Source organism: Chromobacterium haemolyticum (assembly GCF_002081825.1).
GTDB lineage: Bacteria > Pseudomonadota > Gammaproteobacteria > Burkholderiales > Chromobacteriaceae > Chromobacterium > Chromobacterium fluminis.
Map to the genome: position 1 here is coordinate 1 of NZ_MUKU01000001.1, position 54,647 is coordinate 54,647.

The following is a 54,647-nucleotide window of genomic DNA, read 5'->3' on the forward strand; positions in this document are numbered from 1 at the left end:
TTGAGACTTGTCATGGGGTTACTCCTGCGCTTGCGCGCTGTCTTGATGAAGATTCGCACCTCTATCAAAACGGGTAACCCCACCTATCGGCAAGGCCTGACTGTCAGATCAAATCGGAACTTCTACAATTTAGCCTTCCTCGTGCTGTTGCTCAAAAGATCGTGAACAGGCTCTTAGAGCGGACGCGACTCCACCTGCACCATACGCTTGCGCCCAGCCAGCATGCCCATGGCGAAGGTGGCGGCGGAGATCAGCGTGAACAACAGACCCAGCGGCCACAGGCTGTGGGTCTGGTCGCGGATCAGGCCCACGCTGAGCGGGCCGAGCGAGGCCAGCGCGTAGCCGACGCCCTGGGCCATGCCGGACAAATGAGCGGCCACATGGGGATCTGGTGAGCGCAGTGCCAGTAGGCTCAGCGCCATGCTGAACAGGCCGCCCTGGCCCAGGCCCAGCAGCACCGCCCAGAACAGCAGGCTGTCGGTCGGCGCGAACAGCATGCCGAGCAGGCCGCTGATCACCAGCGCCACGGTGACCGCGATCGGCGGGCGCTGGTCGCGGCAGCGTTGTCCCAGCGCCGGCACCAGCAGCGAGGACACTACCTGGACCATGATGGAAATGGACAGCAGCAGGCCGGCGTGCAGCGGGGTCTCGCCGCGGTCTATCAGGATGGACGGCAGCCAGCCGAACACGATGTAGGCCATCGACGACTGCAAGCCCATGAACAAGGTGACTTGCCAGGCCAAGGGATCGCGCAGCAGGCCGCGCACCAGCCATTGACCGTGATGGGACGCCTGCCGGATCCGCGTCTGTGGCCACCACACTAGCAAGGCCAGCAGCGCCGGGCTCGCCCAGATCGCCAACGCACCTTGCCAGCTATCGCCCATCCAGCGCATGGCCGGCACGGTCAGACCGGCGGCCAGCGCCGCGCCCAGGCACAGCGCCATGGTGTAGACCCCGGTCATCAGGCTGACCTGAGCGGGGAAGTCGCGCTTAACGATGCCGGGCAGCAGCACGCCGATGATGCCTATGCTGGCGCCGGCCAGCGCCGAGCCGGCAAACAGGCCGAATTGACCGAACTGAGTGCGCAGCAAAATGCCCAGCGCCAGGGTCACCAGAATCAGCGCGATGGTCTTTTCACTGCCCCAGAGGCGGGCCAGCCGCGGCGCCAGCGGACCGAACACGCCTAGGCAAGCGACCGGCAGCGTGGTGAGTAGGCCGGCCATCAGGCCGCTTAGCCCGCGGCTGGCGGCGACGTCGTGCAGCACCGGGGACAGGCTGGACAGCGCCGGCCGCAGATTGACGCCGACCAGGATCAGGCCCAGCAGCAAGAGCCAGGGACGGTGCAGTGTGGGGCGCTGGCTTTGCACGCCGGCGTCGTCGATCTCGGCGTCGATCAGCGTGTCTTCAACCGGCAGATGATCCGGCATGGATTTGGGTGTGGACATGGGTTTTCCTTCTGCGCTTTTGTTGTTGTCGGAGCCGGCTCCCCGCGCCTGGGGGCCGGCTCAAATCGGGCTTAATCCGTGTTGGAGCGATTCAGCAAGCGGTCCAGCGCCTCCAGCAAGGGACGGGTGATGGCGGCGGCGGCGCGCGCCGCCTCGTCCGGCCGGCGCTGGCGTATAGCTTCGTAAATGGCTTGGTGGGCGGCGAGGTCCGGGTCCGGCAGGGCCTCGTCGAGGATGGACTGCTGTACGTGCTGACGCACCGCGCGCGAAAAATACGCGTAGAGCTCGGCCAGAGCCTGGTTGCCGCTGGCGTTGGCGACGGCGAGATGAAATTCCAGATCTCGTTCGATGAAGTTTTCCAGCGGTTCCTGAGGCAATCGTTCGCCGCGCCGCGCCAGCGCGTCCGCTATCGCGCTGAGATCCGCTTCCGGGCAGCGGCTGGCCGCCAGCCGCGCCGCGCTTTCCTCCAGCATGCAGCGCACTTCCAAGTGCTCGCGCAGGCTGGCGCGGCTGATGGCGCGCATGGCGTCGCCGGGGTTGACCGTTGCGCGCACATAGCTGCCGTCGCCCTGGCGCACCTCCAGCAAGCCGGCGTAGAGCAGCACCCGCACCGCTTCGCGCACCGTGTTGCGGCTGACGCCCAGCTGCTCCGCCAGTTCCGGTTCGGTGGGAATGCGAGCGCCTATCGGCCAGTCGCCGTCCGCCAGACGTTTGGCGATGTTTTCCACGGCGATGTCGACCAGCGAGCGTTTATAGGGCAGCGCCAGCATGCGGCCTCCTTATTCATCCAATCATCCGATGAATTTTAACGAGACAATACGGCGCAGGCAATGCTAGATGAAAAACAAATAGCAAATATCAATCATGCATAAGTGGAGATGCCGTTGCCGCTGTTGCCGTTGCCGGACAGGCCCAGGCCGTTGTTCAGAATCTGGGAATTGACCGCATAGGGCGCGCCCAGAGAGTAAACCATCGCGTACAGCGATAGCGCGCTGATCTGCTGCGCGCTCAGCTGGATGGTGCCGGACTGGTTGCCGGTCAAGGAGGCGAGGTTGGCGGGGACGGTGTTGGACGTCGGGGTGGCCGACTGACGCAGCTGCTGGCTGAATTGCATTTTCTGCAAGGCGGTCAGGGTTTGCGGAATGGTGCCGTTGCCATAGGAGGCGTAGCTGTTGGCCAGCCAGTTCAGCGCCCGGGCGGCGGTGTAGAGCAAATTAGCCACGCCCTGGGAGTCGCCGCTGTAAGCGCTTTGCAGGCTGTTGTTGCTCAGGCTGAGGCTGCCCATCTGGCCGAACTGCTGCGGATATTGAAAATTGAGGCCGATCTGGTTCAGCTTGACCAGCAGCGAGCTGCCGTTGCTGTAACTGGCGCCGGCCTGCTGGTTCATGCTGTTGGCCAATTGCTTGGCGATGGGGTCGCGACTGAGCAGGCCGCCGCTGACCAGCAACGCGTTCAGGCTGCCTTGCAGGGTGTTGAAGGCGTCGGCCAGCGATTGCGCCTGCCCGTTGAGGCCGTTCAGATCCAGCTTGACCGAGATATTGGTGCTGCCGGTGGACAGCAAGTCCATGGATACCGAGGCGCCCAGCGAGATGCCGCTGTTGCCGGCGTTGGAACCGGAGGCGCCGTTGATCAGGTAGTTGGCGTTTTGCGCGGCCTGGGTCTGGGTCAGGTTTTGGCCGCTGCCCACTGCCTGGGTTTGGTCGAAGGCCAGGCGGGATAGGCCATTCTGGTCCGTATTGTTGCCGTCGTTGTCGCTGACCAGAATCTGAAAGTTGTTGCTGGCGCCGGTCTGGGCGGCGCTAATCTGCAATTGATAGTTGCCGGAGGCGTTCTGCACGATATTGGCCACCATGCCGACGCCGGAGCCGTTGATGGCGGTGGCGATGCTGGACAGGGTGCCGTTGCTGATGGACAGCGTGGCCGAACTGCCGCTGGGCGTGAAGCTGGTGGCCGAAGTGGGAGAGGTGTAGGCGTAGCTGCCGGTCTTGATGGTCAGGCTGCCGCTGCCCACCGCCGTGCTGCTGGTGTCCGGCAGCGTGAAGGCGGTGACTGCGCTGTGCGCCTGCGCCAACTGTGAAATCGATACGCTGTAATTGCCGTTTTGCGCGCCGGCGGCGGTGGAAACGCTGGCCACCGACGGATTGCTGCTGCTGCCGCTGATGGAGTTGTTGACCGCGTACGGGGAGTAGATCTGTTGCAGGCTGTCCTGGAAGATGTTCAGGCTGGACAGCAATTGGCCCAGCCCGGAAATCAGCACCACATTGGGATCGGTGCCGGCGCTTTGCGAGCTGTTGCCGCTGCGGATGAGCGGAACAATGGGCGATGTGCCCAATAAACCGCTCAAGAGTTGGTTGTTATTGCCGAAAAGCGATAACAGTGGATTGTAATTTCCGAGGATATTGTTTGCCATGGCTGACCCGCAGAATCCCTGTTGCCACCTCTCAGTGTAGGTGATCAATCAGAGATTTGCTGGCAAGCGGGCTGTCCCGGCGGACAGGCCGCCGGGGAGAAGGCTTACTTGGCCGGAGCCGCGTCCTTCACGCATTTCTTCACGAAGCTGGCCTTGGCCGCGCCGGCGAGTTTCTTGTCGGCGGCTTTGACGTCGCAGCTTTTTTGGGCGTTGGCGGCGGCGCTGTCTTTCTCGCATTTCTTCAGGAAGCTGCTTTTAGCGGCGCCGGCCAGTTTTTTCTCGGCGGCTTTGGCGTCGCAGGCGGCGTCAGCCAGCGCCAGGTTGGCGGAAGTCAGGGCCAAAACAGCGATCATCAGGTATTTGCGCATGATTCATCCTTAGTAGGGCGGGTTGTCGGTCCCATGACGGGCGAGAAAAACGATACTCCAAGTTATAGCGCATGAACACTGCATTTTGTTGACGTCATGTAACAGCTTGCATCGATAGATGTCAGCATTGTCAGCAAAAGCGACTGCTGGCCAAGGCGCGAACAGGCTCTCAGTCGTAGCGGCGCTGGCGTGCGTTGAGGCGGTAAACCAGGGCGAGGGTGGAGAAGGCGAACAAGACCAGAAGCAAGCCCAAACGGTGGGCGCTGGCGTAGTCCGCCTGCTCCACGTGGTTGTACAGCGCGATGGAAATAACCCGGGTTTCCCCTTCGATATTGCCGCCTATCATCAGCACCACGCCGAACTCTCCCACGGTGTGGGCGAAGCCCATGCTGGCGGCGGCGAGCACGCCGGAACGGCAGCTGGGCAGAATGACGCGGGTCAGCCGCTGCCAGCGGTTGGCGCCCAACACCATTGCGGTTTCGATTTCCTCGCGCCGCACCGCGTTGAAACTGACGATGAGCGGCTGCAGCACGAAGGGCAGAGAATACAGCACCGAGGCGATGATCAGCCCCTGAAAGGTGAAGGCGAGGCCGGGCCAGCCCAGCCAGGCGGTCAGTTGACCGATGGGGCCATGCGGGCCGAAGGCGACCAGCAGATAGAAGCCCAGCACCGTGGGCGGCAGCACCAGCGGCAAGGTTGCGCCGGCCTCTATCACCGGCTTGAGGCGCGAACGCGTGCGCGACAGCCACCAGCCCAGCGGCACGCACAGCACGAGCAGGATGAGGGTGCTGATGGCGGCCAGCCGCAGCGTGAGCGCGATGGCCGCCCATTCGGAAGCCGTCATTGCGCGAAGTCGTAGCCCGCCTTCTTGATCAGCGCGCGCGCCTTGTCGCCCTTGAGGAAGGCGAGGAAGGCCTTGGACGCCGGCGTGTCGCGAATCAGCAGCGCATCCTGGCGGATGGGCTGATGCAGTTTGGCCGGCACCAGCCAGAAATGGTTGGAAATGCCTTGCTCCAGCAACTGCGCGTAAGCGACGAAGGCGAAGTCGGCGCCGCCGACCTGGGCAAATTGCATGGTCTGGCTGATATTGTCGCCGGTGACGAACTTGGGCTTGAGGGTATCGGCGAGTTTCAGCGCGGCCAGGGTTTCCATCGCCGCGCGGCCGTAGGGCGCGGCCGCCGGGTTGGCGATGGCCAGTTTGTTGAAGTTGCCGCCGCGCAGCGCGGCTTCGCCGGCGTCGTCGCGCAGCTTGCTCCACAGCGCGAGTTTGCCTATGGCGTAGGTGAAGCGGCTGTCGGCCTTGCCTATCTTGTCGCGCAGCAATTCGGCCGGGCGTTCGTCGTCGGCGGACAGGAACACGTCGAACGGCGCGCCCTGGCGGATCTGCGCGGCGAGCTTGCCGGAAGCGCCGCCGCTAGCCTTGATGTCGTGGCCGCTGGCGGCCTTGAATTCCACGGCGATCTTATCCAGCGTCTGCTGGAAATTGCTGGCGACCGCCACGGTGACAGTGTCGGCGGCGGCGAACAGCGGGGACAGCAACAGCAACAAGCTCAGTATTTTGCGCGGCATGGTCGGCTTCCTGACAGGGTATGTGGCGACCATTATGCCGCCAGGCTGGGCGCTAGCCTACTCCCCAAACGGCGTAGCCGCCGCCAAGTGCTGGGCCATCTGCCGCGCGTGATGGCGGCTCCAAAGGTCGACGCGCTGTTGTATCCACTCCGCGTTGGACGGTTGCGCATCGGCCGGATTTAATTCTTTTCCCAGCAGGTTGACGCCGCCGGCCAGCAGCAGTCCGGACTCGGAGTCTTCCAACTGGCCTATGGTGGAGACTTGGGCCAGGTAGGGGTCGATGTCGTCGGCGAAGCGGGCCAGATTGAGAGAGGCCTGCAATGGCCGCCGCGCTTCCGGCCCGGCTAGTTCCCTCAGCATATCGCCCACTGCCACGCGTAGCCGGGCGATGCCCGGTCCGGGCGCGGCGGCCACCGGCAGCCCCTCGAGGCATAATGCCCGGGCCAGGCTGCAGCGGTAGCAGGCGTCGAGGCGATTGTGCTCGTCCGCCGCAGTGGCCAGCCATTGGCCGTCCGCTTGGCGGCCTAGAAAGATCAGCGGTTCGATCAGGATGCCGTGATAGCGCTTCAGATCGACGCCGGGCTGCAGGTACAGCACCTGGCCGGCATGGTCTGGGTTGGGGTGGAAGGCTTCGCTGGGCAGCAGGACCAGATTCTCCGGCTTGTCTCCGGCGTGACCGATATTGGCCAGCAAGGCGGAAGCCATCAGCGCGCAGGCGAGTTTAAAGAAGGGTTTCATCGTGCGGGCTCAATGGGGATTGCATGGGAGATGGACTGCTGCCGCCATCGCGGCGTTCCATCGATATTGTTGCAACTTTGTGACGAGGGCGGACTATCTTCATGCGGCTTATTGCGTAGGCGAGGCTGCGCCGCGTCGCGCTGCCGGCGTCAATTGCTGGCGCAGCAACGGGGACCAATCCTGGATCAGCAGCTGCCGCCAGCCGTCGTCCTCGTCGCCGGCGGCGGCTTCGGCCTGCGATTGCATGGTGACGCCGCCGGCGACCACGCCCCGTCCCATCGCGTCTTCCAATTGAGACACCGAGGACACCAGTTGCAGATACGGTTCTATATTGGAAGCCATGCAAGGCAGTTGCAGCGCTACGTGGCTGCTGCTCATGGGCTGGCTGTCCTGGGCGATCCGAGATTGGCGCGCCGCCACCGCGATGCGCAGGCGAAGCACGCCTGCGGTGGCGACGTCGGTCAGGGCGATAGGCCAGGCCTGCAACAACGCGGCCACCTGGCGGCGCAGGATCTGGTTGGCGATTTCTTGTTCCGCGGCTTGCAGCAGTTGCCAGCCGCCGTCCTGCTGGCGGTTCAGCAGCAACAGCGGTTCCACGATCAGCGCGTGGTAGCCGTTCAGCGCCGCGGGCGATTGCAGGTAAGTCAATTGCTGCGCATGCCGGCCTTGCCGGAAAGCGTCCATCGGCAGACGCCATAAATCCCTGTCGGTCTGCCGGACTGCCGCCAATCTGGCCAGCGCCGTCCAGGCCACCAATGCGCATCCCAGATTGAAGAATGGCTTCATGAAAAGACTCGCATCATTTAAGCAGTCCATTTAATCAGGTATAGAACGCGAGCAAAACTATGCAAAATGGAAAGGTGGACAGTTGATTTGGCGCAAACTTTGCTTGATTGCGGGGGGAGGGCCTGACATGTCGGTCAGGCCGGCTTGTCTGGTATCATGCGCGATCGTTCCGCTGCGCTGCCTTATTCTTTCCGTCAAATGATGAAAACACTGTTTCGCCTGTTCTTGCTGTGCCTCGCGCTGGGCTGTGCCTGGCTGGCCTGGGTGGTCCTGATTCCGGTTGGCTTGCCGGAAGCCGGCTACAAGCTGACCGTGGGACCCAACCGCACTCTGAGCCAGGTGGCGCGCGGGCTGGAACAGGAGGGGGTGGTGCGCAGCCGCCAGGTGATGGTGGCCCTGGCACGCCTGCAAGGCGTGGACCGCAAGATCAAGGCGGGCCTGTATCGTTTCGACGGCCAGGCATCGATGCTGGACATCCTGAGCCGCTTGGCCGATGGCCACCCGGACGAGGCCAGTCTGACAGTGATCGAGGGCTGGACCTTTCGCCAATTCCGCCAGGCGATAGACCGCAATCCGGATATCCAGCATACGGCCAAGGACTGGAGCGACGAGGAGATCATGCGGCGGTTGGGCTTTGGCGACGCCAAGCCGGAAGGCCTGTTCTTTCCCAGCACCTATTTGTTCAGTCCGGGCATAGAAGACGCCGAACTGTACCGGCAGGCTTTCAGCGCCATGCAGCAGCGGCTGGAAGCGGCCTGGGCGGCGCGCAAGCCGGAGCTGCCTTACCGCACGCCTTACGAGCTGCTGATCATGGCCAGCCTGATAGAGAAGGAAACCGGCGAAGACGCCGACCGTCCAATGGTGGCGGGGGTGTTCGTCAACCGCTTGAAGCAGGGCATGCGCTTGCAGACCGACCCATCGGTGATCTACGGCATGGGCAGCCTGTACCAGGGCAAGATAGGCAAGGCCGATCTGCGCCGCGACACGCCCTACAATACGTATACCCGCGCCGGGCTGACGCCGACGCCCATCGCCTTGCCGGGCAAGGCGGCGCTGGACGCGGCGGCCAATCCGGCCGCGACCAACGCCCTGTATTTCGTCGCCCGCGGCGACGGCACTTCGCACTTTTCCGCGACGCTGGACGAACACAACCAGGCGGTGCGCAAATACATCTTGAAGAAAGGACAGTAATGGCGCTAGAGCAGCAACGCGGCCGCTTCATCAGCCTGGAGGGTATAGACGGCGCCGGCAAGAGCACCCATCTGGCCTTCATCCGCGATTGGCTGGCGCAACACGGCGTCGACGCCGTGTTCACCCGCGAGCCGGGCGGCACTCCGCTGGGAGAGAAAATCCGCGAACTGCTGTTGGCGGTGGACACCGAGGCCTCGCTGGACGCGGAAACCCTGCTGGTGTTCGCCTCGCGCCAGCAATTGCTGCACAGCGTGATCGAGCCCGCGCTCGCCGCCGGCCAGTGGCTGGTGTCAGACCGCTTCACCGACTCCACTTTCGCCTTTCAGGGTGGCGGCCGAGGCGTGCCCTTCGAGCGCATCGCCGAACTGGAACAATGGGTGCAGCACGGTTTGCAGCCGGACCTGACCCTGCTGTTCGACCTGCCGCTGGAGGTGGCGGCCGAGCGCATGTCCAAGACCCGGCAGCTGGATCGCTTTGAGCAGGAAAAAGCCGATTTCCACGTGCGCGTGCGCGAAGCCTATCTGCGGCGCGCCGCCGGCCAGCCGCGTTTCGCGGTGCTGGACGCCAGCCGCTCCATCGCCGAGATCCAGGTCGACATCGCGGCCTGCCTGCAAAAACTGCTGGAGGCCGCGTGATGCTGCTGCCCTGGCAACAAGACGATTGGGCGCGGCTGAACGCCGAGCGCGAGCGCCTGCCCAATGCATGGCTGTTCACCGGCGCGGCGGGCATCGGCAAGCTGGAGTTCGCCGAATATCTGGCTCAGTCCTTGCTGTGCGAACGTCCCCAAGCCGGCCACCGGCCTTGCGGTGAATGCGAAGCCTGCCGTTGGTATCTGCACGCCACTCATCCGGACTTCCGCCGCTTGTCGCCGCTGGGCGATGAGGACGAGGAAGGCAAGGAGGGCGCGGAGGGCAAGAAAGTCAGCCGCAAGCTGCCGGTGATCAAGATCGAGGCGGTGCGAGAGGTGATCGACTTCGCTCATCTGAGCGCGCATCGCGCCGGCCGGCGCATCGTGCTGGTGGAACCGGCGGAAAGCTTGAATCCGGCCGCCGCCAACGCCTTGCTCAAAATCCTGGAAGAACCGCCGGCCGAGGTCTTGTTTCTGCTGGTGGCGCATGCGCCCCAGCGGCTGCTGCCCACCATACGCAGCCGTTGCCGCCAGTTTCCGCTGACCCGGCCGGACCAGGCGCAAGCGCTGGCCTGGCTGCGCGAGCAGGGCGTGGCCGACGCCGAGCTGGAGCTGGCCCACAACGGCGGCGCGCCGTTGTTTGACCATGATCCGGCGCTGGCCAAGCTGCGTGGCCAGTTTGTTCAGGGGCTGGCCCAGCCCAGCTTCGCCACTGTGTTGCAGCTGGCGGAGGCGGTGGATAAGCAGAAACTGCCGCTGCTGCTGCCCATCGGCTGGCTGATGAAATGGCTGCATGATCTGGCGAGTTTGAGACTGGCCGGTTTGGTCCGCTATTATCCAGATCAGGAACGCGCCTTGCAGCAGTTGTCGGCGCGCGCCGACATCGCGCAATTGATGGCGTGTCAGCAAACGCTCAACCAGTTGGCGCCGTTTGGCCAGCATACGCTGAACACGCGCTTGCAATTGGAGGCGGTGCTGATGGACTATCTGAAGATATTCGCCAGCGGCAAGGCCGCCTGACACTGAGGGTTAGCCAAGTATGGACACTTCCGCCACTCGCCCGGACCTCAATCCCAACCGTCCCGGGGTGCTGTCCCTGCATATCAAGGAGCGCAGCGCGCTGTTCGCCGCCTACATGCCCTTTGTGCGCCACGGCGGCATTTTCATTCCCACCAACAAGGAAATGAAGCTGGGCGAGGAAGTCTTCCTGCTGCTGACCCTGATGGACGACCCGCAGCGCATCGCGGTGCAGGCCAAGGTAGTGTGGCTGACGCCGGCCGGCGCCAACAACAGCCGGGTGCAAGGCGTCGGCGTCGAGTTCGTCGCCGGAGATACTGGCAAGCAGGCCAAGGATAAGATCGAGGCCTTGCTCAGCGGCGTGCTCAACTCCAGCCGGCCCACCCATACCATGTGATTGTTTTCGTGGCGCGTTTCCGCGCGCCGCAGCCTGATTGACGCAAATATGTTTATCGACTCCCACTGCCACATCAATTTTCCCGACCTCGCCGCGCGCATGCCGGAAGTGCTGGCCAATATGCAGGCCAACCAGGTCAGCCACGCGCTGGTGATCGGCGTCAGCCGTCCCAAATATCCGCAAGTGCTGGCGCTGGCGGAAAGCCACGGCAATTTGTACGCCACCGTGGGCGTGCATCCTGACGATCCGGAGGCGGAAGAATACAGCGAGGACGAACTGGTGGCGCTGGCCGCGCATCCGCGAGTGGTGGGCATAGGCGAAACCGGCCTCGACTACCACTGGTGCAAGGGCGATCTGGACTGGCAGCATCAGCGCTTCCGCACCCATATCCGAGCGGCCAAGCGCGTGGGCCTGCCGCTGGTGATTCATACCCGCGAGTCCGCCGAAGACACCATTCGCCTGATGCGGGAAGAAAACGCCGAGGTGTGCGGCGGCGTGATGCATTGCTTCACCGAAACCTGGGAGGTGGCGCAAGCCGCGCTGGAGCTGGGCTTCTACATTTCCTTCTCCGGCGTGGTGACCTTCAAGAACGCAGCCCAGGTCAAGGAGGTGGCGCAAAAAGTGCCGCTTGAGCGGATGCTGATCGAAACCGACTCGCCCTATCTGGCGCCGGTGCCGTATCGCGGCAAGGTCAACGAGCCGGCCTACGTGCGCCATGTGGCCGCGCATATCGCGGAACTGCGCGGCATCGACGTGGAAGAGGTGGCGCGCGTCACCAGCGATAATTTTTTCCGGCTGTTCTCCAAGGCCAGCCGTTGAAGCGGAGAAAGCGCATGAAGCGAATCTTGCTGTCCGGGCTGGTCTTGCTGGCCATATTGTTCTCGGCCCAGGCCTGGGCCAATTGCGTCAATCTGAACGGACGCAGTTATTGTTCCGAAGACGGCGGCATTGCCCTGGTCCAGCGAGGACAGGCGATGTGCGGCAAGGGCGAATGCGCGATCGATGAATTCGGCAACGTGCTGTGCTCGCCGTACCCGGGCGGCGGCGTGGTGCGCGCCAACGGCGTTACCTACGCCGGCCCCGGCGCCTGCCTGCTGTCGCGCGACGGCAATCCGTATTGCGCCAAGCAGCCGCGCGGCAGCTGCCAGCAAGACGCAGACGGCAATGTCCGTTGCGACGGCGGCTGGGTGCGCGAGAAGGCGGAGCGCCCAGAGCGCTGCCGCTGATGCCTTGTTACTTGGGAAACGTCATTGGGCTCGCTTGAAGTCACCATCCTGGGCTGCGGCTCCAGCTCCGGCACGCCGGCCATAGGCTGCGATTGCGCTACCTGCCGCTCGCCGGATCCCCGCAATCGCCGCACCCGCGCCAGCGCCTACATTAAGGTGGCCGGCCAGGGGCTGTTGATCGACACCGGGCCGGACCTGCGGCAGCAGGCGCTGCGCGAGGGGCTGAGCCGGGTGGACGCGGTGTTGTATACCCATCCGCACGCCGACCACCTGAACGGCATCGACGATCTGCGCGCTTTTTGTTATGTGAAAAAGGGGCCGATCACGCTCTACGGCAACGCCTTCACCCTGGACAACATCAAGCGTCGTTTCGACTACGCCTTGCTGCCGCCGTCCAAGATGTGGGACAAGCCGGTGCTGTTGCCACAGCAAGTGGACGGGCCGGTGGACTGCGGCGGCGTCACGCTGACGCCGGTGCCGCTGGAACACGGCTCCTGGCCTTGCCTCGGCTGGCGCGTCGGCGACATGGCTTGGTTGACCGACGTGTCGGACATCCCGGACAGCAGCCTGCCCCTGCTGCAAGGACTGAAAGTCTTGTTCCTGGATTGCCTGAACCACGACCCCTATCCATCCCACCTGGGTGTGAGCCAATCCTTCGCCTGGGCCAAGCGCATCGGAGCTGCGCGCACGGTGCTGATCCACATGACCCATCGGCTGGAGTTCGCCGCGCTCAGCGCCGAATGTCCGCCCGGCGTGGAGGTGGGCTATGACGGCCTGCGCGTCGAGCTGCCGTTTAGCTGATACCCGTCATGTCAAGAAATCTTTAATAATCAATCGCTTTTATTTCAGGGCTGCAGCGGGATTTTCTGATCCAGCACCGCCACCGCGGTCAGCGCATTGTCCGGGCTGCCGTCCAGCAGCTTGTCGGAATAGCTGAGGTAGGTCAGGGTATTGCGTTTGGCGTCGACGATGCGCACCACCCGCACATGCTTGAAGATGAAGGACGCGCCTTCCTTGAATACCTGCTCCTGCTTGGGCAGCGGCCGCGAGAACTTGATCGCGCCCACCTGGCGGCAGGCCACCGAGAAGCGGGACGGGTCCTTGGCCAGGCCCAGCGCTCCCTTATAACCGCCGGTCTTGGCGCGCGAGATATAGCAGGCCACGCCTAGCACTGCCGGGTCGTCGAAAGCTTCCACCACCACCTTGTCGTTGGGGCTGAGCAGCTTGAAGGTGGTGGACACCTCGCCCACTTCCTCGGCCATCGCGGGCGCGGCCAGGCAGGCGAGCAGCAACAGGGCAATCTTGTTCATTCAGGTTCTCCGGCCGCGGGAAAAACGCCGGCCGCGGAGGGCGGCCGGCGTTCTGCGGATGGAAGCGATTGTAGGGAAAGCCGGCCTCCGCCTCAATCGGCAGCCGCTTTGGCGCGGAAGGCCGCCATTTCATCGGCGACGAAGTACTCTATCATTGTGCGGTAGACCGCCGCGGTCAGCGCCGCGTCGGCCCCCAGTTCGCCGGCCAGACGCTCGACGCGGCGCATCACCTGGTCGACGCGTTTGCCGCCTTCCACTTCTTCCCGGCTGTGCTTGAACGCCGCCGCCTGGCGCACATAAAGGCCGCGCTCGGCGATCAGCGCCACCAGCGCGCGGTCGATGCGGTCGATCTGGCCGCGCACCTCATCCAGGTTTTGGCATTGGTAGATCTGTTCCATTCTGCGTCCTCTCCTCTTAAAGAGTGTGTTTACGATCTCGCGAGCTCAGGCGAGACAAGGAGAAACCGGCTGAGGAAGCGGAATGTACAAGTGGTACATGAGTATTTCGAAGCTGGCACTCATCGCACAATTTCTCTGCCGACGCGCAGCAGATCGTAAACAGGTTCTTAGTAGTAGTTCAAACCCATCGCCGCCTTAACCTCGGACAGTGTGGCGGCCGCCACTGCGCGCGCGCGCTGGGTGCCGGTTTTCAGCATCTCCATCACCGCGGCCGGATCGCGCGCGTACTGCTCGCGGCGGGTGCGGGTTGGCTCCAGCAAGGCCTGCAGGCATTCCTCCAGCTGTTTCTTGATCACGGTGTCGCCCAGGCCGCCGCGGCGGTAATGGTCCTTCCATTCCGCCACTTGCGCCGGGTCGGAGTGGAACACGTCCAGATAGGTGAACACCACATTGCCTTCCACCTGACCCGGATCGGCGACGCGCAGGTGATTGGGGTCGGTGTACATCATTTTCACCGCCTGGCGGATCTCGTCCGGCGTGGCCGATAGGGTGATGGTGTTGCCCAGGGATTTGGACATCTTGGCCTTGCCGTCGATGCCGGGCAGGCGGGAGCCGTGTTCCGGCACCATCGCGCGCGCTTCCACCAGCACTGCCCGATCGACGCTGCCGTTGAAGCGGCGCACGATCTCGTTGGTCTGCTCGATCATCGGAATCTGGTCTTCGCCCACCGGCACGATGCTGGCCTTAAAAGCGGTGATGTCCGCGGCCTGGGCGGCGGGGTAGGTGAGGAATCCGGCGGGAATGTCGCGCTCGTAGCCGCGCTGCTTGATCTCGTCCTTGATGGTGGGGTTACGCTCCAGGCGCGCCACGGTGACCAGGTTGAGATAGTAGGAAGACAGCTCGGTTAGCTCCGGCACCAGGCTCTGGATGAAGATGGTGCTTTTTTCCGGGTCTATGCCCACCGCCAGGTAATCCAGCGCCACCTGCAGCACATTGTCGCGGACCTTCAGATAGTTGCCCATATTGTCGGTCAGCGCCTGGGCGTCGGCGAGCAGCAGGAACTGACGGCAACGGTCTTGCAGAATCACGCGGTTGCGCAGCGAGCCGACGTAGTGGCCCAGATGCAGTTGTCCGGTGGTGCGGTCGCCGGTGAGGATGATGTCTTTGGCTGTGATGCTGTCCAGATTCATATTGGTCTCCAGTGAGCTTGCTGGAAACTGCCGATCCGGGGAGGAGAGGTACTGCTGGAAACCCTATGCCGCCGTATCGGCAGCTTCCGGGTTTTGGGTGTGCAAACGCCGGTGCCGCCTTAGTTCAGGCGCCACCACCAAAAAAAGGATGCAAATGCGGTTGCGTAGTTCATGGGCTTTATCAGAGCACGGCGAGCAAAGCAGCGTCAAGCGTCTTTTCAGGCCAGGACATGCAGCAGGCTGCCGGCCGGCGGCATGAGGTCTTCGGAATAGGGCGAAACATTCTTGTTTCGGGCCGCGCTCTGAGCTTGGCGCAACAGCCGTTCGAAAGACTCACCGTGGGAAGCGGCATCCCTGTTGGTCGTGGAGGATTGCGGGTGAGGGACGACGAACTCCGCCATTTCCTTGCGCGGGTCGCTGGCGGCGGCGCGGCTGTCAGTCTTGGCGGCGACCGCGCTCACTTGTCTCAACGGCGAGGCGGCGGCCTTGAGTTGCGCGGTGATGGAGAGGATATGCATCGGGGGGCCCGGTTCAAGGGATCAAGATGCTTGTTTGAGAGCGCCTGCTTGCTATATGTTCCGGGCAAAATTGTAAAAAAGTGATAATAAACAAAGTGCTATATGGATATTGTTGTTGAGCTTCTTAGGCGGTGGGCATGAAAACGGCCGGGCGACGCCGGCCGGTTCCAATGGGATACGGGCAAGGCTTAGAGCCGCTAACAAAACCTCGCAGAGAACCTGAGCCAAGGCGCGCCGACGCAGGCAGTACAAGTGGTACGACAAGGAGGCGCAACGCAGGATCAGGAGTTTTGTTAGCGGGTCTTAGAGCCTGTTCAAAGTCTCGCGAGCTAGGGCGAGACAAGGCGAAAACGATCCAACAAGCGGAATGGTCAAGTGGTGCATGAGCATTTCTAGGATGTTTTCAACGCCGTATCGCCGAAGCGCAGCAGATTTTGAACAGGTTCTCAAAAACGCCGGCCCAGCGCCGCCTTGTGCATGATGGTGGAGGCGATCTCCTCAATGGACTTGTGAGTGGTGCTGATGAAGGAGACGCCGTGATATCGGAACATGGACTCGGCCTCGTTCACCTCGCGGCGGCAGTTGTCCATGCTGGCGTATTTGGAGTCCGGCCGTCGCTCGGAGCGGATATAGTGCAGTCGCGCCGGGTCGATGGTCAGGCCGAAGATCTTGTCCTTGAACGGCAGCAGCAACTTGGGCAGCGTCGGGCTGCCCAGGTCTTCCGGCGTCAGCGGGTAGTTGGCGGCGCGGATGCCGTATTGCAGCGCCAGATACAGGCAGGTCGGGGTCTTGCCGGAGCGGGATACGCCCACCAGGATCACGTCCGCTTCGTGCAGATCCTTCAATTTGACGCCGTCGTCGTGGTTCAACGAAAAGTTGACCGCCTCGATGCGATGATCGTACTTCTCCTCGTTGACCATGCCGTGGGCCTTGCCCACGCTCAGCGAGGCGCGCTGGCCGATTTCCTGTTCCAGCTGGCCAATGAAGGTGTCGAAGAAATCTATCATCACCGCGTTCTCAACCTGCAGCGCGCTGCGCACGTCCGGGTTGATGATGCTGGTGAACACCAGCGGTTTCAGGTGATCCGTTTCCGACACCTGGCGGATCACCTCCGCCAGCGCTTCGGCCTTTTCCACGGTATCGACGAAGGGAATGGTCTCGCGCTTGAATTCCACAGTGTCGAACTGGGTCAGCAGCGTGTGGCCCAGCGATTCGGCGGTGATGCCGGTGCGATCGGAAACGAAGAAGGCGGAGCGGAGATGGTGGGGCATGCAAACACCTGTATTGCGAGTGAACGAGACCGGAACCGCGCCTGCCGCGCTTTGCGGCGCACCCGGGGTCCAAGGGATTCTATACTCTGAAAGGCCGCGACGAAACCCGCTAGGAGCGCCGCTTAATCATGTAGTGCGTAAATTACACGGTTTTGACAATCATTTTCATCAGGAATGTCTGTCAACTTATTGATTCTGTTGCAATGCTTGTCCTCGTTCCGCCGAAAACCCGTGTTGCGCTGCAAAAGACGCTACGCATCTGGCACGTAATTCGGCTAGAATGCGGCCCTATCGTCCCAATCCAACACAGGAAGTGAAGTGATGGCTGAGAACTACGTCATCTGGTTCGAGAAACTGCGCATGACCGATGTGGAGCAGGTAGGCGGCAAGAACGCCTCCCTTGGTGAAATGATCAGCCAGCTGGCCGGCTCCGGGGTTCGCGTCCCAGGCGGCTTTGCCACCACGGCGCAGGCTTACCGGGATTTTTTGCAGCACAACGGTCTGGCCGACAAGATCAGCGCCGCACTGGCCAATCTGGACATCGACGATGTCAGCGAACTGGCCCGAATCGGCAAGGAAATCCGGCAATGGATCATCGACACCCCGTTCCCCGCCAAGCTTGATGCCGATATCAAAGAGGCCTGGGATCAGATGGTGGCCGATGCCGGCGGCGCCGATATCTCCGTTGCAGTTCGCTCTTCCGCCACCGCCGAAGACCTCCCCGACGCCTCGTTCGCAGGCCAGCAAGAAACCTTCCTGAATATCCGCGGCCTTGACAATGTCAAGGATGCGATGAAACACGTTTTCGCCTCCCTCTACAACGACCGCGCCATTTCCTACCGCGTGCACAAAGGCTTTGAGCACGACGTAGTGGCTCTGTCCGCCGGCGTGCAGCGCATGGTGCGTTCCGACTGCGGCGCGGCCGGCGTGATGTTCACCATCGACACGGAATCCGGCTTTGAAGACGTGGTGTTCATCACCGCGTCTTACGGCCTGGGCGAAACCGTGGTGCAAGGCGCGGTGAACCCTGACGAGTTCTACGTACACAAGCCGACGCTGAAAGCCGGCCGTCCGGCGGTGCTGCGCAAGACCATGGGCTCCAAGCTGATCAAGATGGAGTTCACCGACGCCTCGCAAGCCGGCCGCTCGGTGAAGACCGTGGACGTGTCCCCGGTGGAGCGTCAGCAGTTCTCCATCAGCGACGCCGAAGTGGCCGAACTGGCCGAATACGCGTTGATCATCGAGAAGCACTACGGTCGTCCGATGGACATCGAGTGGGGCCGCGACGGCCACGACGGCAAGCTCTACATCCTGCAGGCCCGCCCGGAAACGGTGAAGTCGCAGGAAGACCGCAAGGACACGCTGCGCCGCTACCGCCTGAACAGCAAATCGCAAGTGCTGTGTGAAGGCCGCGCCATCGGCCAGAAGATCGGCCAGGGCGTGGTGCGCACCATTAAGGACGCGTCCGAGATGGACCGCGTCAAGCCGGGCGACGTGCTGGTCACCGACATGACCGACCCGGATTGGGAACCGGTGATGAAACGCGCCGCCGCCATCGTCACCAACCGCGGCGGCCGTACCTGCCACGCGGCCATCATCGCGCGCGAGCTGGGCATCCCGGCCGTGGTGGGCTGCGGCGACGCCACCCAGGTGCTGTCCGAAGGCATGAAGGTCACCGTATCCTGCGCCGAAGGCGACACCGGCAACATCTACGACGGCCTGCTGGACGTGGAAGTGATCGATCTGGAACTGGACAAGATGCCCAAGGCCCCGGTCAAGATCATGATGAACGTCGGCAACCCGGAATTGGCCTTCGACTTCGCGCAGCTGCCGAACGAAGGCGTGGGCTTGGCGCGCATGGAGTTTGTGATCAACCGTCAGATCGGCATTCACCCGAAAGCGCTGTTGGAGTTCGACAAGCTGCCGGCGGATTTAAAAGCCACCATTAGCGACCGCATCGCCGGCTACGCCAGCCCGGTGGACTTCTACGTCGACAAGATCGCAGAGGGCGTGTCCACATTGGCCGCCGCCTTCTATCCGAAAAAGGTCATCGTGCGCATGTCCGACTTCAAGTCGAACGAGTACGCCAACCTGATCGGCGGTCAGCTGTACGAGCCGCACGAAGAAAACCCGATGATCGGCTTCCGCGGCGCCGCGCGCTACGTGGCCGAATCCTTCCGCGATTGCTTTGAACTGGAATGCCGCGCCATCAAGAAAGTGCGCGACGTGATGGGTCTGACCAATGTGGAAGTGATGATTCCCTTTGTGCGCACCCTGTTCGAAGCCGAGCAAGTGGTGGAGATCCTGGCGGCCAACGGCCTCAAGCGCGGTGAAAACGGCCTGCGCCTGATCATGATGTGCGAGCTGCCGACCAACGCCGTGCTGGCGGACAAGTTCTTGCAGCATTTCGATGGCTTCTCCATCGGCTCCAACGACATGACCCAGCTGACGCTGGGCGTGGATCGCGACTCCGGCGGCCCGATCGCTTCTACCTTCGACGAGCGCAACGAAGCGGTCAAAGCCATGTTGCACATGGCGATCCAGGCTTGCCGCAAGCAAGGCAAGTACATCGGCATCTGCGGACAAGGTCCGTCCGATCATCCGGACTTCGCCAAGTGGCTGGTGGAAGAGGGCATCGAAACCGTGTCCCTGAACCCGGACACCGTGGTGGAAACCTGGCTGTACCTGGCGCGTGAACTGAACAGCTAAGTTCACCCTTCCGTCGCTTTTCAACCGCCCGCTTGCCGGGCGGTTTTGTTTTGTCCGGCGCTTCTTGCAAGCGGCGGGCGCGGACGCGGGGCTATGCTTGAGCGCATCGATTCATGAACGCCAATAGGAAGCCCGTCATGCAGTTATTTCGTAGCACTCCCGTCAAAGCCTCGTTGGACATCGTCATCCCGCGTTACCTGGACGCCAGGCCGGCCAAGGAGGCCTCCGCACTGGCTCAAGTGCTGACCGCCTGCTCCAATCGCGCGTTGGAACAAGGCGTGTATCCGGATCTTGGTGTTTTGCGCGCCGATTGCCAGCGCTGGGGCGCCATTGTCGCGGGCAGCCGGCAATTCAATAATCGCCAAGGCGCGGAGCTGGATGGGAAGCTGGATCGCCTGGGCGCGGCGCTCAAGCAATCCTTGCAAGGCATTGAACAACGGATTCAGGCCGAAGGCCGGCACTACGGCGATAGGCTGCAATTGGCCAAGCAGGGCTACGCGGTGGATCTGGAGCCTTCCCGGCGCGTATTGGGCGACAAGCTGGCTTTAAGTTTCGGTTAAGGCTGCCGTGTTGTAATCCAGACATCGACAACACACTAGGAGTCCAAACATGAAAGCCATCACCGTTCTGCTCACCGCCGCCGCCTTGTCTCTGCCCTTCGCCGCTCAGGCGGAATTCGCCGGCCCCGGCGTGCCGGCCGCCGTCACCACCGTGGCCGCCGCGCAAAAAGCCGCCGACGATACCCCGGTGACGCTGGAAGGCAAGATCGTGCGTCAGATCGACCAGAAGCGTTACGAATTCCGCGACGCTACCGGCACCATGACGGTGAAGATCAGCCAGAAACGCCTGCCAGCGAAAAAGTTCGACCACAACAGCAAGCTGCGCATTGTGGGTGAAGTAGACAAGGAACTGACTTCGACCAAGGTGGACGCCAAGCTGGTGGAAGTTTTGCCGTAAGCCGCTTTTCCCCCGCTCAACGCGAACGGGCCCGGCACTGCATGAGCAGGCCGGGCCCTTGTCGTTATTGGGGGGCTTACTGTGACGGACCTTCGTCCTTCAACTGCTCCTCATGCTCCAATTCTTGTTGCGCCTCCAGCGCCTGCTCCTCGGCTTCGCGCAGCAAGTGGTTGATCTTTTCGAAGTCGAACAGGTCCTGGGTATTGCGCAGCCGCTCGGCGTAATGAATGATGTTGCTGCCGTCGGCCAGCAGCAGGGCGGGGGCGGTGTAGCCGCTGAGCGGATATTCGCGGATCAACACCCCGTAATGTTTGTGGAAATCGCGGCCGCGCAGCGTGGACAACAGGGTAACGTGGGGCAGGCCATGCTCGCGTCGGGCGCGCGCCAGAGAGGACGGCGAATCCACGGTGATCACCACCAGACTGATTTGCGGCCAGCGTTCCAGGAAGCGCCGCGTCTCTTGCAGCAGGTATTGGCCGCCATGCTCGTATTCGTCCAGCGAGAGCAAGGTCAGAATCAGCTTGGGCACGCCGCCCAGGCCTTCCAGCGACACATCCTGCTTACCGTCGCCCACCAGCATGAAGCTGGGCAGATAGGCGCCCACCTCAGGGAAGTCCCCCTCCACCGGCAACAATTCATCGCCGTATTGCAACATGAAGTCGCTCATTCTCGTCTCCCTATGCCCATTCTTCTATCGTGGACTACATGGCGGCAAAATCAAGCCGCCGTTTTGCTATGAGCATAAAAAAAGCCCGCGCGGACGCAGGCTGTAAGGGCTGGGAAAACAAAAGCTTAGGATTGAGCGGCTTTCGCGGCGGCCAATTGAGCGGGCAGCGGCGCGGCGGCCGGCTCCTCCGGCAGAACCGGCTCGCCGGCCAGCACGCGGCGCATGCGTTCTTCGTCCAGCGCCTTCTCCCAGCGTGCCACCACGATGGTGGCCACGCCGTTGCCTATCAAATTGGTGATGGCGCGGGCTTCGGACATGAAGCGATCGATGCCGATCAGCAGCGCCAGGCCGGAAACCGGCAGTTTGCCGCCCAGCGTGGCCAGCGTGGCGGCCAGGGTGATGAAGCCGCCGCCGGTCACCGCCGCCGCGCCCTTGGAGGTCAGCAGCAGCACGCCCAGCAGGCCCAATTCCTCGGCCAGCGTCAGGTCCACATTGGTGGCTTGGGCGATGAAGATGGCGGCCATGGTCAGATAGATGGAGGTGCCGTCCAGATTGAAGGAGTAGCCGGTGGGAATCACCATGCCCACCACCGGTTTGGAGCAGCCCAGGTTCTCCAGCTTCTTCATGATGCCCGGCAGCGCGGATTCCGACGAAGACGTGCCCAGCACCAGCAACAGTTCTTCCTTGATGTAGACCAGGAAGCGCCACAGGCTGAAGCCGTTGAGCTTGGCGATGGTGCCCAGCACCACGAAGACGAAGGCGAAACAGGTCAGGTAGACGCAGAGCATCAGGAAGCCCAGCTGTTTCAGCGATCCCACGCCGTACTTGCCGATGGTGAAGGCCATCGCGCCGAAGGCGCCGATGGGGGCCAGCTTCATCAGCATATTGATCACGCCGAACAAAGCATGGGAGAACTCGTCCAGGATGTGGACGATGGTCTTGCCGTTGTCGCCCATCTTGGTCAGCGCCAGGCCCAGCAGCACCGAGAAGGTCAGCACCTGGAGGATTTCACCGTTGGCGAACGCGCCCACCACCGTATCCGGGATGATGTGCATCAGGAAATCAATGCTGCTCATTTCCTTGGCGTTGGCCGCGTACTTGGCCACCGAGTGCGCGTCCAGCGTGCTGGGGTCCACATTGAGGCCGGCACCGGGCTTGAGCACATTGACCACCACCAGGCCGATCACCAGCGCCAGCGTGGTGACGGCTTCAAAGTAGAACAGCGCTTTCACGCCCACGCGGCCCACTTCCTTCATATCGCCCATCTTGGCGATGCCCACCACCACGGTGGCGAAGATGATGGGGGCGATCATCATCTTGATCAGTTTGATGAAGGCGTCGCCTAGCGGCTTCATCTTCGCGCCCAGATCGGGAACGAAGGCGCCGAGCATCACGCCGAGGAAAATGGCCAGCAGCACCTGGAAATAAAGGCGCTGGTAAAGGGGGGTTTTGGTTCGCATCGTGATCCCTGTAGCGTTGTCTGACTCCGGCGCGCGGCGGGCCGAAGTTGTTATGCAATCAAAAGCGGGCTCTTAACGGCCCATGACTGCGGATGCTAGCAAGAGGAGGGGCGACGACGAATTGCCGATATCCCTATGCGGGATATCCCCAACACGAACCAAATAGAGCCTGCCGTCGGCGCGGCGGCACCGTTTGGGCGGGGGCTAGGCCCCATCCAAGCGGTTAGCTTCTATGCTTAAGACGCACCGTCAGAATCCAGCGGGAGGCTTGCCGCCATGAAGTTTGCATTTGTCTACCTAGCCCTGTTGTTGGGCGCGCTCTCCGCCAGCGTCCTGGCGGAATCCGCATCGCCTCGCCTACGTTTGCTGACCGAGGACTACCCGCCGTTCAATATCGCGCTGGAGGAAGGCAAGATCGGCGGCCTGTCCACCGACATCCTGCGCGAACTGTTTCAGCGCGCGGGCATTCCGTACAGCATGGAATTGCTGCCCTGGCTGCGCGCCTACGCCATCGCGCAGCAGGAAGACAATAGCTGTGTTTACTCGACCTCGCGCACGGCGAGCCGGGAGGGCCAGTTCAAATGGGTGGGGCCGCTGGTCAGCAACTCCTGGAGTTTGTTCGCCGGCCCTCACAGCCCCGCCGGCGTGGCCGCGCTGGACGACGCGCGCGGCTACACCATCGGCAGTTATAAAGGATCGGGCATGTCGCAGTATCTGGCCGACTTGGGCTTCAAGCTGGAGCTGGCGAGAGCGGACGATTTGAACGCCAGAAAGCTAGTGGCCGGCCATATCGACTTTTGGGCCAGCGGCGAGTTCAGCGGCGCCTACATCGCCTCCGCCAACCATCTGCCCATCCGACTGCTGTTCAGCTTCAACACGGTGCAGATGTATCTGGCCTGCAACCCGGGGGTGGACGAGCGCATCGTGCAGAAACTCAACAAGACGCTGCTCAATATGCAGCGCGACGGCGTGGTGGACGCGCTGCGCAAGCATTACCGTTAGGCTAGGGCCGCCTAGGAGTGTGAAGCTCAGTGGAACTGCTTGATGTAGGACGCCACGCCGCCCAATAGCATCTCAATCGAGATCGCGGTCAGCACCAGGCCCATTAGCCGCTCCAGCGCGGTGATCGCCTGCTCGCCCAGCAGCTTTTGCAGCTTGCCGGAAAACAGGAATACCAGCAGCGTCACCAGCATGCAGATGGTCAGCGCCCCCAGCCATTCCAGCATCCGCTCCGGTTCGCGGGTGGACATCAGCAGCACGGTGGCCATCGCCGACGGGCCGGCGATCAACGGCACGGCGATCGGCACGATGAAGGGCTCGCCGTGCATCTTGTCGCCGCCGAACACGCTGCCCTCGCCGGGGAAGATCATCTTGATGGCGATCAGGAACAGGATCACGCCGCCGGCCACCCGCATCGAATCATCGGTCAGATGCATCAGGTCCAGGAAGTTGCGGCCAAAGAACATGAAGGCGGACAGCACCAGGAAGGCGATCAGGCATTCGCGATAGACCACGCGGCGGCGGCGCTCCGGTTTGACCTGCTTGAGTGCGGCGATGAACAGCGGAATATTGCCCAGCGGATCGGTGATCAGGATCAGCAGGACGGTGGCGGACAGAAAAGAGGTTTGCATGGTGTGTGCTTGCAGCGTTGAGTGGTGTCAATGGCGCGCAGGCCCTGTGCGTAAGGCTCTGGATTTTTAAGCGCGCGTTCGGGCGGGATTATCTCATGGCGATGCCGAATGGGTTAGTCCGGATTGCGATGGTTTTATTCGTTTGGCCTGCCGCCTCAGTCTGCCCGTCAGGCGCGGCTGGCGGGCGTTGGCGGGCTTAGCTCAGTTCCTGCAACGCTTCATAAGCCTGTTGCAAGCGGCGGGCAAAGGGTTCGAGCAGACAATACACCTGCTCGCGCTCCAGATGCTCGATCTCGGACTGGTCCAGCAGCGTCAGCAGCCCGGCCAGCGCGCTGCTGATCTGGCCCAGTTCCAGCGAGGCGGTGTGACAGATGTCGTGGACGTGTTGGCTGCATTGTGCCAGCCGTTCCAGTTCGGGTTTGCAGAGGCGCTGCGCGTGCAGCTGCTGGATCAGGCGGTCTAGTTCGATGAGGCTGGGGATGGGATTCATGGCTGAGCCTCCGGAAGCGGGGCGCGGGCTGGCGTGTCGCGGGGCGGGGGATAGCTGAACAAGGGTAGAACCAACATGGGGAACGCTCCTTTTTCGTGGTCCGCTTGTCTGCTCGCTGCTAAACGGGCAGGCAGGCGCGTGACGAGGTTAGCAGACCGGGAAAAAGGGAACCGGCAGGCACTAGGCCTCCCCGCCACGGCCAGCCGGATGGCAAGACAATGGCATTCCGGACGCGGCTGCTAAGCAGCGGCGCCCGCCCTAATTCCAATTTGGCTGCTAAGCCCAAGCGCCGTTAAGTGAAACGGCACGCGGCGATTGTTGCCGATGGGCTGGGTGGGGTCAAGCGGCAGCGTCCAGCTGTGCTGTGTTGTCGGTCTTATCCGATGATATTGATTTTGGTACTGATTTATGGTACCAGTTGGGTGTGAAACGAAAACACTTGATCACCTTGCAGTTGATCTTCACGCGTCCAATCAGCGCCAATATCCGGTGGAGCGATATTGAGGCTTTGTTTTTGGAGCTTGGCGCGGAGATCGAGGAGCGCGAAGGGTCGCGTATCTGCGTTGCCTTATTCGGTGTGGTGAGGGTGTTTCATCGGCCCCATCCTTCTCCGGATACGGACAAAGGCGCGGTGGCCGCAATTAGAAAATGGCTGGAAACCAACGGGGTGACACCATGAAGAATATTCTACAGATTGAAGGCTACCGAGCTGTGATCAGCTATGACCCGGAAATCGACATGTTTCGCGGCGAGTTTCTGGGCTTGAGCGGCGGAGCGGATTTTTATGCAGGCGATGTCGCAAGCCTCAAACGAGAAGCCGAAATATCGCTGCGCGTGTATCTGGACGCATGCCGCGAGAAGGGGCTGCAGCCTCTTAAAACCTATTCGGGAAAATTCAATGTGCGCATTGCGCCGCGCTTGCATGAAATGGCGGCGGCAGCGGCGTCGGCCGAGTCCAAGAGCTTGAACGAGTGGGTGGAGGCGGCGATCGAGGAGCGGGCGGAGGCCATGGACCTCAAAACGGCTTAAACACCGCATGGTTCAATCTTGGGGCACTCCGCGGGAGTGCTCCATGAAAAACGGCGAGCCATGGCTCGCCGTTTTGCTGTCCGCGCGCGGTGTTACTCCGCGGCGTGATCGTCCTGCTCGATGGTTTCGGCCTGCTCGCCCGGTTTTTCCTTGCGGGCGCTGCCTTCCACCATATTGATAACGAACAGCCGGCATTGCAGCGAGCCGTTGTACAGCGGGGTGCGGCGCTTGGGCGACAGATGGACCAGCTTGGCCAGGCGCAGGTCGCCGCTGAACAGGTTGGCGTGCCAGCCGGCGAAGTGGGCTTTCAGCCAGTCGCCCAGCAGCGGATACCACTCGGCCAGCTGGTCCAGTTCGTCCATGCGCACGCCGTAGGGCGGGTTGGCCACCAGGATGCCGTTTTCGCCGTTGGGACGGGCGTCCAGCACGTCCATCGCCTCCAGTTCCACCAGGCCGGAGAGGCCGGCGCGTTCCAGGTTGTCCTTGGCGACGTTGATGATGGCCTGGTCGCGGTCGGAGCCGTTGATCGCCAGCTTGGCCAGTGGTTTTTCCGCGTGCTGGGCGTCCAGCAGCAGTTTTTCCCAGCTGGCGGAATCGAAGCCGCGCAGTTTCTGGAAGGCGAATTTGCGTTGGCGGCCCGGCGCGCGGTTCAGCGCGATGTCGGCGGCTTCCACCAGGAAGGTGCCGCTGCCGCACATCGGGTCCAGCAGCGGCTGGCTGCCGTTGTAGCCGGTCAGCATCAGGATGCCGGCGGCCAGGTTTTCACGCAGCGGCGCGTCGCCGGTTTCCTGGCGCCAGCCGCGCTTGAACAGCGGTTCGCCGCTGGTGTCCAGGTAGATGGTGGCGCTGTCTTCGGTCAGGAAGACATGGACGCGCACGTCCGGGTGGCGGGTATCGACATTGGGACGGCCCAGCTGCGCCTGGCGGAAGCGGTCGCAGATCGCGTCCTTCACCTTCAGCGAGATGAAGTCCAGGCTTTTGAAGTGACAGCGGATGGCGTCGGTCTTCAGCTTGATGCTGTTGGATACGTCGAACCAGCGCGGCCAGTCCACGTTCATCGCCAGGCGGTAGATGTCTTGCTCGTTGCGGTAGCCGCCCTGGGCCAGTTGCAGCAGCACGCGGCTGGCGGTGCGGCTGTGCAGGTTGGCCGCCATCAGCAGATCGCGGTCGCCGGCGAAGGCCACGCCGCCGTCGGCGGCGGCGATGTCGCGCGCGCCCAGGCCGCGCAACTCGTCGGCCAGAATGGCTTCCAGGCCGCGCGGGCAGGGGGCGAACAAGGACAGCACGCTGTCGCGCACCTGGGTCAGGCTCGGGGCTTGGCGTTCGGACGGCGTGTGGCGCGGCGCGTCGGCGTAGCGGTGTTCTCCGCGGGTTTCCACGCGGTGTTGGTCGCCCAGCGGCTTCAGGCTGCCGGCGCCGGGTTTGCCGAACTGTTGGCGAGTTTCGCCTTCACGACGCTCGTGGCGCGGGCGTTCTTCCTGTTGCCATTGACGCGGCGCGCGTTCGGCGTCGTCGCGGCGGACGTCGTTGTCGCGGTAGGACGGCTTGCTGAACAGCTTGCGCGTGCCGCCTTCGCTACGCTCGGCCGGTTCGCCTTGAGGACGGTCCTGGCGCGGCGCTGCTTCGGTGTCGTCGCGGCGGCTGCGGTTGTCGCGTTCGGCGGATTTGCCGAACAGTTTGCGCGGGCCGCCCTCGTCGCGTTCAGCCGGCTCGTTTTGCTGCCACGGCTTGCGCGGCGCTTGCTCGGCGTCGTCGCGGCGGAAACGGTTTTCGCGCTCGGCGGACGGGGTGAAGGGCTTGCGTTGCGCTTCATCGTGGCGTTCGCCATGCTGGCGCTCTTGCCACGGTTTGCGCGGCGCTTGTTCTGCGTCGTCGCGACGGAAGTTGTGGTCGCGGTTGGCCTGCTTGCTGAACAGTTTGCGCGGGCCGCCCTCGCTGCGTTCCGCCGGCTCGTTTTGCTGCCACGGCTTGCGCGGGGATTGTTCGGCGTCGTCGCGGCGGAAGCGCTGCTCTCGGTCGGCGGACAGGTTGAACGGTTTGCGCGGCTGATCCACGTGGCGTTCGCCGTCGCGTTGTTGCCAGCGCGGTTTGCCTTGCGGCGCGCCTTGTTCGCCGTCCCGCTCCAGATGCAGCGGTTTGCGGCCGGACGGGCCGCGGTCGCGGCTGTAAGGCTTGCGTTCTTGTTCCACGTCCGCGGCGGCGTTCAGCGGTTTGCGGCCGGATGGGCCGCGGTCTCGGCTGTAATCGCGCGGCTCGCGGTCTTCGCGGTGATGGAAGGGCTTTTTGGGGCCGCTGCCTTGCGGGCGCTCTTCGCCGTCGCGGGCGAAGCTGCGTGGCTGCCAGTTGTTGCCGCGCTCTTTATTGAAGCGGTCCTGCTTGAAATTATCTTGGCCTTCGTTGCGTTCAAAGCGCTGCTGGCCTTGCGGGCGGCGTTCGTTGCCATAGGGCTTGTCGCGCCCGGCCTGTTGGTCGCGTCCTTGGTAGGGGCCGCGCTTGCCGCCGTCTCGCGGGGCTTGTCCCTGTCCTGGGCCGCGGTCTTGCCAGTTGGGCTTGGCGTTGCCTGGGCGCGGGCCGGAATAGGGCGCGCGCGGCGAGGCGTCGGCCGAAGGCGCTTTCTTCTGGATCACGGGGCTTTTACCGGCCGGGCTGTCTCCGCCTGCCGGCGAACTGGCCTCATTGTCGCGGCTATTGAAATCGCGGCGCATATTGGCACGCTGGCGGGAACGGAAACTGGACATGGAACTTCCTTGAGTAAGCAGACTTTTAAGCAATTCTTTGATTTTAACTTATTTGTCCGGAGGCTGCTTGGTGACAGCGAGGGTTTCCGCTACCATATCCGGTTCGATTCAAGATGATAGATGATGTTGCACAGCTCATTCGCCGCGCGGCTGACCGCCTGGCAAAAAACGCATGGACGCCATGATTTGCCGTGGCAGGTCAGCGACCCGTACCGGATCTGGCTGTCCGAGATCATGCTGCAGCAGACCCAGGTCAAAAGCGTGCTGGAATATTACCCGCGCTTTCTCGCCCGCTTTCCGGACGTGGCGGCCTTGGCCGCCGCGCCGCAGGAAGATGTGCTGGCGCTGTGGAGCGGCCTGGGCTATTACAGCCGGGCGCGCAATCTGCACAAGGCGGCGCAGATGGTGATGGCCGAGTTTGGCGGCGGCTTCCCGGCCGAGCGCCAGCAACTGGAGCGCCTGCCCGGCGTGGGGCGTTCCACCGCCGCGGCAATCGCTTCTTTCGCTTTTGGCCAGCGGGAGACCATTCTGGACGGCAACGTCAAACGGGTGTTGACCCGTTGCTTTGGCATTGACGGCTTTCCCGGCGAGAAGGCGGTGGAGCAGCGCTTGTGGCGGCTGGCCGAAGACCTGCTGCCGCGGGAGGCGGCGCTGATGAGCGCCTACACTCAAGGTTTGATGGACTTGGGCGCCACGGTGTGCAGCCGCGGCAAGCCGGCCTGTACCGTCTGCCCTATGGTGGATGGCTGTGTGGCGGCGGGGGAGGGACGCACTGGCGAACTGCCGACGCGGCGGCCGAAGAAAACGGTGCCCACGCGCCATACGGTGATGCTGCTGGCCACGCACGAGGACAAGGTATGGCTGCTGCGGCGACCGCCTTCCGGTATTTGGGGCGGGTTGTTGTCGCTGCCGGAGTTCGAGACCTCGATGCAGGCCGAGGACTGGCTGCAGCGGGCGGGGCAGGGCGACGCCTTGCCGGCCTGGCCGGAGTTGGAACACGTGTTCACGCATTATCGTTTGATCATTACGCCGTTGCCGGCGCGCCTGGATGGCTTGAACGGCGGCGCGGCGATGGAGGACAACGGCCAGTGGCTGCCGTTGGCGGAAGCGCCGGACGCCGGTGTGCCCGCGCCGGTGCGCCGGCTGTTGTTGCGCTTGGCCGAGTAGCCGGGCGCTGTCGAAACACGATTTGATTGAGTTACTGGGTTGATATGGTTTCCGTAGTTCGTTCGATGGCTGACACCCTGGCAGACGCGGCTAATCCGCAGCGCTGGCTGGAGGGCTTGTCTTCTTCGCTCAGCGGGGAAGAGCAGGCGATGCTCACTCGCGCCTTTGACGAGGCGCGCGCCTTGTACTGCGGCAAGACCATGGCCCAGACGGGCGAGGACTTGTTCAACCACGCGGTGGCCGCCGCCGCCATCGTGGCGGATCTGAATCTGTTGCCGGACGCCATCGTCGCCACCTTGATGTTCGCCGCTTCGGATTACCGCGAGGATTGGCAGGTCTGGCTCTCCGAAACCTTCAACCCCACGGTGGCGGTGCTGGTGGAAGGGGTCAACGGCGTGCGCCGCATCACCGAGCTGGCGCGTATCGACAAGCTTTCCACGCCGGAGGAGCGCGCGCGTCAGGCGGAAACCATGCGCAAGATGCTGCTGGCCATGGTGGCGGATATCCGCGTGGTGCTGATCAAGCTGGCCTGGCGCACCCAGACTATGCACTACCTGGCCGAGGTGGCGGACGAGACGGTGCGCCGCCGCATCGCCACCGAGACGTTGGACCTGTTCGCGCCCCTGGCCAACCGCCTGGGGGTATGGCAGATCAAGTGGGAGCTGGAGGACCTGGGCTTCCGCCATACCGAGCCGGACAGCTACAAGCGCATCGCCAAGCTGTTGGACGAGCGCCGGCTGGAGCGCATCGATTATATCGACCGGCTGCTGAACACCTTGCGCGCGGAGCTGAAGAACGCCGGCGTGAAGGCGGAAGTCGCCGGCCGGCCCAAGCACATCTTCTCCATCTGGAAGAAGATGAAGAAGAAAAAGCTGGATTTCTGCGAGCTTTACGATATCCGCGCGGTGCGCATCCTGGTAGAGCGGCTGCCGGACTGCTACACGGCGCTGGGCATTATTCACGGGACCTGGCAGCCGATTCCGGGCGAGTTCGACGACTACATCTCCCACCCCAAGGCCAATAATTACCGCAGCCTGCACACCGCGGTGATCGGGCCGGAGGATAAGGCGGTGGAGGTGCAGATCCGCACTTTCGAGATGCACGAGCACGCCGAGTTCGGCGTGGCCGCGCACTGGCGCTATAAGGAAGGCGGCAAGGGCGACGCCGCCTATGAGGAGAAAATCTCCTGGCTGCGTCAATTGCTGGACTGGCGCGAGGAGATGTCGGACCGCGAAGGCCTGGCCGAGGCGTTCAAGACTGAGCTGTTCGCCGACACCATCTATGTATTGACGCCGCAAGGCCGGGTGATGGCCTTGCCGTTTGGCGCCACCCCCATCGATTTCGCCTACTCGGTGCACACCAATCTGGGCCACCGCTGCCGCGGCGCCAAGGTGGAGGGGCAGATTGTGCCCTTGTCCACGCCGCTGCAAAACGGCCAGCGGGTGGAGATCATCACCGCCAAGGAGGGCGGGCCGTCGGTGAACTGGCTGCACGACGGCTGGGTGAAGAGCCATCGCGCCATTTCCAAGATCCGCCAGCACATCCGCCTGCTCAACGCGGACACCGTGCGCGAAACCGGCAAGATGTTGTTTGAGCGCGAGCTGGCCCGCCACAGCCATATGCAACCCAATCTGGGGGCGCTGGCGGAGAAGTTGGGCTACGACAAACTGGAAGAAGTGTACGGCGCGCTGGGTCATGGCGAGTTGACCACGCGGGTGGTGTCCAACGCCATCGTCAGCTTCGCGCCGCCGCCGCCGGCGGACGTGGCGCCGGAAAGCCTGGTCAAGGCCAGCAAGGGCGGCCACGACGCGGGCGGGGTGCTGATCGAGGGCGTGGACAATCTGATGACGGTGCTGGCCAAGTGCTGCAAGCCGGCGCCGCCGGACGGGGTAATGGGTTTCGTCACCAAGGGGCGCGGCATTTCCATTCATCGCACCAACTGCCTGACCCTGAAAAAGTTGTCGGTGGAGGTGCCGGAGCGGCTGATCGCCGCCGAATGGGGAGATCAGCGCAGCAGCGTCTTCCCCATCGACATCGAAATCATCGCCATGGACCGTCCCGGCCTGCTGCGCGATCTGTCCGACGTGTTGTCGCGCGAAAAGTTGAATCTGATCGGGGTCAACACCTTGTCGCGCGACACTCGCGCCCGCATGCGCTTCACTGTGGAGGTGCGCCAGGTGCAGGACATCAGCCGGGTGTTGTCGCGGATGATGGAGTTGAGTGGGGTGCAGGAGGCGCGGCGTTTGTAAGAACCTGTTTAAAGTCTGCTGCGCTTCGGCGATACGGCGTTGAAAACAACTTCGAAATGCTCATGTACCGCTTGTACATTCCGCTTTCTCAGCCGTTTTCGCCTTGTCTCGCTCTTGCTCGCGAGACTTTGAACAGGTTCTAAGAACCTGTTGACGATCTGCTGCGCTTCGGCGATACGGCGTTGAAAACAACTTCGAAATGCTCATGTACCACCTGTACATTCCGCTTTTTCGCTCGTTTTCGCCTTGTCTCGCCTTAGCTCGCGAGATCGTCAACACGTTCTAAGGCGCGACCGAGTTTGCGTTGGCACAAGTTCACCGTCGCTGTGCATTGCTTTGACTTGAAGAAATTTTCATAATGGGTTTTTTGCGCCGCCGCCCGCCGGTGGCGTCGAGGTTTTGGAACGCTTGGCGAGCACGCCTGGCCGTTTCTCATTGAAAGGTTTGTTAGCTCATGTCCGAACTGATCGCCGCGGCGCGCCGCGCCCTGTCCCTGATGGATCTCACCACGCTGAACGACGACGACACTAACGACAAGGTCGCCGCACTGTGCCGCAAGGCCAAGAGCGAAGCCGGCACCGTGGCCGCGGTCTGCGTGTATCCGCGCTTCGTGCCCATCGCCAAGAAAACCTTGCGCGAGGCCGGCTGCCCCGAGGTAAAAGTGGCCACCGTCACCAACTTCCCGGCCGGCGACGAGGACATCTCCATCGCGGTGGCGGAAACCCGCGCCGCGATCGCCTACGGCGCGGATGAGGTGGACGTGGTGTTTCCGTACCGGGCGCTGATGGCGGGCAAGCGCGAGGTGGGCGCGCAACTGGTGGCGGCCTGTAAGGACGCTTGTGAAGGCAAGACGCTGAAAGTCATCATCGAAAGCGGCGAGCTGAAGGACGAGGCGCTGATCCGCGAGGCTAGCCTGATCTCCATCCAGGCCGGCGCCGACTTCATCAAGACCTCCACCGGCAAGGTGCCGGTGAACGCCACGCTGGAAGCGGCCGGCGTGATGCTGTCCGCCATCCGCGAAACCGGCGGTGCCTGCGGCTTCAAGGCCGCCGGCGGCGTGCGCACCGCGGCCGAGGCGGCGGAATACCTGGAGCTGGCCGAGCATCTGCTGGGCGCGGAATGGGTGAGCGCGGAGCGCTTCCGTTTCGGCGCTTCCGGCCTGTTGGGCAATTTGCAGGCGGAAATTGAAGGGGGAGAGGTCAAGCCGATCAGCGGCTATTGATCGCTCGCTGTTTCAAACAATGGCCGTGGCGTTGGGTCCCGGCCATTATTTATTGCACGCGGCGGGTTTCGCCGCGGCAGGCGCAAGGCAGGGAGAATGCCATGTTTTTGCCTCAGGAAATCATTCGCAAGAAACGCGACGGCCAGGCGCTGTCGCAACAGGACATCCAGCAGTTCGTCGCCGGCATCACTGACGGCAGCGTGGCCGACAGCCAAATCTCCGCGCTGACCATGGCGGTGTACTTCAACGGCATGGCCCTGGAAGAAAACGTGCACATGGCGCTGGCGATGCGCGACTCCGGCCGTAGCATGCAGTGGAGCGATCTTAATCTGCCCGGCCCGGTGGTGGACAAGCACTCCACCGGCGGCGTCGGCGACGTGGTGTCGCTGATGCTGGGGCCGATGGTGGCCGCCTGCGGCGGCTTCGTGCCCATGATTTCCGGCCGCGGCTTGGGCCATACCGGCGGCACGTTGGACAAATTGTCGGCGATTCCCGGTTACAACCCCTTCCCCAGCCCGGACGAGTTCCGCCGCGTGGTCAAGGAAGTAGGCGTGGCCATCATCGGCCAGACTTCGGACCTGGCCCCGGCCGACCGCCGCGTTTACGCGGTGCGCGACGTGACCGCGACGGTGGAATCGGTGGCGATGATCACCGCGTCTATCCTGTCCAAGAAACTGGCCGCCGGCCTGGACGCTTTGGTGATGGACGTGAAGGCCGGCACCGGCGCCTTCATGCCGACGATGGAGAAATCCGTAGAGCTGGCGGAACGCATCGTCAAGGTGGGCAACGGCGCCGGCGTGGCCACCAGCGCGCTGATCACCGAGATGAGCCAGCCGCTGGCTTGGACCGCCGGCAACAGCATAGAAACCCGCGAGGCGGTGCGTTACTTGAAGGGCGACGAACGCAATCCGCGCTTGCATGAAGTGACCATGGCGTTGTGCGCCGAGATGCTGGTGGTGGGCAAGCTGGCCAAGGACGAGGCCGAGGCGCGCGACAAGCTGCAGACCGCATTGGACTCCGGCCGCGCCGCCGAGATCTTCGGCCGCATGGTGGCCGCGCTGGGCGGCCCGGCCGACTTCATGGAGAACTATGATTCCCATATGGCGCCGGCTCCCATTGTGCGCCCGGTGCTGGCCGAACGCGCCGGCTTCGTCGGCGGCATGGACACCCGCGGCATCGGCATGGCGGTGTGCGCGCTAGGCGGCGGGCGCCGCCTGCCCAGCGACGAGCTGGATTTCCGCGTCGGCTTGTCCCGCTTTGTCGAGCTGGGTCAGCGCATCGACGCCGGCGTGCCGCTAGCTTATATTCACGCGGCGGATGAAAACAGTTTCGCCGACGCGGAGCGCCGCCTCAAGGCGGCGATCCAACTGGCTGACGCGGCACCTTCCGCGCTGCCGCTGGTCTATCAAAAGATTCGCCAGCAGTAATCCCGGAGCGGCAATATGAAACGAGCCATCATTCTGATTCTGGATTCGCTGGGCATCGGCGCCGCCGCCGACGCCCCGCAGTTCGGTGACGCCGGCAGCAACACGCTGGGCCACATCGCCATGGAGGCGGCCGCCGGCCGCGCCAACGTCGGCCGCAACGGCGCGCTGACCCTGCCTAATCTGTCCCGCATGGGCCTGGGCCACGCCTGCCGCTTGTCTTCCGGTTATTTCCCGGAGGGCATGGACCCGGCTGAGCCCGCGGCGGCCTACGGCTACGCGCGCGAGCTGTCCAGCGGCAAGGACACCCCGTCCGGCCATTGGGAAATCGCCGGCGTGCCGGTATTGTTCGACTGGGGCTATTTCAGCGACCACGACGACAGCTTCCCGCAGGAACTGCTGGACGCCATCGTCGCCAAGGCCGAGCTGCCCGGCTATCTGGGCAATTGCCACGCTTCCGGCACCGAGATTCTGGACCGGCTGGGCGAGGAGCATATGAGGACCGGCAAGCCCATCTTCTACACCTCGGCGGATTCGGTGTTTCAGATCGCCTGTCATGAAGAGACGTTCGGGCTGGAACGGCTGTATCAGCTGTGCAAGATCACTCGCGAACTGCTGGAGCCCTACAATATCGGTCGCGTCATCGCTCGTCCCTTCGTCGGCGAAGGCAAGGGCCAGTTTGTGCGCACCGGCAATCGCAAGGACTTGGCGGTGGAGCCGCCGGCGGCCACGGTGCTGGAAAAACTGGCCAAGGCCGGCGGCGACGTGGTGTCCATCGGCAAGATCGCCGATATCTACGCCCATGTCGGCATCACCCACAAGCACAAGGCCACCGGTTTTGACCAATTGTGGGACGCCACCCTGGGCGCGATGCGGGATCACCGCGAGCGGCCAGCCATCATCATGGCCAACTTCGTCGACTTCGACTCCAGTTATGGCCACCGCCGCGACACCGCCGGCTACGCCCGCGCGCTGGAGGAGTTCGACGCGCGTCTGCCGGAAGTGATGGCGGCGCTCGGCGACGACGATATTCTGATCCTGTCCGCCGACCATGGCTGCGATCCTACCTGGGAAGGCACGGACCATACTCGCGAACATATTCCGGTGCTGTGCTACGGCAAGAACGTGCCGGCCGGCTCGCTGGGCGAACGCGCCACCTTCGCCGACATCGGCCAGACCGTGGCGGCTCACCTGGGCCTGAGCCCTATGGATTACGGCCAGTCCTTCCTGTGAGACGCGGCTGAATGCAATACGCCCCGGCGTTGGCGCGTCGGGGCTCTTTTGAATTTGGAGACTAAAGACGATGGCGACCCCACATATCAACGCCCAACCGGGCGATTTTGCCGAAACCGTGCTGATGCCGGGCGACCCGCTGCGCGCGAAGATGATCGCGGAAACCTTCCTGGAAGACGCCAAGCTGGTGACCACGGTGCGCAATGTGTTCGGCTACACCGGCACTTACCAGGGCAAACGCCTGTCGGTGATGGCCCACGGCATGGGCATTCCGTCCGCCAGCATCTACACCACCGAGCTGATCAAGGATTACGGCGTCAAGAACATCATCCGCATCGGCTCCTGCGGCGCGGTGACGCCCGACATCAAATTGCGCGAGCTCTTCGTCGCCATGGGCGCGTCCACCGACAGCAAGGTCAACCGCATGCGTTTCAACGACCACGACTACGCCGCCATCGCCGATTACGACCTGCTGCGCGCCGTGGTGGACACCGCGGCGGAGCAGGGCAAGCCGGTGACGGTGGGCAATGTGTTCTCCGCCGACCTGTTCTACGGCGTGCAGCCCAATATGCTGGAAGTGCTGGACAAAATGCAGGTCAAGGTCATCGAGATGGAGCTGGCCGGCATCTACAGCGTGGCCGCGCAATACGGCGCGCGCGCGGTGGGCATACTGACCGTGTCCGACATTATCCCCACCGGCGAGGCCACCAGCGCCGAAGAGCGCCAAACCACCTTCCGCGACATGATGGAAGTGGCTTTGGCCGCAGCGATCAAGCTGTAAGTATTTGCTGATTGTCTGACAGCGCGACGGGGCTCTTGGGCCCCGTTGTCGCGTCGTGAGGCGAAAAATCGAGATAAAAAACAAGGTTTCCCGCAATTTGCATTGCGGTGCAGAGTTAGTTTTGGCGTTGATTTAACAGTGATTTTTGTTGTTGCGACGTAAAAAGCCACGATTTATAGTGCGATGCACAAAAAGCCTTGCAATGAAGCAAGTCTATGCAGATAATGAAACCTGCATCAGGACGTGGCATGCAAAGTGTGCGTTTTGGTGTTGTCTCCTCCATCCTCCTTCTTTAGGTGGAACTTGGCGCAACAAAGCTAGATGTTGCGCTTTTTTTTTTGCCCTGCCGCCGTCAAACCCTTCATTCCAACCGCATTTCCCCCTCGGAGCGGGCATCTTCGCCCGACAACCGGATTTCTGTTGTCTCACAAGGGTTTGACAGCTGGATCAGGGCTGTAATAGAATCCGTAACTTTCAAGAATTACGATGGAAGAGTTCCATGAAGACCTTTTCTGCCAAGCCGCATGAGGTTAAACGCGACTGGTTTGTGGTCGATGCCAACGACAAGGTTTTGGGCCGCCTCGCTGCTGAGATCGCCCATCGCCTGCGTGGCAAGCACAAGCCGGAATACACCCCGCACGTAGATACCGGCGATTTCATCGTCGTGGTCAACGTCGAGAAGCTGCGCGTTACCGGTGCCAAGGCACAAGACAAGAAGTACTACCGTCACTCCGGCTACCCGGGTGGTATCTACGAGCGCAGCTTCACCGAACTGCAAGACAAGTTCCCTGAGCGCGTTCTGGAAAAAGCCGTTAAAGGCATGCTGCCGAAGGGCCCGCTGGGTTACGCCATGATCAAGAAGCTCAAGGTGTACTCCGGTTCCGAGCATCCGCACACTGCTCAACAGCCGAAAGTGCTGGAAATCTGATTTTAAGGCGTAGAAATGAACGGTAAATACTACTACGGCACTGGCCGTCGCAAGAGCTCCGTTGCTCGCGTGTTCATGCAAAAGGGTTCGGGCCAGATCATCGTCAACGGCAAGCCGGTTGATGAATATTTCGCTCGTGAAACCGGTCGCATGGTAATCCGCCAGCCGCTGGCTCTGACCGAGAACCTCGAATCCTTCGACATTAAGGTGAATGTTGTTGGCGGCGGCGAAACCGGCCAAGCCGGCGCGATCCGTCACGGCATCACCCGCGCGTTGATCGACTTCGACACCGCTCTGAAGCCGGCTCTGTCCGCTGCTGGTTACGTGACCCGCGACGCTCGTGAAGTTGAGCGTAAAAAAGTCGGCCTGCGCAAAGCTCGCCGCGCCAAGCAGTTCTCCAAGCGTTAATTCGCCGAATTCTGTTTTCAAGAAAACCGCCTGCGTTTGTCAGGCGGTTTTTTCTTTGCCTGTCGTTTTCCCGCTTTCTCTCTCCCATATTGCAAGGCAGCATCTCAGTGCCTACACTGTTGTTTTTGCGACGCGCTTTTACATAAAGGAATGGGCATGATCAAGGTGGGAATCGTCGGGGGCACCGGCTACACGGGTGTCGAATTGCTGCGCTTGCTGGCAGGTCATCCGTCGGCGCGCGTGACCGCGGTCACCTCGCGCAAGGAGGCCGGCATGAAGGTGGCCGACTTGTTTCCCAGCTTGCGAGGCCGCATCGATCTGGCGTTTTCCACTCCCGACGAAGCCCGGCTGCAGGACTGCGATGTGGTGTTTTTCGCCACACCCAATGGCATTGCGATGAACGAGACGCGCGAACTGCTGGCCGCCGGCGTGCGGGTGGTGGACCTGGCCGCCGATTATCGGATCCAGGATGTCGCCGAGTGGGAAAAATGGTATGGCATGAGCCACGGCTCGCCGGATCTGGTGGCCGAAGCGGTGTACGGGCTGCCGGAAATCAACCGCGAGGCCATACGCGGCGCGCGACTGGTGGCGAATCCGGGCTGCTATCCGACCGCGGTGCAGCTGGGCTTCCTGCCCTTGATCGAAGCCGGCGTGGTGGAGCTGTCCAGCCTGATCGCCGACTGCAAGTCCGGCGTGTCCGGCGCCGGGCGCAAGGCGGAAGTGGGCGCCTTGCTGGCCGAGGCCGGAGATTCCTTCAAGGCTTACGGCGTGGCCGGTCACCGCCATTTGCCTGAAATCCGCCAGGGCCTGGGCCGTGCGGCCGCGCAGCCGGTGGGGCTAACCTTTGTGCCGCACCTGACGCCGATGATACGCGGCATCCACGCCACGCTGTACGCGCGGTTGAAGGCGGATGTGGACGTGCAAGCGCTGTTCGAGCGCCGCTACGAGGGTGAAGCCTTCGTCGACGTGCTACCGGCTGGCAGCCATCCGGAGACGCGCTCGGTGCGAGGCGCCAATGTGTGCCGCATCGCCGCGCACAGGCCGCAGGGCGGCGACACCGTGGTGGTGTTGTCGGTGATAGACAATCTGGTCAAGGGCGCGGCCGGTCAGGCGGTACAGAACATGAACTTGATGTTTGGACAGCCGGAGCAGGCGGGGTTGGACATCGTTCCCTTGCTGCCATGAGACACCGGCGCATGCGTGGAAAGAACTAGTTCGCTTGAAGACTCGCCATCGGCCCCAATATCCGACTAAAATAGTGGGTGAATGCCGCTCTGCCGGCTTGAGAAGGGGTTTGAGAAACCGCAGCGCGCGCAGCCAGGCCGCTGGCGGACCGTTGGCGGGTTTCTCATGGCCCCGGAACTGAATTGCGAGGTTTGACATGACTAATGCTGCAACTGAAATGCCGTCCCCGATCAACTTCAGCCAAAGCGCTTGTTCCAAGGTGCAGGAGCTGATCGCCGAGGAAGGCAATCCCGATCTGAAACTGCGCGTCTTCGTTACCGGCGGCGGCTGCTCCGGCTTCCAGTACGGTTTCACATTTGACGAAATCGCAAATGAAGACGATACCGCTATAGAGAGACAAGGCGTGACCTTCCTGGTGGATCCGATGAGCTACCAGTATCTGGTCGGCGCTGAAATCGATTATCAGGAAAGCCTGGAGGGCTCCCAGTTCGTGATCCGCAATCCGAACGCCACCACCACCTGCGGTTGTGGTTCGTCGTTCTCGGTGTGATCCGGACGCGGTAGAATACAGGCTCGGGCTATTGCCCGGGCCTTTTTTATGGGGACAACAAAATGAATAAGCTGCCACCCGTCGTCTTGCCGAAGATCGAATTCACGCGTGAATTCGCGTTTAGCGATGCCGACTTCGAGCGCATTCGCAAACTGATCTACAAGGAAGCGGGCATTTCGTTGAACCCGTCGAAGAAAGACATGGTTTACGGCCGCCTGGTGCGTCGCATCCGCGAGTTGAAGCTGCCCGGTTTCGCCGCCTATGTCGATTTCCTCGAGTCGATCAGCGGCAAGCGCGAGTTCGAACAGTTCGTCAACGCGCTGACCACCAATCTGACTTTCTTCTTTCGCGAAGAACATCATTTCCCGCTGCTGGCCGAGCATCTGAAGAAGAAAGCGACGGCCGGCGGAGAACTGGCGATCTGGTGCGCGGCCTCGTCCACCGGCGAAGAACCGTATTCGCTGGCGATCACCGCGCTGGAGGCGGTGCCGGGCGCGCGCATCAGCGTGCTGGCCACCGATCTGGACACCAGCGTGCTGGAAACAGGCCGCAAGGGCATTTACGCCGCCGACAAGGTGGCGCGCCTGCCGCCGGGCTACGCCGCCAAGTATTTCGACAAGCAGCCGGACGGCAGCTTCCAGGCCAAGGCTCAGCTGCGAAATATGATCACCTTCCAGCGTTTGAACCTGGTGGAGAGCAACTGGTCGGTCAAGCGCCAGTTCGACGCCATTTTCTGCCGCAACGTGATGATTTATTTCGACCGCGACACTCAGTTCGGCGTGCTCAAGCGCTTTGCGCCGCTCTTGAAGCCCGACGGCCTGCTGTTCGTCGGTCATTCCGAGAATTTCTATTTCGCGTCGGACTATTTCCATCTGCGCGGCAAGACGGTTTACGAGCACGCGAAGAAGCCGTAACGGTAGATCGCGGCTAGCAAGGTCAATGGGCAAGAGGGTTTTGCCCATTGGCTTTTGTGGAGAGTCGATGCGAGTAGTTGTTCTGGGCGCCGGCGTCATCGGCGTATCCACCGCCTGGTTTTTGGCGGAGAAGGGCCACCAGGTGGTGGTGGTGGACCGCGCCAGCGGCGCGGCGAGAGAAACCAGTTTCGCCAACGGCGGCCAGATTTCGGTCAGTCAGTCCGAGCCTTGGGCCAATCCGCGCGCGCCGTGGCGGGTATTGAGTTGGCTGTTGCGCGACGACGCGCCGCTGCTGATCCGGCCGAGGCTGGATGCGCGGCAATGGCGCTGGGGCCTGGATTTCCTGCGCGAATGCCTGCCGGGGCGCAGCGAGCGCAATATGCGTCAGATGGTGGCGTTGGGCTTGTACAGTCGCGATACGTTGCGTGGTTTGCGCCGTGAGCTTGGCATCGATTACCAGCAATTGCAGCGGGGCATCCTGACCCTGCTGTTCTCCAATGCCGAACTGGCCCAGGCTCGGGCCGGCTGCTCGCAACTGCAAAAACTGGGCGTGGAAAAAAGCCTGCTGACGCCGCTGCAGGCGCTGGAGCGGGAGCCGGCCTTGGCGCGCATTCTGCCCGAGTTGAGCGGCGCGTGCTGGAGTCCGGACGACGAGTCCGGCAATGTTCATCTCTTCACCGTCGCTCTGGCGCAGGCTTGCGCGCTGCGTGGCGTGGAATTCCGCTTTCAGACGCGGATCAATGCGCTGGAGCGCGCCGATGGAGAGGTGAGCGGAGTGTCCGTTACCACCGCGGACGGGGCTTACGAGCGGATCGAGGCCGACGCTTATGTATTGGCGCTGGGTTCTTATTCGCCTTTGCTGGCGGCGCAGGCCGGCTTGCGCCTGCCGGTGTATCCGGCCAAGGGCTATTCCGCCACTCTGCCGATTTTGGATGCGGCCGCCGCGCCGTTGGCCAGCATTACCGACGAAGCCCACAAGGTGGTGGTGTCGCGGCTGGGCGACGAATTACGCATCGCCGGCACCGCAGAGCTGTCCGGCTATTCCACCCATCTGGAGCCGAGGCGTTGCGATTTGTTGTTGCAGCGCGGCCGCGCCTTGTTCGGTGACGCTTGCGACTGGGAGCGCGCGCGTTTCTGGAGCGGTCTGCGGCCAGCCACGCCGGGCAATGTGCCGCTGATCGGCCCCAGCCGCTTGCGGCGTTTGTATCTGAATACCGGCCACGGCACCTTGGGTTGGACCGAAGGCGCCGGTTCCGGGCGGGCGCTGGCCGAGATCATCAGCGGCGAAACGCCGGCGCTGGATTTTGCGTTTTGCCGTGCTTGAGCGATAGGCTCAACTGAAGCGAGTCGATGCTCGGCGCATGGTAAAATCGCGCCGATTCGGATTCCCATCGTCCGCCGTCGGCGGGCCAAGCCATTCATTTCCAGGAAAGATCGTCATGCGTATCGGAACGCCGCAAAGTCGCAGTGCCGTCAGGGTGATGTTGTTGGGCAGCGGGGAGCTGGGCAAGGAGGTGGTGATCGCCTTGCAGCGGCTGGGAGTGGAAACCGTCGCCGTGGATCGCTACGCCGGCGCGCCGGCGATGCAGGTGGCCCACGCCAGCCACGTGATCGATATGTCGGACGCCGCGGCCTTGCGCCGGCTGGTGGAGCAAGTGCGCCCGCATCTGATTGTGCCGGAGATCGAGGCCATCGTCACCGACGAGCTGTTGCGCATCGAGGAGGACGGTCTGGCCGAGGTGATACCCACCGCGCGCGCCGCCCATCTGACGATGAACCGCGAAGGGATACGGCGGCTGGCGGCGGAAGAGCTGGGCCTGCCCACCTCGCCGTACGCCTTCGCCTCCAGCTTGGAAGAACTGCAAGCCGCAATCGACGACGGCATCGGCTACCCCTGCCTGGTGAAGCCGGTGATGTCGTCCAGCGGCAAGGGCCAGTCGCTGTTGCGCGGGCCGGAGGACGTAGCCCAGGCTTGGCAATACGCCGCCAGCAGCGGCCGGGTGGACAAGGGCCGGGTGATCGTCGAGGGTTTCATCGATTTCGATTACGAGATTACCCAGCTGACCGTGCGCGCGGCGGACGGCGCGGGTGGCATCGCCACGCACTTCTGCGCGCCGGTCGGCCATTTGCAGCGCAGCGGCGATTACGTGGAGAGCTGGCAGCCCCAGCCCATGAGCGAACTGGCCTTGCTGCGCGCGCGCGAAGTGGCCAAGGCGGTGACCGATGCGCTGGGCGGCCGGGGCTTGTTCGGCGTGGAGCTGTTCATCAAGGGCGACCAGGTGTGGTTCTCCGAAGTGAGCCCGCGGCCGCACGATACTGGTTTGGTGACGCTGGCGACTCAGCGCTGGTCCGAATTCGAACTGCACGCGCGGGCCATTCTGGGCCTGCCGGTGGATACGGCGATGTTCAGCGCCGGCGCGTCGGCGGTGATATACGGTGGTTTGGACGAGGCCGGCATCGCTTTTGACGGCGTGGACGAGGCCTTGCGAGTGCCGGGTGCGGACTTGCGTTTGTTCGGCAAGCCGGAAAGTTATTTGAAGCGCCGCATGGGCGTGGCGCTGGCTACGGCTGAGACGGTGGAACAGGCCCGCGAGCGGGCCAGAACCGCGGCCGCGTTGGTGCGACCGACGACGGGGAATAAAGCGTGAGCGATGAAGTGCGGGAAATGACGCCCTATCAATTATTGGGCGGCGAAGGCGTGGTGCGTTGGTTGACTGACCGTTTTTACGACATTATGGACAGCGATCCGGCGGTCAAGCCGCTGCGCGACATGCATCCGCAGGATCTGGCCGGTTCGCGCCAGAAGCTGTTCATGTTTCTGTCCGGCTGGCTGGGCGGCCCGTCCTTGTACATGGAAGCCTTCGGCCATCCGCGGCTGCGCATGCGCCATATGCCGTTTGCGGTGGACGAGGCGGCCCGCGATCAGTGGATGTCCTGCATGCGCCGCGCGGTGGATGAACTGGTGGCCGAGGATTGGCTGAAGCAAAAGCTGATCGAGGCCTTCCACAACACCGCCGACTTCATGCGCAATCAATAAAAAACTTGCGGCCGGCGCGCGAGTGTCCATGATGAGAGGAGGTTCTCGCATTTCATCTGGCGGAGATGGAGCGCATAGCGTGCAAGTTGTTTATATTGTGGCTGGGCTTGTGGGGATGCGCGGGCATTGCGGAGGCTTGTCTGCCGCAAGCCTGGACTTGCGCCTCGCCGTCCGACGAGGGGAGAAAATCCGCGCCTCGGAGCGCCGGCAAGGACATCACCATCGTCGGTCTGCGCTTTGAACGCGAAGCGGTCAGCAACCGTTTGTCGCTGTCCCCAGTGCTGGACCTGAACAAGCAAGCTCAGCTGTCCTTGCGTTTGACGCCCAAGCAGTTTGGCCTGCGTTTGAAAGTGAACACCGACTGAGCGCTGCTCCCCCCCCTCCTTTTCGCCCCCTAGACCGCGAATACCCTCCAAGTCCCGGCATCGTTTCAGCTTCCGGACAGCGGCGGAATCGAGTAGGTGCCGGTGACATGGGCCACCGGTTCTTGCAGTTCGGCCGACAGCAGCAAAACTTCCCCCACTGCCAGCCGTTTGCCCAACTTCAGGATGCGGCCTTCCGCAATCACGTCCGCCGGCGGCGGTTTACGCAGGAAGTTGATGTTTAGGCTGGTGGTCACGGCCAGTTCCACCCTGCCTATCATCCCCAACACCACGGCGTACAGCGTGGCGTCGGCCAGCGCCATCAAGGCGGGGCCGGCGATGGTTCCGCCCGGCCGGATCAGGTCCGGGTTGAAGTGCATGCGCAACACCGCGCCGCCGTCGGCAATGGACTCGGTCCGAATGCCGAACAGGCGGACCAAGGGTAGTTCCTGGTCGATCAGGCTTTGGAATTCCGGGACGGATAGACGAGGCATAGGGCGCTCCGGCGCTGTGATCTAAACATCATCAAGCGCCGGAGCGCGGGCGTCAATGCCCGGCGGCTCGGCTTCAGCGCGGGCGGTGGCCGCGTTCGATCAAGACGCCGACGCGCTTGACGCCGGGCAGGATGCCCAGCTTGGTGACCGAGACCCTGGCCCAGGGCGCGCCGAAGTCTTCGCGGATCACCTTGGCGATGTATTCGGCCAACGCTTCCAGCAGCAGGAAATGTTGTTCGGACAGCGCCTTGCGCAGCCGTTCCACCACCACGCCGTAGTGTATGGTGTCGCCGATATTGTCGCTGTGACAGGGCGCTTCGCTGGGAATGCCGATTTCCAGGTCGATTTCAATGGTTTGCGGGGCTTTCCGCTCCCATTCGTAGACACCGATAATGGTGTCGGCGCGTACTTCGCGCAGGAATATGATGTCCATCAGTCTGTCTGGGAGTTGGGGTTTGCCGCCCGATACCGTAAAATCCGAAGCCTTCTATTCTAATGGATACACCATGACCACGACAGCTTTTGCCTTTGTTGTTGCGGCCTATCTGATCGGCTCGCTCTCGTTCGCGGTGATTGTCAGCAAGGCCATGGGCATGGCCGACCCGCGCAGTTACGGTTCCGGCAACCCTGGCGCCACCAATGTGCTGCGCAGCGGCAAGAAGCTGGCGGCGGCGCTGACCTTGCTCGGCGACGGGGTCAAGGGCTGGGTGGCGGTGGCGCTGACCGCCTGGTTCGGGCCGCAATACGGCCTGGGCGAGCAGGCGATCGCGATGTCGGCGCTGGCGGTGCTGATCGGCCACATGTGGCCGGTGTTCTTCGGTTTCAAGGGGGGCAAGGGCGTGGCCACCGCGGTGGGGGTGTTGCTGGGCTTTAGCCCGTGGCTGGCGCTGGCAGCGCTGGCTACCTGGTTGTTCGTCGCTTTCGTGCTGAAGATCTCCTCGCTGTCCGCCATCGTCGCCTGCGTGCTGACGCCGGTATACGCTTACTTCATCCTCGGGCCGCAAAGCGTTTACTTCGGCAGCTGCATCATCATCGCCATCCTGGTGGTGCATCGCCATAAGTCCAATCTGATCAAGCTTCTGACGGGGCAAGAGGACAAGATAGGCGACAAGGGCACGGACAAGGGCTCCTCCTGAGCTTTGTTCCGCCAATGGAAAGGCCGTCGCTTGCGACGGCCTTTTATTTTTGAGCGGTCCGAGTCAGCCGTCGGACAGCACCCGCAGATGGGCGGCCACGCTACGGCCCAGCGCCGACAGGTCGTAGCCGCCTTCCAGCACCGATACCACGCGGCCGTCGGCGTAGAGATCGGCAATCTGCATCAGGTGACGGGTTACCCACTCGTAATCGGCCTCCACCAGCCCCAGCGAGCCCATATCGTCTTCGCGGTGAGCGTCGAAGCCGGCGGAGATGAACAAGATCTGCGGCCGGAAGTCGTGCAAGATCGGCAGCCACACCGTCTCCACCGCTTCGCGGAATTCGCGGCCGCCGCTGCCGGCTTTGAGCGGCACGTTGTGCATGTTCGGCCCCAGCGGCGCGTCGCCGCAATAGGGGTAGAACGGGTGCTGGAAGATGGACACCATCAGCACTCTGGGGTCGTCGCGCAGGATTTCCTCGGTGCCGTTGCCGTGATGGACGTCAAAGTCTATCACCGCCACTCGTTCGAATTGATAGTGGGCCAGCGCGTGGGTGACGCCGATCGCCAGATTGTTGAAGAAGCAGAAGCCCATCGCCTTGCCGCTTTCGGCGTGATGGCCGGGCGGGCGCACGGCGCAGAAGGCGTTGGGCGCTTTATCTTCGGCCACCAGTTCCACCGCTTTGACCACGGCGCCGGCGGCGCGTCGGGCGGCTTGCAGCGTGCCGGCGGACATCGCGGTGTCCGGGTCCACGCGAAAAGTGCCTATGCTGGGAGAGCAGGACTCTAGATATTCGAGATAGTGCGGAGGATGCACGCGCGCCAGTTGCTGTTCGGTGACTTCCGGCGCTTCGATCTCCTGCAGCCCGTCCAGTATCTGCGACGCCATGAGTTGATCGCGGATGGCGATCAGGCGCTCCGGGCATTCCGGGTGGCCCACGCCCATATTGTGCTGCAGACAGTCCGGGTGGGTGATGTAGGCGGTGAGCCCAGAGCGTTGCAAGCGATTTTTCAGCCAGGTCAACACGTGCGATTCCTTGTTGCGTACAATGGGCGCGGGATATGTGATATCGATAAATAGTGCGCGTAAGCGGGTGCAAATGCAATCTCTCTCCATTGCGTATCGTCAACTGAATCAGCTGATCCTGGGTAAGCCGCAGGCGATCCGCCTGGCCTTGACCTGCCTGATCGCTCGCGGTCATTTGCTGATCGAGGACGTTCCCGGCGTGGGCAAGACCACGCTGGCACACGGCTTGGCCGGGGTGTTGGGCCTGGAGTATCGCCGGGTGCAGTTCACCAGCGATCTGCTGCCCTCGGACATTTTGGGCGTCAATATCTACCAGCGAGATTCCGCCTCCTTCCATTTCCATCAGGGGCCGGTGTTTTCGCAGGTGCTGCTGGCCGATGAGATCAATCGCGCGTCGCCCAAGGTACAGTCCGCCTTGCTGGAGGCGATGGAAGAGCGCCAGGTTTCGGTCGATGGCGCTACCTATCCCTTGCCCGAGCCCTTCTTCGTCATCGCCACCCAGAACCCGGCGGAACAAGCCGGCACCTTCCCTTTGCCGGAATCGCAACAGGACCGCTTCCTGATGCGCATTTCTTTGGGCTATCCGCCGCGCGAGGCCGAACTGGCCTTGCTGCAAGGCGAAGACCGCCGTCAGTTACTGGCTAAGCTGGTGCCGGCCCTGCGCCCCGGCGACTTGATTGCGCTGCAGCGCCAGGCCGCAGAGCTGACCGTCAGTCCGGCCTTGGCCGGCTATGTGCTGGCCTTGGTCGAAGCCACGCGTCGGGACAGCCGCTTCGCCTCGGGGCTGAGTCCGCGCGCCGGTTTGGCGCTGGCGGCGGCGGCGCGCGCCTGGGCTTTGCTGGAAGGGCGCGATCACGTGTTGCCGGAGGACGTGAAAGCGGTTTTCCCCAGCGTGGCCGGCCATCGCCTGCTCGGCGGCAACGGCGGCGACGCCGCCAGCGGCCTGCTCGCCCATGTTCCCATTCCTTGATCCGCGTCGCCGTCTGCGGCAATGGATGTTGCGCCGCGCGACGCCGCAGCCGCATTGCCGGCTGGAGCAAAACCGCATCTATTTGCTGCCCACCCGTTTCGGCTTGACGCTGGGCCTGGTGGCGCTGGCGGTATGGATAGGCGCATTGAACTACGACGTCAGCCTGGCCTACGCCCTATCGTTTTGGGTGGCCGGCTTGCTGTTGGTGGCGGTGCTGCTGGCTTACCGGCAATTGGCCGGTCTGCAGCTGCGCGCGCTGGACGCGGAGCCGGTCTTCGCCGGCGACGCCGCGCGCTTCCGCGTGTTGCTGCGGCATGAGGACGGAGGCGAGCGTCAACTGAGCTTGGCGCTTGAGGACGGCGTGGAGACCCGGATTGAACGGCTGCCCGGCGGTGCGGAGTTCGAGGTGGGACTGAGTGTTTGTGGCAGCCGGCGCGGTTATATGGCTTTGCCGGCCTGTCAGATCTGGAGCGAGGCGCCGTTCGGCCTGGTGCGCGCCAGCACTTGGGTCAGGCTGAGTGCCCAGGTGCTGCTGTTTCCCGCGCCCTTGCTGGACGGCCAGCGCGGCCGCAACCTGGGCGGCGGCGATCAGCCCTGTGATCAGCCGGGCGAGGAAGAGGACTTTTCTCATCTGGACGCGTATCGAGTCGGGGATTCGCCGCGCCGCATCGCCTGGAAAGTGCTGGCGCGCCGAGGCGCGCTGGTCAGCAAGCAATTTGCAGGGGAAGGACGCGCCGGCTTGCTGGCCTTGGACTGGCAGGATTACGGCCGAGGCGGCGACGTGGAGCTCAAGCTGTCGCGTTTGGCTTGGCGCGTCGAGCAGTGCGAGCGTCTGCGCCAACCTTATGTGCTGAAGCTGCCGACACGCAGCGTGGGCCCCCAGCCGCAACAGCGTTTATTAGCGCTGACGGCCCTGGCCTTGTATCTGGAGCTCGGCGATGAGCGTCCCTGATCGCGGCAGGGTGTGGCCGGTGTTGGCGGCGGTAGCCCTGAGCGCCGCGCCGCTATGGTTGCATCTGCCGTTCTGGCTGGTCGCCTTGGCCTTTGCCTTGTTGCTGGGCAAGGCGGTCTTGGTCTGGCGGCGCAGAGCGCCTCCGGCGTTCTGGTGGCTGTTGCCGCCCTTGCTCTTGGCCGCCTGGCTGTCCTGGCGCACGCTCGGCACTTTGGTGGGGCGCGAGGGCGGCGTCGGCATTTTGCTGCTTCTGTTGGGCTTCAAGGCGCAGGAGTGCTCTCAACTTCGGGATTGGCGGGTGTTGATCGCCCTGGGGGTGTTTCTGGCCGCCATGCCCTTGCTGTTTGACCAGTCGCCGTTGGCGGCGGCCTGGCTGGCTCTGAGCCTGTTGGCGCTGACTGGAGCGATGGCGGCGCTGGAGGGGGCGCCGTGGCGAGGCAGTCTGCGCTCGGCCGCGTCGGCCCTAGGCCTGGCGCTGCCCTTGATGCTGGTCTTGTTCGTGGTCATGCCGCGGCTGTCCGGCCCGCTGTGGAGCATGCCCAGCGAACCGGGCAGACAGGCGGTCAGCGGCCTGGGCGATAGTTTGGCGCCGGGCAGCGTCAGTCAGCTGATTCTGAGCCGGGAGCCGGCGTTTTCCGTCGTGTTTCCGCTGCGGCCGCCGCCGCGGGCGCAGATGTACTGGCGGGTCTTGTTGCTGGATCGCTTCGACGGCAGCCGCTGGAGCGGCGGTGAGGCGAGAGGCGCGGCGGCGGAGGGCGTCAGCGGCGGAGAGGCGGTGGAGTACGCGATCACGCTGGAGCCGGACAAGGGGCGCTTGCCGGCGCTGGATGTGCCGCAGCCGGGCGAGGGCGCGTCAAGTTTGCGATACGGCATGGTGTTGCGCGGAGACGGCAAGGACAGAAGGATGCAGCGCTTTTACGCCGTCAGCCGCTTAGGCGCGCGCTACCAGGCGGTTTTGTCCGACGCCGAGCGCGCATTTTACCTGCGCTTGCCGCCCGGCAATTCCCGAGCGCGCGCTTGGGCGAGAGGATTGGCGGCGAGCGGGGAGGGCGCTTTCGTGCAGGCGGCCTTGCAGGCGTTTCGAAGCCAGGGCTTTCGCTACACGCTGAATCCGCCCTTGTTGGACCAGCAAGACGAGATCGATCAATTCCTGTTTTCCAGCCGGCAAGGGTTTTGCGAGCATTACGCGTCGGCATTGGCGTTTCTGGCGCGCGCCGCCGGCATGCCGGCGCGGATTGTCGTCGGTTATCAGGGCGGCGAATACAACCCGGTGGGGCGTTTCTGGCAAGTGAAATCGTCTGACGCGCACGCTTGGGTCGAAATTTGGCTGGCGGAGAGCCGGCAATGGCTGCGCGTCGATCCCACTGGCGCGGTGGCGCCGCTGCGTCTGGCGGACGGCGCGGAACAAAGCGTGCCGGCGTTGAGGGAGCGCGGGATGGCGGGTTTGCCGCCTGCCTGGTTGCGCAATCTGCGTCAAAACTGGCAGGCTGCGGGCTTCGCCTGGCAGCAATGGGTGGTGGGCTACGACGCCGCTCGGCAGCGTAATGTGTTTCAACGCTTGGGGCTGGGAGAGAGCGTGAGCGCGTGCAGCGTATTGCAGGCTTTGTTTGTTGGTGTCTTGCTGGCGAGTTTGCCGCTGGCTTGGTGGTGGCGACGGGGCCGCGGACGGGAAGAGCCGATGGCGCGGGGCTGGCGGCTGTTGTTGGAGCAACTGCGTCGGCGGCGGATAGAGGCCAGTTCTTGCGATGGTCCTTTGGAGCTGTTGCGTCGCGCCAAGCTCGGTTTGGCGGATGCGGAATACCGACAGTTGAAGGCGCTGGTGCATGATTACGTGGCCTTGCGCTATCGCTCGCGCGCCGTAGACGCCGCTCGGCAGCGGGACTGGCTGCGCCGCTGCCGCCGTTTTCGTCTGGCTCGAAAATGACGAAGCCCCCGGGGAGCCGGGGGCTGCTGGCGGCGACGGAAGCTGTCGCGCGCTACAACAGAAAGTCCTTGGAGATGCCCTTGCGGCGCAGGATGCGACGTAGTTGTTCCAGGCCTTCAATCTGGATCTGGCGCACGCGTTCGCGGGTCAGACTCAGTGCGGCGGCCAACTCCTCCAGCGTGCAGATCTCGTAGCCGTTGAGGCCGTAACGGCGCTCGATCACCAGTTTTTGCTTCTCGTTCAGCTGGCCCAGCCATTCATGGACGAAGTGCTCCAACTGGCTGTTGTGCAACTGGATTTCTGGCTCGTCATGCTGCTCGTCTGGGATGGATTCACCGATCGACAGCATTGGGTCGATGTCCAGCGGCGCATCCAGCGAGGCCATGCGCTCGTTGAGGTTCATCACCTTGCGCACATCGTCCACCGGCTTGCCCACCAGATGGGCGATTTCATCCAGAGTCGGCTCGCGGCCAATCTGGCTTTCCAGGTGGCGCGAAGCGCGCAGATAAACGTTGAGCTCCTTGATCACGTGCACCGGCAAGCGGATGGTGCGAGATTGATTCATGATGGCGCGCTCTATGCTCTGGCGTATCCACCAGGTGGCATAGGTGGAGAAGCGGAAGCCGCGCTCCGGATCGAACTTTTCCAGCGCGTGCATCAGACCGATATTGCCTTCCTCGATCAGATCCAACAGCGCCAGGCCGCGGTTGATGTAATGCTTGGCGATGTTCACCACCAGCCGCAGATTGTGTTCGATCATCTTTTGCCGCGCTTCGAACTCGCCGGCCACCACGCGGCGGGCCAGAGCCAGTTCTTCCTGCGGCGTCAACAGAGCGTTGTTGCCGATATCGTTGAGGTAGATTTGGGTGACGTCGGCAACTTCTTCGTATACCGGCTGCGCTTCGCCGACTTCCTCTGCCTCCACTTCGGCAACGGCTTCCTCATTGCTTTCCTCGTCGAGAATTTCTTGCTCTTCGAGAATGTCGAGTTCGCTACTCATGTTCTACCCCCGTCTCTTTCTGATCCTGGACGGGGGCCCCGGCCGCCCGTCAGGACTTATGGTCAAGGTACTGCATCGGATCCACCGGTTTGCCGAGGCGGCGGATTTCAAAGTGCAGTTTCACTTGGTCGGCGTCGGAATTGCCCATTTCGGCAATCTTCTGCCCTCGCTTGACAGACTGGCCCTCCTTTACGAGCAACTGGCTATTGTGGGCGTAGGCCGACAGGAAGGATTTATTGTGCTTGATGATGATCAGCTTGCCGTAGCCTCGAAGGCCGGTGCCGCTGTACACCACTTTGCCGTCTCCCGCCGCCAACACCGGCTGGCCGCTACGGCCGCTGATGTCTATGCCCTTGCTGCTATCGGAATATCCCCGAATCATCTTGCCTTCGGTCGGCCACAGCCACGGCACCGCGTCTTCGTCCGCTTTCGCCGCGGGCTTGCTGGCCTCTGGCTTGCTGGACGGCGTCGCCGCCGGGGCTTCGACCTTGGCCGGAGCGCTTGCCGCCGCCGGCGCGCCGGCGGAGCTGATCGGGGCTTGAGCGTTCTTGTTGTTGCCCGGTCCTCCCTCGCTCTGGGCGGACAGGGTTTTTGCTGCTTCTGCGCTGTAAGGCAGTTTCAGGGCTTTGGGGTAGGCCTTGACACCGCCAGCTTGGACAGTTGCGTTTTCCATCGGAGCGCTTGACTGGGCCGGAGCGGCAACCGTCGTCGGCTGGCCGGCGCTGGCCGCCGGGGAGGCGTCTCCGCCGGGCGGGGTCAAGCGCAGCAATTGTCCTACTTTGATATTGTTGTCCGGCAGGTTGTTCCAGGCCGCGACATCCTTGTATTTCAGGCCGTTGTTCAGAGAGATGCGGAACAGGTTTTCCCCCGGCTGAACCACATGGGTCTTTTCTCTTGTTGTTGCGCCCGCCGCCGAGGCAGTGCCTATCGGCGCGGCGGCCACTCCTCCGTTATCCTGGTACGGTATTGTCACCGCCGCACTATTGCCGGCTGTCGCGACGGGCGCCGAAGGCGGTGCGTTGCGAGCGGCGGCAGGCGTTGCGCTTTCCACGGGGGCAGGCTGCTGGACGATGCTGCTGCATCCGCTCAGAGCGATGCCGATCGAGGCCGTGAATATATATGCATAGCTGCAATGCATTTTTAGCATACTTTTGTTTTTTATAGTCTGTTTAAGTGATTTGATAAATTGTCGGACAAAGAAACTGTTGTGTTTTTGCAGTTTTAACTGCGTCCGGCAAGCAAGGGTACGAATTTCACCGGGTCCAGCCGGCTTTTTTGCAGGCCTTGCGCGGTTTTCTCTATCAGCCACAAGTACTGTTCCTCTTCGCCTATCGGCATGATCATGCGGCCGCCGTCGTTGAGTTGTTCGACCAGGGCCTGGGGAATGTTGCGCGCGGCGGCGGTCATGATGATGCCGTCGAAGGGCGCAGCCTCGGCCAGGCCGAAGTGGCCGTCGCCGTGAACCAGGCGGGCGTGCACCAGCTTGGCGGCGCGCAAATTGCGTCTGGCTTTGTCAAGAATGACGCCCAAGCGTTCAATGGAGTAGACCTCGGCGCCGGTCTTCAGCAGCACCGCGGTCTGGTAGCCGCAGCCGGTGCCGATCTCCAGAACCTTGCCCGGTTTCTTGCCATTCAACAGGATTTCCGTCATCCGCGCCACGGTGAAGGGCTGAGATATGGTCTGGCCGTGGCCTATGGGCAGCGACACGTCGTCATAGGCGCGGGTGGCCAGCGCCTGGTCTACAAACAGGTGACGCGGCACGTCCGACATCGCGGTCAGCACGCGTTCGTCGGCCACGCCGTTTTGGCGCAATCGCTCGACCATGCGGCGTCGGGTGCGGTCGGAAAGCATGCCGTAGGCCGGCTGGCCCGGCGTCAGCTGTGGTGTAGCCATGTTTTGATTCCGTCTAGTTGGCCATAGGCGGTTAAATCCAGCATCAGCGGCGTCACTGAAATATCGTTGTTGGCCAGCGCGCCGAAGTCCGTGCCCACGCCGGCGTCCTGCACATTGCCGACCGGTCCTACCCAGTATATCGTCTCGCCGCGCGGATTCTGAGACTTGATCACCGGCTGCGCGCAGTGACGGCGGCCCAGGCGGGTGACGGTCAATTGACCCAGCGCTTCGGGGGCGATGTCGGGCACATTGACGTTGAGCAGCACCGGCTCGCGGAAGGGGTTGCGCTTGCAGCGTTCCACCAGTTGATCGACGACCAGACCGGCGCTGGCGAAGTGCTGGCCGCTATAACCGGCCAGCGACACCGCGATGGAGGGAATGCCCAGCATGAAGCCTTCGGTGGCGGCGGCCACGGTGCCGGAGTACAAGGTGTCGTCGCCCATATTGGGGCCGTGGTTGATGCCGCTGAACACCATGTCCGGTTTAAAGTCCAGCATGCCGGTCACGGCGAGGTGCACGCAGTCGGTGGGGGTGCCGTTGACGTAGTGAAAGCCGTTGGCGGCCTTGCGCACGGTCAAGGGGCGATCCAGGGTCAGGGAGTTGCTGGCGCCGCTGCGGTCCCGCTCCGGCGCGACAATGACGACCTCGCCGTGGCGGGACAGGGTTTGCGCCAGCATGGCCAGTCCCGGAGCGAAATAACCGTCGTCGTTGCTGATGAGAAACTTCATGCTGTCTTTCTATTGTTCTTGCCGGCAAAGGTGGCCCGGCTGATTGTATCGCTCCAACGATGACGCGGAAAAGTCCGGCGTGGAAGACCGACAAACAAAACCCGCCGGTGGGCGGGTTGGGGATGGCGGCTCAGGCGTAATAACGCTGGCTGAATTCCAACATGCGCTCGATCGGCAGCCGCGCCGCGTCCATTTGTTCCCGGCTGAGGTAGTCGATGCGCAAGCCCACGCCCCGTTGTGCGCGCTTGACCGCTTCGATGGTGTTCATCTTCATGTACGGACAGGAGTTGCATTGGCAGCCGGCGTAGATCGGCGCCTGGCGCAGGTCCAGATCCGGGCGGGCCAGACCCATGTTGTAGAGGATGCCATCTTCGGTGGCGACGAAGATCACCGCGTCCGGGCTGCCGGAGAACTGCTTGACCCAGTTGAGCATGCCGGAGGTGGAGCCTACGTAGTCGGCCTTCTTGAGCACCGGCAGCGGGCTTTCCGGGTGGGCGATCAGGTATTTTTCCGAGCCGGCGACCGCGAAGGCCTCGTCCAGAGCCGCTTCGTTGAATTTGTCGTGCACTTCGCACACCGCAGACCACAGCGGCATGTCATAGCCGTACTGGTAGTTGAGGTAGCCGCCCATATTGCGGTCCGGCGAGAAGATTACTTTTTTGCCTTCGGCGTACAGGTGGGCAATGATGTCGTCGACATTGCGGCTGGTGACGATCCAGTCGGACAACGCTTTGTGCTCGGCGCTGGAGTTGATGTAGGACACGTGTACGTGGTCCGGATGCTGCTTGCGCCATTTGGCCAAGGCGGCCACGTCGGTCTGAGTCACCAGAGAACAGGTGGAGCCCGCGTCGGGCAGAATCACTTCCGCCTGGGGGTTGAGGATTTTCGCGGTTTCCGCCATGAAGCGCACGCCGGCAAAAACGA

58 protein-coding genes (1 of these 58 running past the window's edge) are annotated in these 54,647 nt (G+C 62.9%); 32 read left to right on the plus strand and 26 right to left on the minus strand.

Annotated features, from left to right (window positions below; all coding sequences use genetic code 11):
• Positions 1–173: 173 nt before the first annotated feature.
• The 8 genes from B0T39_RS00005 to B0T39_RS00040 form a co-directional block, all read right to left on the minus strand.
• On the minus strand, positions 174–1,445 hold the full coding sequence (locus tag B0T39_RS00005) for a CynX/NimT family MFS transporter (protein WP_141111016.1): 1,272 nt from the start codon (positions 1,443–1,445) through the stop codon (positions 174–176).
• Between the two features lie 71 nt (positions 1,446–1,516).
• Positions 1,517–2,215 carry a FadR/GntR family transcriptional regulator gene (locus B0T39_RS00010; RefSeq protein ID WP_081544248.1) on the minus strand — a complete coding sequence of 233 codons (699 nt, stop codon included), beginning with the start codon at positions 2,213–2,215 and terminating at the stop codon, positions 1,517–1,519.
• Between the two features lie 92 nt (positions 2,216–2,307).
• Positions 2,308–3,777, minus strand: a complete 1,470-nt coding sequence (fliD, locus tag B0T39_RS00015) for a flagellar filament capping protein FliD (RefSeq protein WP_176219443.1) — start codon at positions 3,775–3,777, stop codon at positions 2,308–2,310.
• Between the two features lie 182 nt (positions 3,778–3,959).
• The gene (locus B0T39_RS00020; protein WP_081544250.1) at positions 3,960–4,223 is read right to left on the minus strand and encodes a hypothetical protein; all 264 of its coding nucleotides are present in this window, start codon (positions 4,221–4,223) and stop codon (positions 3,960–3,962) included.
• A gap of 169 nt (positions 4,224–4,392) precedes the next feature.
• Entirely contained in the window at positions 4,393–5,067 is a 675-nt protein-coding gene (gene modB / locus B0T39_RS00025) for a molybdate ABC transporter permease subunit (protein WP_081544251.1), read from the minus strand.
• Positions 5,064–5,792 carry a molybdate ABC transporter substrate-binding protein gene (gene modA / locus B0T39_RS00030; RefSeq protein WP_081544252.1) on the minus strand — a complete coding sequence of 243 codons (729 nt, stop codon included), beginning with the start codon at positions 5,790–5,792 and terminating at the stop codon, positions 5,064–5,066. Before modA ends, modB begins: the two co-directional genes overlap by 4 nt.
• 57 nt (positions 5,793–5,849) lie before the next feature.
• A complete protein-coding gene (locus B0T39_RS00035; protein WP_081544253.1) occupies positions 5,850–6,530 on the minus strand; it encodes a DUF3313 family protein in 681 nt (226 codons plus the stop codon).
• A 108-nt stretch (positions 6,531–6,638) separates the two neighbouring features.
• Positions 6,639–7,316, minus strand: a complete 678-nt coding sequence (locus B0T39_RS00040; RefSeq protein ID WP_176219444.1) for a DUF3313 family protein — start codon at positions 7,314–7,316, stop codon at positions 6,639–6,641.
• A gap of 198 nt (positions 7,317–7,514) precedes the next feature.
• Here B0T39_RS00040 and mltG point away from each other — a divergent pair, with 198 nt between their 5' ends.
• The 7 genes from mltG to B0T39_RS00075 are packed head-to-tail and all read left to right on the plus strand — an operon-like array spanning position 7,515 to position 12,576.
• Positions 7,515–8,507: an endolytic transglycosylase MltG gene (gene mltG / locus B0T39_RS00045; RefSeq protein ID WP_081544439.1), complete on the plus strand. Its 993-nt coding sequence runs from the start codon at positions 7,515–7,517 to the stop codon at positions 8,505–8,507.
• Complete coding sequence (gene tmk / locus B0T39_RS00050) at positions 8,507–9,142, plus strand: dTMP kinase (RefSeq protein WP_081544255.1); 636 nt, start codon at positions 8,507–8,509, stop codon at positions 9,140–9,142. Before mltG ends, tmk begins: the two co-directional genes overlap by 1 nt.
• Positions 9,142–10,155 carry a DNA polymerase III subunit delta' gene (locus B0T39_RS00055; protein WP_081544256.1) on the plus strand — a complete coding sequence of 338 codons (1,014 nt, stop codon included), beginning with the start codon at positions 9,142–9,144 and terminating at the stop codon, positions 10,153–10,155. The genes tmk and B0T39_RS00055 overlap by 1 nt, the downstream gene beginning before the upstream one ends.
• 19 nt (positions 10,156–10,174) lie before the next feature.
• Positions 10,175–10,549 (plus strand): PilZ domain-containing protein, encoded by a 375-nt coding sequence (locus tag B0T39_RS00060; protein WP_043632172.1) that lies wholly within the window; start codon positions 10,175–10,177, stop codon positions 10,547–10,549.
• A gap of 48 nt (positions 10,550–10,597) precedes the next feature.
• Positions 10,598–11,368: a TatD family hydrolase gene (locus B0T39_RS00065; protein ID WP_081544440.1), complete on the plus strand. Its 771-nt coding sequence runs from the start codon at positions 10,598–10,600 to the stop codon at positions 11,366–11,368.
• Positions 11,369–11,382: 14 nt separating this feature from the next.
• Positions 11,383–11,775, plus strand: coding sequence for a hypothetical protein (locus B0T39_RS00070; RefSeq protein ID WP_081544257.1), 393 nt, complete (start codon positions 11,383–11,385; stop codon positions 11,773–11,775).
• Positions 11,776–11,799: 24 nt separating this feature from the next.
• Entirely contained in the window at positions 11,800–12,576 is a 777-nt protein-coding gene (locus B0T39_RS00075) for an MBL fold metallo-hydrolase (RefSeq protein ID WP_081544258.1), read from the plus strand.
• 44 nt (positions 12,577–12,620) lie between these two features.
• Here B0T39_RS00075 and B0T39_RS00080 read toward each other — a convergent pair whose 3' ends face one another.
• The 5 genes from B0T39_RS00080 to ppsR all read right to left on the minus strand — a co-directional run bounded on the left by B0T39_RS00080 (position 12,621) and on the right by ppsR (position 16,462).
• Positions 12,621–13,085, minus strand: a complete 465-nt coding sequence (locus B0T39_RS00080) for a CreA family protein (RefSeq protein WP_081544259.1) — start codon at positions 13,083–13,085, stop codon at positions 12,621–12,623.
• A gap of 92 nt (positions 13,086–13,177) precedes the next feature.
• Positions 13,178–13,483: a chorismate mutase gene (locus tag B0T39_RS00085; RefSeq protein ID WP_081544260.1), complete on the minus strand. Its 306-nt coding sequence runs from the start codon at positions 13,481–13,483 to the stop codon at positions 13,178–13,180.
• A gap of 167 nt (positions 13,484–13,650) precedes the next feature.
• Positions 13,651–14,673 carry a tryptophan--tRNA ligase gene (gene trpS / locus B0T39_RS00090; RefSeq protein WP_081544261.1) on the minus strand — a complete coding sequence of 341 codons (1,023 nt, stop codon included), beginning with the start codon at positions 14,671–14,673 and terminating at the stop codon, positions 13,651–13,653.
• Between the two features lie 218 nt (positions 14,674–14,891).
• On the minus strand, positions 14,892–15,191 hold the full coding sequence (locus B0T39_RS00095; protein WP_081544262.1) for a hypothetical protein: 300 nt from the start codon (positions 15,189–15,191) through the stop codon (positions 14,892–14,894).
• Positions 15,192–15,637: 446 nt separating this feature from the next.
• On the minus strand, positions 15,638–16,462 hold the full coding sequence (gene ppsR, locus B0T39_RS00100; RefSeq protein ID WP_081544263.1) for a posphoenolpyruvate synthetase regulatory kinase/phosphorylase PpsR: 825 nt from the start codon (positions 16,460–16,462) through the stop codon (positions 15,638–15,640).
• Between the two features lie 321 nt (positions 16,463–16,783).
• Here ppsR and ppsA point away from each other — a divergent pair, with 321 nt between their 5' ends.
• From ppsA to B0T39_RS00115, 3 genes are all read left to right on the plus strand, one after another.
• Positions 16,784–19,171: a phosphoenolpyruvate synthase gene (ppsA, locus tag B0T39_RS00105; protein ID WP_081544264.1), complete on the plus strand. Its 2,388-nt coding sequence runs from the start codon at positions 16,784–16,786 to the stop codon at positions 19,169–19,171.
• A 137-nt stretch (positions 19,172–19,308) separates the two neighbouring features.
• Positions 19,309–19,731, plus strand: coding sequence for a hypothetical protein (locus B0T39_RS00110; protein WP_081544265.1), 423 nt, complete (start codon positions 19,309–19,311; stop codon positions 19,729–19,731).
• Positions 19,732–19,780: 49 nt separating this feature from the next.
• The gene (locus tag B0T39_RS00115) at positions 19,781–20,128 is read left to right on the plus strand and encodes a NirD/YgiW/YdeI family stress tolerance protein (protein ID WP_081544266.1); all 348 of its coding nucleotides are present in this window, start codon (positions 19,781–19,783) and stop codon (positions 20,126–20,128) included.
• A 76-nt stretch (positions 20,129–20,204) separates the two neighbouring features.
• On the opposite strand, the gene B0T39_RS00120 is transcribed toward B0T39_RS00115, so the two are convergent.
• Entirely contained in the window at positions 20,205–20,795 is a 591-nt protein-coding gene (locus B0T39_RS00120; RefSeq protein ID WP_176219445.1) for a thiol peroxidase, read from the minus strand.
• Between the two features lie 125 nt (positions 20,796–20,920).
• Entirely contained in the window at positions 20,921–22,255 is a 1,335-nt protein-coding gene (locus B0T39_RS00125; protein WP_081544267.1) for a dicarboxylate/amino acid:cation symporter, read from the minus strand.
• A 276-nt stretch (positions 22,256–22,531) separates the two neighbouring features.
• Here B0T39_RS00125 and B0T39_RS00130 point away from each other — a divergent pair, with 276 nt between their 5' ends.
• The gene (locus B0T39_RS00130; protein ID WP_081544268.1) at positions 22,532–23,257 is read left to right on the plus strand and encodes a substrate-binding periplasmic protein; all 726 of its coding nucleotides are present in this window, start codon (positions 22,532–22,534) and stop codon (positions 23,255–23,257) included.
• Positions 23,258–23,283: 26 nt separating this feature from the next.
• On the opposite strand, the gene B0T39_RS00135 is transcribed toward B0T39_RS00130, so the two are convergent.
• Positions 23,284–23,886 carry a MarC family protein gene (locus B0T39_RS00135; RefSeq protein WP_019100349.1) on the minus strand — a complete coding sequence of 201 codons (603 nt, stop codon included), beginning with the start codon at positions 23,884–23,886 and terminating at the stop codon, positions 23,284–23,286.
• A gap of 196 nt (positions 23,887–24,082) precedes the next feature.
• Positions 24,083–24,376, minus strand: coding sequence for a DUF1484 family protein (locus tag B0T39_RS00140; protein WP_081544269.1), 294 nt, complete (start codon positions 24,374–24,376; stop codon positions 24,083–24,085).
• Between the two features lie 439 nt (positions 24,377–24,815).
• Here B0T39_RS00140 and B0T39_RS00145 point away from each other — a divergent pair, with 439 nt between their 5' ends.
• Both B0T39_RS00145 and B0T39_RS00150 read left to right on the plus strand, forming a co-directional pair.
• Positions 24,816–25,055, plus strand: a complete 240-nt coding sequence (locus B0T39_RS00145) for a type II toxin-antitoxin system HicA family toxin (protein ID WP_254894453.1) — start codon at positions 24,816–24,818, stop codon at positions 25,053–25,055.
• Entirely contained in the window at positions 25,025–25,405 is a 381-nt protein-coding gene (locus tag B0T39_RS00150) for a type II toxin-antitoxin system HicB family antitoxin (RefSeq protein WP_240937247.1), read from the plus strand. Before B0T39_RS00145 ends, B0T39_RS00150 begins: the two co-directional genes overlap by 31 nt.
• A gap of 92 nt (positions 25,406–25,497) precedes the next feature.
• On the opposite strand, the gene B0T39_RS26545 is transcribed toward B0T39_RS00150, so the two are convergent.
• Positions 25,498–26,703, minus strand: a complete 1,206-nt coding sequence (locus B0T39_RS26545) for a THUMP domain-containing class I SAM-dependent RNA methyltransferase (protein ID WP_254894461.1) — start codon at positions 26,701–26,703, stop codon at positions 25,498–25,500.
• Between the two features lie 1,566 nt (positions 26,704–28,269).
• On the opposite strand from B0T39_RS26545, the gene mutY reads away from it, so the two are divergent.
• The 15 genes from mutY (at position 28,270) to B0T39_RS00230 (ending at position 43,606) form a co-directional block, all read left to right on the plus strand.
• On the plus strand, positions 28,270–29,310 hold the full coding sequence (mutY, locus tag B0T39_RS00160; protein ID WP_081544442.1) for an A/G-specific adenine glycosylase: 1,041 nt from the start codon (positions 28,270–28,272) through the stop codon (positions 29,308–29,310).
• A gap of 44 nt (positions 29,311–29,354) precedes the next feature.
• Positions 29,355–31,559: a RelA/SpoT family protein gene (locus B0T39_RS00165; protein ID WP_081544272.1), complete on the plus strand. Its 2,205-nt coding sequence runs from the start codon at positions 29,355–29,357 to the stop codon at positions 31,557–31,559.
• Positions 31,560–32,013: 454 nt separating this feature from the next.
• Entirely contained in the window at positions 32,014–32,781 is a 768-nt protein-coding gene (deoC, locus tag B0T39_RS00170) for a deoxyribose-phosphate aldolase (protein ID WP_081544273.1), read from the plus strand.
• A 101-nt stretch (positions 32,782–32,882) separates the two neighbouring features.
• On the plus strand, positions 32,883–34,208 hold the full coding sequence (deoA, locus tag B0T39_RS00175; RefSeq protein WP_081544274.1) for a thymidine phosphorylase: 1,326 nt from the start codon (positions 32,883–32,885) through the stop codon (positions 34,206–34,208).
• A 15-nt stretch (positions 34,209–34,223) separates the two neighbouring features.
• Positions 34,224–35,438 (plus strand): phosphopentomutase, encoded by a 1,215-nt coding sequence (locus B0T39_RS00180; protein WP_081544275.1) that lies wholly within the window; start codon positions 34,224–34,226, stop codon positions 35,436–35,438.
• A gap of 70 nt (positions 35,439–35,508) precedes the next feature.
• Complete coding sequence (deoD, locus tag B0T39_RS00185) at positions 35,509–36,219, plus strand: purine-nucleoside phosphorylase (RefSeq protein ID WP_081544276.1); 711 nt, start codon at positions 35,509–35,511, stop codon at positions 36,217–36,219.
• Between the two features lie 499 nt (positions 36,220–36,718).
• Positions 36,719–37,147 (plus strand): 50S ribosomal protein L13, encoded by a 429-nt coding sequence (rplM, locus tag B0T39_RS00190; RefSeq protein WP_081544277.1) that lies wholly within the window; start codon positions 36,719–36,721, stop codon positions 37,145–37,147.
• Positions 37,148–37,162: 15 nt separating this feature from the next.
• Entirely contained in the window at positions 37,163–37,555 is a 393-nt protein-coding gene (rpsI, locus tag B0T39_RS00195) for a 30S ribosomal protein S9 (protein WP_019102900.1), read from the plus strand.
• 156 nt (positions 37,556–37,711) lie between these two features.
• Positions 37,712–38,740 (plus strand): N-acetyl-gamma-glutamyl-phosphate reductase, encoded by a 1,029-nt coding sequence (gene argC, locus B0T39_RS00200; RefSeq protein WP_081544278.1) that lies wholly within the window; start codon positions 37,712–37,714, stop codon positions 38,738–38,740.
• A gap of 217 nt (positions 38,741–38,957) precedes the next feature.
• Positions 38,958–39,290, plus strand: coding sequence for an iron-sulfur cluster insertion protein ErpA (erpA, locus tag B0T39_RS00205; RefSeq protein ID WP_019102898.1), 333 nt, complete (start codon positions 38,958–38,960; stop codon positions 39,288–39,290).
• 62 nt (positions 39,291–39,352) lie between these two features.
• Entirely contained in the window at positions 39,353–40,204 is an 852-nt protein-coding gene (locus tag B0T39_RS00210) for a CheR family methyltransferase (RefSeq protein WP_019102897.1), read from the plus strand.
• 67 nt (positions 40,205–40,271) lie between these two features.
• A complete protein-coding gene (locus B0T39_RS00215; protein ID WP_081544279.1) occupies positions 40,272–41,528 on the plus strand; it encodes a D-amino acid dehydrogenase in 1,257 nt (418 codons plus the stop codon).
• A gap of 115 nt (positions 41,529–41,643) precedes the next feature.
• Positions 41,644–42,852 (plus strand): formate-dependent phosphoribosylglycinamide formyltransferase, encoded by a 1,209-nt coding sequence (purT, locus tag B0T39_RS00220; RefSeq protein WP_081544280.1) that lies wholly within the window; start codon positions 41,644–41,646, stop codon positions 42,850–42,852.
• A complete protein-coding gene (locus B0T39_RS00225; protein ID WP_254894454.1) occupies positions 42,849–43,241 on the plus strand; it encodes a group II truncated hemoglobin in 393 nt (130 codons plus the stop codon). Before purT ends, B0T39_RS00225 begins: the two co-directional genes overlap by 4 nt.
• An 86-nt stretch (positions 43,242–43,327) precedes the next feature.
• The gene (locus tag B0T39_RS00230; protein ID WP_141111017.1) at positions 43,328–43,606 is read left to right on the plus strand and encodes a hypothetical protein; all 279 of its coding nucleotides are present in this window, start codon (positions 43,328–43,330) and stop codon (positions 43,604–43,606) included.
• Positions 43,607–43,671: 65 nt separating this feature from the next.
• Here B0T39_RS00230 and B0T39_RS00235 read toward each other — a convergent pair whose 3' ends face one another.
• A complete protein-coding gene (locus B0T39_RS00235; protein WP_081544282.1) occupies positions 43,672–44,097 on the minus strand; it encodes a PaaI family thioesterase in 426 nt (141 codons plus the stop codon).
• Positions 44,098–44,170: 73 nt separating this feature from the next.
• Positions 44,171–44,530 (minus strand): dihydroneopterin aldolase, encoded by a 360-nt coding sequence (locus B0T39_RS00240; RefSeq protein ID WP_048415680.1) that lies wholly within the window; start codon positions 44,528–44,530, stop codon positions 44,171–44,173.
• 73 nt (positions 44,531–44,603) lie between these two features.
• Between B0T39_RS00240 and plsY the strand changes: the two genes are divergently transcribed.
• A complete protein-coding gene (gene plsY, locus B0T39_RS00245) occupies positions 44,604–45,233 on the plus strand; it encodes a glycerol-3-phosphate 1-O-acyltransferase PlsY (RefSeq protein WP_081544283.1) in 630 nt (209 codons plus the stop codon).
• A 63-nt stretch (positions 45,234–45,296) separates the two neighbouring features.
• Here the strand turns inward: plsY and B0T39_RS00250 are convergent, their stop codons facing one another.
• The gene (locus tag B0T39_RS00250; RefSeq protein WP_244269578.1) at positions 45,297–46,256 is read right to left on the minus strand and encodes a histone deacetylase family protein; all 960 of its coding nucleotides are present in this window, start codon (positions 46,254–46,256) and stop codon (positions 45,297–45,299) included.
• A 73-nt stretch (positions 46,257–46,329) separates the two neighbouring features.
• Here B0T39_RS00250 and B0T39_RS00255 point away from each other — a divergent pair, with 73 nt between their 5' ends.
• The 3 genes from B0T39_RS00255 to B0T39_RS00265 are packed head-to-tail and all read left to right on the plus strand — an operon-like array spanning position 46,330 to position 50,102.
• Entirely contained in the window at positions 46,330–47,226 is an 897-nt protein-coding gene (locus B0T39_RS00255) for an AAA family ATPase (RefSeq protein WP_081544285.1), read from the plus strand.
• Complete coding sequence (locus B0T39_RS00260) at positions 47,210–48,178, plus strand: DUF58 domain-containing protein (RefSeq protein ID WP_081544286.1); 969 nt, start codon at positions 47,210–47,212, stop codon at positions 48,176–48,178. The genes B0T39_RS00255 and B0T39_RS00260 overlap by 17 nt, the downstream gene beginning before the upstream one ends.
• The gene (locus B0T39_RS00265; RefSeq protein WP_081544287.1) at positions 48,165–50,102 is read left to right on the plus strand and encodes a transglutaminase family protein; all 1,938 of its coding nucleotides are present in this window, start codon (positions 48,165–48,167) and stop codon (positions 50,100–50,102) included. The genes B0T39_RS00260 and B0T39_RS00265 overlap by 14 nt, the downstream gene beginning before the upstream one ends.
• Positions 50,103–50,154: 52 nt before the next feature.
• Here the strand turns inward: B0T39_RS00265 and rpoS are convergent, their stop codons facing one another.
• From rpoS to nadA, 5 genes are all read right to left on the minus strand, one after another.
• Positions 50,155–51,102 (minus strand): RNA polymerase sigma factor RpoS, encoded by a 948-nt coding sequence (gene rpoS / locus B0T39_RS00270; protein WP_019102885.1) that lies wholly within the window; start codon positions 51,100–51,102, stop codon positions 50,155–50,157.
• Between the two features lie 49 nt (positions 51,103–51,151).
• Positions 51,152–52,411, minus strand: a complete 1,260-nt coding sequence (locus tag B0T39_RS00275) for a peptidoglycan DD-metalloendopeptidase family protein (protein ID WP_254894455.1) — start codon at positions 52,409–52,411, stop codon at positions 51,152–51,154.
• Positions 52,324–52,995: a protein-L-isoaspartate(D-aspartate) O-methyltransferase gene (locus tag B0T39_RS00280; protein ID WP_019102883.1), complete on the minus strand. Its 672-nt coding sequence runs from the start codon at positions 52,993–52,995 to the stop codon at positions 52,324–52,326. The genes B0T39_RS00275 and B0T39_RS00280 overlap by 88 nt, the downstream gene beginning before the upstream one ends.
• Positions 52,977–53,723, minus strand: coding sequence for a 5'/3'-nucleotidase SurE (surE, locus tag B0T39_RS00285; RefSeq protein WP_081544289.1), 747 nt, complete (start codon positions 53,721–53,723; stop codon positions 52,977–52,979). The genes B0T39_RS00280 and surE overlap by 19 nt, the downstream gene beginning before the upstream one ends.
• A 130-nt stretch (positions 53,724–53,853) precedes the next feature.
• Positions 53,854–54,647 carry the 3' portion of a quinolinate synthase NadA gene (gene nadA, locus B0T39_RS00290; protein WP_081544290.1) on the minus strand. It continues 124 nt past the right edge of the window, so the window shows 794 of its 918 coding nt (coding positions 125–918); its start codon lies off the right edge, out of view; it ends in the stop codon at positions 53,854–53,856.

Excerpts from the sequence above, each read along its gene's own strand:
- B0T39_RS00005 (WP_141111016.1), bottom strand. The coding sequence starts at position 1,445 with ATGTCCACACCCAAATCCATGCCGGATCATCTGCCGGTTGAAGACACG.
- B0T39_RS00010 (WP_081544248.1), bottom strand. The coding sequence starts at position 2,215 with ATGCTGGCGCTGCCCTATAAACGCTCGCTGGTCGACATCGCCGTGGAA.
- B0T39_RS00020 (WP_081544250.1), bottom strand. The coding sequence starts at position 4,223 with ATGCGCAAATACCTGATGATCGCTGTTTTGGCCCTGACTTCCGCCAAC.
- modB (WP_081544251.1), bottom strand. The coding sequence starts at position 5,067 with ATGACGGCTTCCGAATGGGCGGCCATCGCGCTCACGCTGCGGCTGGCC.
- modA (WP_081544252.1), bottom strand. The coding sequence starts at position 5,792 with ATGCCGCGCAAAATACTGAGCTTGTTGCTGTTGCTGTCCCCGCTGTTC.
- B0T39_RS00035 (WP_081544253.1), bottom strand. The coding sequence starts at position 6,530 with ATGAAACCCTTCTTTAAACTCGCCTGCGCGCTGATGGCTTCCGCCTTG.
- B0T39_RS00040 (WP_176219444.1), bottom strand. The coding sequence starts at position 7,316 with ATGAAGCCATTCTTCAATCTGGGATGCGCATTGGTGGCCTGGACGGCG.
- mltG (WP_081544439.1), top strand. The coding sequence starts at position 7,515 with ATGATGAAAACACTGTTTCGCCTGTTCTTGCTGTGCCTCGCGCTGGGC.
- tmk (WP_081544255.1), top strand. The coding sequence starts at position 8,507 with ATGGCGCTAGAGCAGCAACGCGGCCGCTTCATCAGCCTGGAGGGTATA.
- B0T39_RS00055 (WP_081544256.1), top strand. The coding sequence starts at position 9,142 with ATGCTGCTGCCCTGGCAACAAGACGATTGGGCGCGGCTGAACGCCGAG.
- B0T39_RS00060 (WP_043632172.1), top strand. The coding sequence starts at position 10,175 with ATGGACACTTCCGCCACTCGCCCGGACCTCAATCCCAACCGTCCCGGG.
- B0T39_RS00065 (WP_081544440.1), top strand. The coding sequence starts at position 10,598 with ATGTTTATCGACTCCCACTGCCACATCAATTTTCCCGACCTCGCCGCG.
- B0T39_RS00070 (WP_081544257.1), top strand. The coding sequence starts at position 11,383 with ATGAAGCGAATCTTGCTGTCCGGGCTGGTCTTGCTGGCCATATTGTTC.
- B0T39_RS00080 (WP_081544259.1), bottom strand. The coding sequence starts at position 13,085 with ATGAACAAGATTGCCCTGTTGCTGCTCGCCTGCCTGGCCGCGCCCGCG.
- B0T39_RS00085 (WP_081544260.1), bottom strand. The coding sequence starts at position 13,483 with ATGGAACAGATCTACCAATGCCAAAACCTGGATGAGGTGCGCGGCCAG.
- trpS (WP_081544261.1), bottom strand. The coding sequence starts at position 14,673 with ATGAATCTGGACAGCATCACAGCCAAAGACATCATCCTCACCGGCGAC.
- B0T39_RS00095 (WP_081544262.1), bottom strand. The coding sequence starts at position 15,191 with ATGCATATCCTCTCCATCACCGCGCAACTCAAGGCCGCCGCCTCGCCG.
- ppsR (WP_081544263.1), bottom strand. The coding sequence starts at position 16,462 with ATGCCCCACCATCTCCGCTCCGCCTTCTTCGTTTCCGATCGCACCGGC.
- ppsA (WP_081544264.1), top strand. The coding sequence starts at position 16,784 with ATGGCTGAGAACTACGTCATCTGGTTCGAGAAACTGCGCATGACCGAT.
- B0T39_RS00110 (WP_081544265.1), top strand. The coding sequence starts at position 19,309 with ATGCAGTTATTTCGTAGCACTCCCGTCAAAGCCTCGTTGGACATCGTC.
- B0T39_RS00115 (WP_081544266.1), top strand. The coding sequence starts at position 19,781 with ATGAAAGCCATCACCGTTCTGCTCACCGCCGCCGCCTTGTCTCTGCCC.
- B0T39_RS00120 (WP_176219445.1), bottom strand. The coding sequence starts at position 20,795 with ATGAGCGACTTCATGTTGCAATACGGCGATGAATTGTTGCCGGTGGAG.
- B0T39_RS00125 (WP_081544267.1), bottom strand. The coding sequence starts at position 22,255 with ATGCGAACCAAAACCCCCCTTTACCAGCGCCTTTATTTCCAGGTGCTG.
- B0T39_RS00130 (WP_081544268.1), top strand. The coding sequence starts at position 22,532 with ATGAAGTTTGCATTTGTCTACCTAGCCCTGTTGTTGGGCGCGCTCTCC.
- B0T39_RS00135 (WP_019100349.1), bottom strand. The coding sequence starts at position 23,886 with ATGCAAACCTCTTTTCTGTCCGCCACCGTCCTGCTGATCCTGATCACC.
- B0T39_RS00140 (WP_081544269.1), bottom strand. The coding sequence starts at position 24,376 with ATGAATCCCATCCCCAGCCTCATCGAACTAGACCGCCTGATCCAGCAG.
- B0T39_RS00150 (WP_240937247.1), top strand. The coding sequence starts at position 25,025 with ATGGCTGGAAACCAACGGGGTGACACCATGAAGAATATTCTACAGATT.
- B0T39_RS00165 (WP_081544272.1), top strand. The coding sequence starts at position 29,355 with ATGGTTTCCGTAGTTCGTTCGATGGCTGACACCCTGGCAGACGCGGCT.
- deoC (WP_081544273.1), top strand. The coding sequence starts at position 32,014 with ATGTCCGAACTGATCGCCGCGGCGCGCCGCGCCCTGTCCCTGATGGAT.
- deoA (WP_081544274.1), top strand. The coding sequence starts at position 32,883 with ATGTTTTTGCCTCAGGAAATCATTCGCAAGAAACGCGACGGCCAGGCG.
- B0T39_RS00180 (WP_081544275.1), top strand. The coding sequence starts at position 34,224 with ATGAAACGAGCCATCATTCTGATTCTGGATTCGCTGGGCATCGGCGCC.
- deoD (WP_081544276.1), top strand. The coding sequence starts at position 35,509 with ATGGCGACCCCACATATCAACGCCCAACCGGGCGATTTTGCCGAAACC.
- rplM (WP_081544277.1), top strand. The coding sequence starts at position 36,719 with ATGAAGACCTTTTCTGCCAAGCCGCATGAGGTTAAACGCGACTGGTTT.
- rpsI (WP_019102900.1), top strand. The coding sequence starts at position 37,163 with ATGAACGGTAAATACTACTACGGCACTGGCCGTCGCAAGAGCTCCGTT.
- argC (WP_081544278.1), top strand. The coding sequence starts at position 37,712 with ATGATCAAGGTGGGAATCGTCGGGGGCACCGGCTACACGGGTGTCGAA.
- erpA (WP_019102898.1), top strand. The coding sequence starts at position 38,958 with ATGCCGTCCCCGATCAACTTCAGCCAAAGCGCTTGTTCCAAGGTGCAG.
- B0T39_RS00210 (WP_019102897.1), top strand. The coding sequence starts at position 39,353 with ATGAATAAGCTGCCACCCGTCGTCTTGCCGAAGATCGAATTCACGCGT.
- B0T39_RS00215 (WP_081544279.1), top strand. The coding sequence starts at position 40,272 with ATGCGAGTAGTTGTTCTGGGCGCCGGCGTCATCGGCGTATCCACCGCC.
- purT (WP_081544280.1), top strand. The coding sequence starts at position 41,644 with ATGCGTATCGGAACGCCGCAAAGTCGCAGTGCCGTCAGGGTGATGTTG.
- B0T39_RS00235 (WP_081544282.1), bottom strand. The coding sequence starts at position 44,097 with ATGCCTCGTCTATCCGTCCCGGAATTCCAAAGCCTGATCGACCAGGAA.
- B0T39_RS00240 (WP_048415680.1), bottom strand. The coding sequence starts at position 44,530 with ATGGACATCATATTCCTGCGCGAAGTACGCGCCGACACCATTATCGGT.
- plsY (WP_081544283.1), top strand. The coding sequence starts at position 44,604 with ATGACCACGACAGCTTTTGCCTTTGTTGTTGCGGCCTATCTGATCGGC.
- B0T39_RS00255 (WP_081544285.1), top strand. The coding sequence starts at position 46,330 with ATGCAATCTCTCTCCATTGCGTATCGTCAACTGAATCAGCTGATCCTG.
- B0T39_RS00260 (WP_081544286.1), top strand. The coding sequence starts at position 47,210 with ATGTTCCCATTCCTTGATCCGCGTCGCCGTCTGCGGCAATGGATGTTG.
- B0T39_RS00265 (WP_081544287.1), top strand. The coding sequence starts at position 48,165 with ATGAGCGTCCCTGATCGCGGCAGGGTGTGGCCGGTGTTGGCGGCGGTA.
- rpoS (WP_019102885.1), bottom strand. The coding sequence starts at position 51,102 with ATGAGTAGCGAACTCGACATTCTCGAAGAGCAAGAAATTCTCGACGAG.
- B0T39_RS00280 (WP_019102883.1), bottom strand. The coding sequence starts at position 52,995 with ATGGCTACACCACAGCTGACGCCGGGCCAGCCGGCCTACGGCATGCTT.
- surE (WP_081544289.1), bottom strand. The coding sequence starts at position 53,723 with ATGAAGTTTCTCATCAGCAACGACGACGGTTATTTCGCTCCGGGACTG.